At 49.8% G+C, this 57,671-nt stretch carries 57 protein-coding genes and 1 pseudogene (2 of these 58 only partly in view); 33 read left to right on the top strand and 25 right to left on the bottom strand.

Annotated elements, in window-relative coordinates; translation table 11 throughout:
• From HEN21_RS01455 to HEN21_RS01435, 5 genes and pseudogenes are all read right to left on the bottom strand, one after another.
• Positions 1-1,127: pseudogene (locus HEN21_RS01455) on the bottom strand (mannitol dehydrogenase family protein); it reaches 334 nt to the left of the window's first position.
• Between the two features lie 89 nt (positions 1,128-1,216).
• Positions 1,217-2,584, bottom strand: a complete 1,368-nt coding sequence (gene ydfJ, locus HEN21_RS01450) for an MHS family MFS transporter YdfJ (RefSeq protein ID WP_000151240.1) — start codon at positions 2,582-2,584, stop codon at positions 1,217-1,219.
• Between the two features lie 57 nt (positions 2,585-2,641).
• On the bottom strand, positions 2,642-3,661 hold the full coding sequence (locus HEN21_RS01445; protein ID WP_105284853.1) for a Zn-dependent oxidoreductase: 1,020 nt from the start codon (positions 3,659-3,661) through the stop codon (positions 2,642-2,644).
• A gap of 14 nt (positions 3,662-3,675) precedes the next feature.
• Positions 3,676-4,890: a starvation-sensing protein RspA gene (gene rspA, locus HEN21_RS01440; protein WP_176252601.1), complete on the bottom strand. Its 1,215-nt coding sequence runs from the start codon at positions 4,888-4,890 to the stop codon at positions 3,676-3,678.
• A gap of 215 nt (positions 4,891-5,105) precedes the next feature.
• Positions 5,106-5,432 (bottom strand): YnfA family protein, encoded by a 327-nt coding sequence (locus tag HEN21_RS01435; RefSeq protein WP_105284851.1) that lies wholly within the window; start codon positions 5,430-5,432, stop codon positions 5,106-5,108.
• A 134-nt stretch (positions 5,433-5,566) separates the two neighbouring features.
• On the opposite strand from HEN21_RS01435, the gene HEN21_RS01430 reads away from it, so the two are divergent.
• Positions 5,567-5,908, top strand: a complete 342-nt coding sequence (locus HEN21_RS01430; protein ID WP_001027859.1) for a DUF1283 family protein — start codon at positions 5,567-5,569, stop codon at positions 5,906-5,908.
• 34 nt (positions 5,909-5,942) lie between these two features.
• Positions 5,943-6,503, top strand: coding sequence for a spermidine N1-acetyltransferase (speG, locus tag HEN21_RS01425; protein ID WP_000199501.1), 561 nt, complete (start codon positions 5,943-5,945; stop codon positions 6,501-6,503).
• Positions 6,504-6,505: 2 nt separating this feature from the next.
• On the opposite strand, the gene HEN21_RS01420 is transcribed toward speG, so the two are convergent.
• Positions 6,506-7,216, bottom strand: coding sequence for a YnfC family lipoprotein (locus tag HEN21_RS01420; protein WP_077629247.1), 711 nt, complete (start codon positions 7,214-7,216; stop codon positions 6,506-6,508).
• Positions 7,217-7,322: 106 nt separating this feature from the next.
• Between HEN21_RS01420 and HEN21_RS01415 the strand changes: the two genes are divergently transcribed.
• The 3 genes from HEN21_RS01415 (at position 7,323) to clcB (ending at position 9,899) form a co-directional block, all read left to right on the top strand.
• Positions 7,323-7,628 carry a DUF1161 domain-containing protein gene (locus HEN21_RS01415; protein ID WP_000696054.1) on the top strand — a complete coding sequence of 102 codons (306 nt, stop codon included), beginning with the start codon at positions 7,323-7,325 and terminating at the stop codon, positions 7,626-7,628.
• Positions 7,629-7,834: 206 nt separating this feature from the next.
• Positions 7,835-8,449, top strand: a complete 615-nt coding sequence (dmsD, locus tag HEN21_RS01410; RefSeq protein WP_176252600.1) for a Tat proofreading chaperone DmsD — start codon at positions 7,835-7,837, stop codon at positions 8,447-8,449.
• 157 nt (positions 8,450-8,606) lie between these two features.
• Positions 8,607-9,899 (top strand): voltage-gated ClC-type chloride channel ClcB, encoded by a 1,293-nt coding sequence (clcB, locus tag HEN21_RS01405; protein ID WP_176252599.1) that lies wholly within the window; start codon positions 8,607-8,609, stop codon positions 9,897-9,899.
• On the opposite strand, the gene bioD is transcribed toward clcB, so the two are convergent.
• The 3 genes from bioD to HEN21_RS01390 all read right to left on the bottom strand — a co-directional run bounded on the left by bioD (position 9,852) and on the right by HEN21_RS01390 (position 12,921).
• The gene (bioD, locus tag HEN21_RS01400) at positions 9,852-10,547 is read right to left on the bottom strand and encodes a dethiobiotin synthase (protein WP_176252598.1); all 696 of its coding nucleotides are present in this window, start codon (positions 10,545-10,547) and stop codon (positions 9,852-9,854) included. The genes clcB and bioD overlap by 48 nt on opposite strands.
• Positions 10,548-10,672: 125 nt before the next feature.
• Positions 10,673-11,893 carry a sugar metabolism global transcriptional regulator Mlc gene (gene mlc / locus HEN21_RS01395; RefSeq protein ID WP_000225256.1) on the bottom strand — a complete coding sequence of 407 codons (1,221 nt, stop codon included), beginning with the start codon at positions 11,891-11,893 and terminating at the stop codon, positions 10,673-10,675.
• 134 nt (positions 11,894-12,027) lie between these two features.
• Entirely contained in the window at positions 12,028-12,921 is an 894-nt protein-coding gene (locus tag HEN21_RS01390) for a LysR family transcriptional regulator (RefSeq protein WP_176252597.1), read from the bottom strand.
• Between the two features lie 106 nt (positions 12,922-13,027).
• Between HEN21_RS01390 and HEN21_RS01385 the strand changes: the two genes are divergently transcribed.
• Positions 13,028-14,281, top strand: coding sequence for an MFS transporter (locus tag HEN21_RS01385; RefSeq protein WP_176252596.1), 1,254 nt, complete (start codon positions 13,028-13,030; stop codon positions 14,279-14,281).
• A 53-nt stretch (positions 14,282-14,334) separates the two neighbouring features.
• On the opposite strand, the gene HEN21_RS23350 is transcribed toward HEN21_RS01385, so the two are convergent.
• Positions 14,335-14,439, bottom strand: coding sequence for a KPN_01571 family protein (locus HEN21_RS23350; RefSeq protein ID WP_211437555.1), 105 nt, complete (start codon positions 14,437-14,439; stop codon positions 14,335-14,337).
• A 269-nt stretch (positions 14,440-14,708) separates the two neighbouring features.
• Between HEN21_RS23350 and asr the strand changes: the two genes are divergently transcribed.
• The 3 genes from asr to HEN21_RS01370 all read left to right on the top strand — a co-directional run bounded on the left by asr (position 14,709) and on the right by HEN21_RS01370 (position 16,114).
• Complete coding sequence (gene asr, locus HEN21_RS01380; protein WP_206748361.1) at positions 14,709-15,017, top strand: acid resistance repetitive basic protein Asr; 309 nt, start codon at positions 14,709-14,711, stop codon at positions 15,015-15,017.
• A 92-nt stretch (positions 15,018-15,109) separates the two neighbouring features.
• Positions 15,110-15,193: a hypothetical protein gene (locus HEN21_RS01375; protein WP_000233091.1), complete on the top strand. Its 84-nt coding sequence runs from the start codon at positions 15,110-15,112 to the stop codon at positions 15,191-15,193.
• Positions 15,194-15,292: 99 nt separating this feature from the next.
• Positions 15,293-16,114 (top strand): trypsin-like serine peptidase, encoded by an 822-nt coding sequence (locus tag HEN21_RS01370; RefSeq protein WP_001223110.1) that lies wholly within the window; start codon positions 15,293-15,295, stop codon positions 16,112-16,114.
• A 39-nt stretch (positions 16,115-16,153) separates the two neighbouring features.
• Here the strand turns inward: HEN21_RS01370 and mdtI are convergent, their stop codons facing one another.
• From mdtI to HEN21_RS23560, 3 genes are all read right to left on the bottom strand, one after another.
• Positions 16,154-16,483: a multidrug/spermidine efflux SMR transporter subunit MdtI gene (gene mdtI, locus HEN21_RS01365; protein WP_000046658.1), complete on the bottom strand. Its 330-nt coding sequence runs from the start codon at positions 16,481-16,483 to the stop codon at positions 16,154-16,156.
• Complete coding sequence (mdtJ, locus tag HEN21_RS01360; protein WP_000276159.1) at positions 16,470-16,835, bottom strand: multidrug/spermidine efflux SMR transporter subunit MdtJ; 366 nt, start codon at positions 16,833-16,835, stop codon at positions 16,470-16,472. The genes mdtI and mdtJ overlap by 14 nt, the downstream gene beginning before the upstream one ends.
• 106 nt (positions 16,836-16,941) lie before the next feature.
• The gene (locus HEN21_RS23560) at positions 16,942-17,112 is read right to left on the bottom strand and encodes a protein YdgV (RefSeq protein ID WP_085948676.1); all 171 of its coding nucleotides are present in this window, start codon (positions 17,110-17,112) and stop codon (positions 16,942-16,944) included.
• A gap of 134 nt (positions 17,113-17,246) precedes the next feature.
• Here HEN21_RS23560 and tqsA point away from each other — a divergent pair, with 134 nt between their 5' ends.
• A complete protein-coding gene (tqsA, locus tag HEN21_RS01355; RefSeq protein ID WP_176252595.1) occupies positions 17,247-18,281 on the top strand; it encodes an AI-2 transporter TqsA in 1,035 nt (344 codons plus the stop codon).
• 24 nt (positions 18,282-18,305) lie between these two features.
• Here tqsA and pntB read toward each other — a convergent pair whose 3' ends face one another.
• Together pntB and pntA are read right to left on the bottom strand one after the other, a co-directional pair.
• Positions 18,306-19,694 carry a Re/Si-specific NAD(P)(+) transhydrogenase subunit beta gene (pntB, locus tag HEN21_RS01350; RefSeq protein ID WP_176252594.1) on the bottom strand — a complete coding sequence of 463 codons (1,389 nt, stop codon included), beginning with the start codon at positions 19,692-19,694 and terminating at the stop codon, positions 18,306-18,308.
• A 10-nt stretch (positions 19,695-19,704) separates the two neighbouring features.
• A complete protein-coding gene (gene pntA / locus HEN21_RS01345; protein ID WP_001295398.1) occupies positions 19,705-21,237 on the bottom strand; it encodes a Re/Si-specific NAD(P)(+) transhydrogenase subunit alpha in 1,533 nt (510 codons plus the stop codon).
• A 520-nt stretch (positions 21,238-21,757) separates the two neighbouring features.
• Here pntA and ydgH point away from each other — a divergent pair.
• The 3 genes from ydgH (at position 21,758) to folM (ending at position 25,028) form a co-directional block, all read left to right on the top strand.
• Positions 21,758-22,702 carry a DUF1471 family protein YdgH gene (gene ydgH, locus HEN21_RS01340; RefSeq protein WP_000769335.1) on the top strand — a complete coding sequence of 315 codons (945 nt, stop codon included), beginning with the start codon at positions 21,758-21,760 and terminating at the stop codon, positions 22,700-22,702.
• A 184-nt stretch (positions 22,703-22,886) separates the two neighbouring features.
• A complete protein-coding gene (locus HEN21_RS01335) occupies positions 22,887-24,269 on the top strand; it encodes an amino acid permease (RefSeq protein WP_000412363.1) in 1,383 nt (460 codons plus the stop codon).
• A gap of 36 nt (positions 24,270-24,305) precedes the next feature.
• Entirely contained in the window at positions 24,306-25,028 is a 723-nt protein-coding gene (gene folM / locus HEN21_RS01330) for a dihydromonapterin reductase (protein ID WP_000520629.1), read from the top strand.
• Here folM and HEN21_RS01325 read toward each other — a convergent pair.
• On the bottom strand, positions 25,025-25,360 hold the full coding sequence (locus HEN21_RS01325) for a GlpM family protein (RefSeq protein WP_000524884.1): 336 nt from the start codon (positions 25,358-25,360) through the stop codon (positions 25,025-25,027). The genes folM and HEN21_RS01325 overlap by 4 nt on opposite strands.
• A gap of 128 nt (positions 25,361-25,488) precedes the next feature.
• Here HEN21_RS01325 and rstA point away from each other — a divergent pair, with 128 nt between their 5' ends.
• The 3 genes from rstA (at position 25,489) to tus (ending at position 28,516) form a co-directional block, all read left to right on the top strand.
• A complete protein-coding gene (rstA, locus tag HEN21_RS01320) occupies positions 25,489-26,208 on the top strand; it encodes a two-component system response regulator RstA (RefSeq protein ID WP_001092493.1) in 720 nt (239 codons plus the stop codon).
• 3 nt (positions 26,209-26,211) lie between these two features.
• Positions 26,212-27,513, top strand: a complete 1,302-nt coding sequence (gene rstB, locus HEN21_RS01315) for a two-component system sensor histidine kinase RstB (RefSeq protein ID WP_016158225.1) — start codon at positions 26,212-26,214, stop codon at positions 27,511-27,513.
• Between the two features lie 73 nt (positions 27,514-27,586).
• A complete protein-coding gene (gene tus / locus HEN21_RS01310; protein ID WP_176252593.1) occupies positions 27,587-28,516 on the top strand; it encodes a DNA replication terminus site-binding protein in 930 nt (309 codons plus the stop codon).
• Here the strand turns inward: tus and fumC are convergent.
• Both fumC and fumB read right to left on the bottom strand, forming a co-directional pair.
• Positions 28,513-29,916, bottom strand: coding sequence for a class II fumarate hydratase (gene fumC, locus HEN21_RS01305; RefSeq protein ID WP_176252592.1), 1,404 nt, complete (start codon positions 29,914-29,916; stop codon positions 28,513-28,515). The two genes, tus and fumC, sit on opposite strands and share 4 nt — an antisense overlap.
• A 142-nt stretch (positions 29,917-30,058) precedes the next feature.
• Complete coding sequence (fumB, locus tag HEN21_RS01300) at positions 30,059-31,705, bottom strand: class I fumarate hydratase (RefSeq protein ID WP_000066640.1); 1,647 nt, start codon at positions 31,703-31,705, stop codon at positions 30,059-30,061.
• A gap of 198 nt (positions 31,706-31,903) precedes the next feature.
• On the opposite strand from fumB, the gene manA reads away from it, so the two are divergent.
• Together manA and HEN21_RS01290 are read left to right on the top strand one after the other, a co-directional pair.
• On the top strand, positions 31,904-33,079 hold the full coding sequence (gene manA, locus HEN21_RS01295) for a mannose-6-phosphate isomerase (protein WP_176252591.1): 1,176 nt from the start codon (positions 31,904-31,906) through the stop codon (positions 33,077-33,079).
• A gap of 99 nt (positions 33,080-33,178) precedes the next feature.
• Positions 33,179-34,687, top strand: a complete 1,509-nt coding sequence (locus HEN21_RS01290) for a YdgA family protein (protein WP_176252590.1) — start codon at positions 33,179-33,181, stop codon at positions 34,685-34,687.
• Between the two features lie 44 nt (positions 34,688-34,731).
• Here the strand turns inward: HEN21_RS01290 and uidC are convergent, their stop codons facing one another.
• From uidC to malI, 6 genes are all read right to left on the bottom strand, one after another.
• Positions 34,732-35,997 carry a glucuronide uptake porin UidC gene (uidC, locus tag HEN21_RS01285; RefSeq protein ID WP_176252589.1) on the bottom strand — a complete coding sequence of 422 codons (1,266 nt, stop codon included), beginning with the start codon at positions 35,995-35,997 and terminating at the stop codon, positions 34,732-34,734.
• A 38-nt stretch (positions 35,998-36,035) separates the two neighbouring features.
• Positions 36,036-37,409, bottom strand: coding sequence for a glucuronide transporter (uidB, locus tag HEN21_RS01280; RefSeq protein WP_021550732.1), 1,374 nt, complete (start codon positions 37,407-37,409; stop codon positions 36,036-36,038).
• On the bottom strand, positions 37,406-39,217 hold the full coding sequence (uidA, locus tag HEN21_RS01275) for a beta-glucuronidase (RefSeq protein WP_176252588.1): 1,812 nt from the start codon (positions 39,215-39,217) through the stop codon (positions 37,406-37,408). Before uidA ends, uidB begins: the two co-directional genes overlap by 4 nt.
• Positions 39,218-39,588: 371 nt before the next feature.
• Positions 39,589-40,176, bottom strand: coding sequence for a DNA-binding transcriptional regulator UidR (gene uidR, locus HEN21_RS01270; RefSeq protein ID WP_000369705.1), 588 nt, complete (start codon positions 40,174-40,176; stop codon positions 39,589-39,591).
• Positions 40,177-40,407: 231 nt separating this feature from the next.
• A complete protein-coding gene (hdhA, locus tag HEN21_RS01265) occupies positions 40,408-41,175 on the bottom strand; it encodes a 7-alpha-hydroxysteroid dehydrogenase (RefSeq protein WP_000483368.1) in 768 nt (255 codons plus the stop codon).
• A 111-nt stretch (positions 41,176-41,286) separates the two neighbouring features.
• Positions 41,287-42,315, bottom strand: coding sequence for a mal regulon transcriptional regulator MalI (gene malI, locus HEN21_RS01260; protein WP_176252587.1), 1,029 nt, complete (start codon positions 42,313-42,315; stop codon positions 41,287-41,289).
• A gap of 174 nt (positions 42,316-42,489) precedes the next feature.
• Between malI and malX the strand changes: the two genes are divergently transcribed.
• The 3 genes from malX (at position 42,490) to add (ending at position 46,369) form a co-directional block, all read left to right on the top strand.
• Positions 42,490-44,082, top strand: coding sequence for a PTS maltose transporter subunit IICB (gene malX, locus HEN21_RS01255; protein ID WP_176252586.1), 1,593 nt, complete (start codon positions 42,490-42,492; stop codon positions 44,080-44,082).
• A 9-nt stretch (positions 44,083-44,091) separates the two neighbouring features.
• On the top strand, positions 44,092-45,264 hold the full coding sequence (gene malY, locus HEN21_RS01250; protein WP_000459419.1) for a bifunctional maltose regulon transcriptional repressor/cystathionine beta-lyase MalY: 1,173 nt from the start codon (positions 44,092-44,094) through the stop codon (positions 45,262-45,264).
• Positions 45,265-45,367: 103 nt separating this feature from the next.
• Positions 45,368-46,369, top strand: a complete 1,002-nt coding sequence (gene add / locus HEN21_RS01245; RefSeq protein ID WP_000567525.1) for an adenosine deaminase — start codon at positions 45,368-45,370, stop codon at positions 46,367-46,369.
• Positions 46,370-46,436: 67 nt separating this feature from the next.
• On the opposite strand, the gene HEN21_RS01240 is transcribed toward add, so the two are convergent.
• Positions 46,437-47,477, bottom strand: a complete 1,041-nt coding sequence (locus HEN21_RS01240) for an oxidoreductase (RefSeq protein WP_001282509.1) — start codon at positions 47,475-47,477, stop codon at positions 46,437-46,439.
• A gap of 241 nt (positions 47,478-47,718) precedes the next feature.
• Here HEN21_RS01240 and blr point away from each other — a divergent pair, with 241 nt between their 5' ends.
• From blr to gstA, 12 genes are all read left to right on the top strand, one after another.
• Entirely contained in the window at positions 47,719-47,844 is a 126-nt protein-coding gene (blr, locus tag HEN21_RS01235; protein WP_032155957.1) for a division septum protein Blr, read from the top strand.
• Between the two features lie 272 nt (positions 47,845-48,116).
• Positions 48,117-48,332: a transcription modulator YdgT gene (gene ydgT / locus HEN21_RS01230; protein ID WP_000126621.1), complete on the top strand. Its 216-nt coding sequence runs from the start codon at positions 48,117-48,119 to the stop codon at positions 48,330-48,332.
• Between the two features lie 86 nt (positions 48,333-48,418).
• Entirely contained in the window at positions 48,419-48,859 is a 441-nt protein-coding gene (locus HEN21_RS01225) for a DUF2569 domain-containing protein (RefSeq protein WP_010352892.1), read from the top strand.
• Between the two features lie 76 nt (positions 48,860-48,935).
• Positions 48,936-49,517, top strand: a complete 582-nt coding sequence (gene rsxA / locus HEN21_RS01220) for an electron transport complex subunit RsxA (protein ID WP_000133181.1) — start codon at positions 48,936-48,938, stop codon at positions 49,515-49,517.
• Positions 49,517-50,095, top strand: coding sequence for an electron transport complex subunit RsxB (rsxB, locus tag HEN21_RS01215; protein ID WP_000991799.1), 579 nt, complete (start codon positions 49,517-49,519; stop codon positions 50,093-50,095). Before rsxA ends, rsxB begins: the two co-directional genes overlap by 1 nt.
• On the top strand, positions 50,088-52,310 hold the full coding sequence (gene rsxC / locus HEN21_RS01210) for an electron transport complex subunit RsxC (RefSeq protein ID WP_176252585.1): 2,223 nt from the start codon (positions 50,088-50,090) through the stop codon (positions 52,308-52,310). The genes rsxB and rsxC overlap by 8 nt, the downstream gene beginning before the upstream one ends.
• Positions 52,311-53,369, top strand: coding sequence for an electron transport complex subunit RsxD (rsxD, locus tag HEN21_RS01205; RefSeq protein ID WP_000231897.1), 1,059 nt, complete (start codon positions 52,311-52,313; stop codon positions 53,367-53,369).
• A 3-nt stretch (positions 53,370-53,372) separates the two neighbouring features.
• Positions 53,373-53,993, top strand: a complete 621-nt coding sequence (rsxG, locus tag HEN21_RS01200; RefSeq protein WP_000920784.1) for an electron transport complex subunit RsxG — start codon at positions 53,373-53,375, stop codon at positions 53,991-53,993.
• Between the two features lie 3 nt (positions 53,994-53,996).
• On the top strand, positions 53,997-54,692 hold the full coding sequence (gene rsxE / locus HEN21_RS01195; RefSeq protein WP_001289641.1) for an electron transport complex subunit RsxE: 696 nt from the start codon (positions 53,997-53,999) through the stop codon (positions 54,690-54,692).
• Complete coding sequence (gene nth / locus HEN21_RS01190; RefSeq protein WP_001030339.1) at positions 54,692-55,327, top strand: endonuclease III; 636 nt, start codon at positions 54,692-54,694, stop codon at positions 55,325-55,327. Before rsxE ends, nth begins: the two co-directional genes overlap by 1 nt.
• Positions 55,328-55,936: 609 nt before the next feature.
• On the top strand, positions 55,937-57,439 hold the full coding sequence (gene dtpA / locus HEN21_RS01185; protein WP_000100947.1) for a dipeptide/tripeptide permease DtpA: 1,503 nt from the start codon (positions 55,937-55,939) through the stop codon (positions 57,437-57,439).
• 105 nt (positions 57,440-57,544) lie between these two features.
• Positions 57,545-57,671, top strand: partial view of a glutathione transferase GstA gene (gene gstA / locus HEN21_RS01180; RefSeq protein ID WP_000765735.1) — the 5' portion only. It continues 479 nt past the right edge of the window; 127 of the gene's 606 nt are visible here — the first part of the coding sequence; it begins with the start codon at positions 57,545-57,547; its stop codon lies beyond the right edge, outside the window.

Genomic DNA, 57,671 nt, shown 5'->3' with positions numbered 1-57,671 from the left:
TGCGGCAGTTTCTGACTACCATCCATTGCAATCTGCCAGGTTCGGTGGCGTAAAGCAGGGTTGCTGTAGCGTTCAATCAGTCGATCGGCATAATCTTGCAGATCCACCCCCTGCACTTTCAGCGTGGGCGCCTGTTCCTGCAACATCAAGGCATGTGCTGCATGACGATAATTTCCATCTTCCATACAGTCGTTAATGTGCTGATATCCCGCCAGATAGCCCAGATACGCCAGGAATGAATGGCTGCCGTTGAGCATACGCAGTTTCATCTCTTCATAAGGTAGTACATCGCTGACCAGTTCAGCACCGACTTTTTCCCATTCAGGGCGTCCGGCAACAAAATTATCTTCAATAACCCACTGACGGAAAGGCTCACAGGCCACGCCTGCCGGATCGCGCACGCCGGTAAGTTATTCGATTTTGTCCAGCGTTTCTGCCGTCACTGCGGGTACAATGCGATCCACCATTGTCGACGGAAAAGTCACGTTTTCTTCTATCCATTGCGCCAGTTTTACATCTACAGCCCTGGCATATGAAGTGACAACGTCACGCATAACGTAACCGTTTTCTGGCATGTTGTCACATGACATGATGGTAAACGCTGGAAGTCCTGCGGCTTTACGGCGAGCCAGCGCCTCGACAATCACGCCTGTTGCTGTTTTAGGCTGGTGGGGATTTTGCAAGTCGGCAGCTACCATCGGGTGATCCAGCATTAACTGTCCGGTCGCCGGAGAGTGGAAATACCCTTTTTCGGTGATTGTCAGAGAGACAATTGCGATTTGCGGTTCACACATCGCGGCCAGCACGGCTTCTAAGCCATCTATTTGTACGTGCAGCGCCTTTTTCACGACGCCGACGACGCGAGCGGTCCACGCATCAGCCGACATTTCTGCAACGGTATAGAGATTATCTTGCTGTTTTAGATCGATGATTTGCTGTTCACCGCCAATCAGGTTCATTTCATAGTAGCCCCAATCGCTGTGATGCTGGGCTGCCAGGATATCGGCATACACGCCCTGATGCGCGCGATGAAATGCACCAAACCCTAAATGAACAATTTTGGGCGCCAGGTTATTACGATCATAAACAGGGAGTGTCGCTTTGGCTGATAACAAATTATTTCCCATGAAAATTCCTTTAATTTCAATATGGCAAGCTGAATGGTTTGTTATATGAATAAAAAAATCCCTCCTCACTAAGAGAAGGGATTCTGGATTTACAGACTTGTTGAAGGTTGCGCAGCTCTTACAACGCGCGGTTGATCTTCTGCAGCATCTTCCAGCGCACTCAAATCGCGGTCTTTAACTTCTGGCATTTTCAGCGCGGAAATTAAGCCGATGACGGAATAAGCCATAATCATTATTGCAATCGGATACCAGGATCCTGTCATGGTACAGAAAATACCGGCCAGAATAGGACCAAAACCTGAAGCGATAAGACCACCAATTTCTTTAGATATTGCCATTCGGGTAAAGCGGTTTTTACAGCCGAACATCTCTGCCATGGTAATATTTTCCAGGGCAAATAATCCCAACACCGCACAGTTGTGAATCACAATGAGAGCAACCATGATGGTGCCCGGTGCATAGCTTTTATCTACAATGATAGAAAGCATTGGCCACGCCAGGACAATAGCTGAAGTATTCATAATGATGTAAGGAATACGACGACCAATTTTATCAGATAACCAACCGAGGAAAGGAATCGTCATAAAACCGATAATAGAACTGATCATTAATGCATCTGTGGGAATTGCTTTATTGAACAGCAAAGTTTGCACTAAATAACCAGCAAGGAAGGTTTGAATCAGACCTGAGTTTCCTGCCTGTCCAAAACGCAGACCCGTTGCCAACCAAAAAGATTTGCTCTGGAACATGCTACCAGCAGGTGCAGGTTTTGCTGTAGGTTGGTTGCTGTCGTTAACCTTCTCAAAGACAGGGCTTTCTTTCAGGTTCATACGCAACCAGATAGCAAAGACCATCACGACAACGCTCGCCAGGAACGGTATACGCCATCCCCATGCCAGCAGTTCTTCTTTACTAAGAATAAAGAACATAAAGGCCCAGATTGCCGTTGCGCTCAACGTACCGCAGTTCGTTCCCATCGCAACGAATGAGGAGATAATGCCGCGTTTACCTTTCGGCGCATATTCCGCCAGCATCGTACCAGCACCGGAAATTTCAGCGCCTGCCCCCAGCCCCTGAATAATACGCAGCGTCACCAGCAATATTGGCGCAAAAACACCAATCTGCGCATAGGTCGGCAACACACCAATTAAGGTAGTACAGATCCCCATCATGGTGATGGTAATAAAGAGCACTTTTTTACGCCCTATTCTGTCGCCCATTTTGCCGAAAATAAATGCTCCGACAATACGTGCAACATAACCAGCACCGTAGGTTCCCATTGCCAGAATTAACGCCATTGCGGTTGATGATTCCGGAAAAAATATTTCATGGAATACTAACGCTGCACCGAGCGAGTATAACTGAAAATCCATAAATTCAAGTGCCGTACCTAACCATCCTGATACCGCTGCCTTCACTAAATCCTTAGTGCTTCTTTCATGTTTTTCTATTGTCATAATTATTATCTCTAAATAAGAGGTAAGATGCGTACTGCTTATTCGCTATTATTGGTATTATTCAGAAAACGTGAGTAAAACTTTGCAACAGTGCTTTTGATCCTTTTCGAATAATGAAATGGCATCAGCAACACGCAGATAATCAAAGGTATGGGTAATTAATTTATCAGGATTAATTAACCCTTTGCTTAACCAGTCGATAACGACCGGGAATTTATTGGCATTTAACCGGGAAGAAAAAATAGAGAGTTCCTTGCCAGTAATTCCCTGCTGAATGACTTCAGACGGTTCACTGGAGAAGCCCATTAACACAATTCGTGCCGCCGGAGAAGCCAGCATAACTGCTTCTTTCAAAATGGAAGGATGGCAAGCAGCATCAATAATTAATGTTGGTTTGATGCCCTTTTCAGCGAATATTTCGCCAAGCGTTGTCTGGCTGTTATTAATCACCCAGTCTGCCCCGCTCTCTTTCGCTTTGTTCAGTCGTTCATCAATGCGATCGGCGACAATCACATTTTTAACGTTATAAACACCCTTTAATACCTGAACGATAGTCAGACCAATTGGACCGGCACCATAAACCAGCACGGTGTCATCTTCAGTCGGCTGTCCGTGTCCGGTAACGTTCGCCGCAATGGTAAATGGTTCGATCATTACAGCGAACTGATCAGCCACTCCATCGGGAATTTTCCACGCATTCTTCGCCGGAACGACTGCATATTCGCTAAAACCACCATCAGCGTGAACACCTAATACAGCCAGAGTTGTGCAAACGTTGGGCTTACCCATTGAGCACGGATAACAATGTCCGCAGCTGACTACGGGATCTACCGCAACACGTTCGCCAACTCTGGCGTTATCCACACCTTCACCTACGGCATCAATCACGCCAAAAAATTCGTGACCAATGACACGCGGATACTTTGCAAACGGATTATGACCGCGATAAATGTGACTATCCGATCCACAAATTCCCGCGAGTTTCACTTTTACTCGTACTTCGCCCACTGCCGGGGTCGGAATTTCACGTTCGATAATCGCCAGTTGATTCGGTTTTTCAATTAAAATACTTTTCATTATTGTATGACTCCTTACCAGTTCCATAGCGTGCCATCTTCCAGACGTGCGACTGGCAGATAGGCAGGTTCGTAGGGATATTTCGCCGCCAGCTTTTCATCGAATTCGATACCAATGCCTGGCTTATCACCAGGATGCATATAGCCGTTATTGAAGCTCCAGTTGTGCGGGAAGACTTCAAGCATTTGTTCTGAATAGCCCATATACTCCTGAATGCCGAAATTCGGCACCCACAAGTCAAAGTGCAACGCCGCAGCCATGCAGACTGGTGACAAATCGGAAGGACCATGTGAGCCAGTACGAACCTGGTAAAGCGAAGCAAAATCGGCAATTCTGCGCATACCTGTGATGCCGCCAGCGTGGGTCAGCGTTGTACGGATATAGTCGATAAGTTGTTCTTCAATCAGCTGTTTGCAGTCCCAGATGCTGTTAAAGACTTCACCCACCGCAATTGGCGTTACGGTATGTTGGCGAATGAGGCGGAAGCACTCCTGGTTTTCTGCGGGTGTCGGATCTTCCATCCAGAACAGGCGATAATCTTCAATACTTTTGCCAAAGCGTGCCGCCTCAATGGGCGTTAAACGATGGTGCATGTCATGCAGCACATGCTCATTAAAGCCAAACTTGTTGCGCACTGCGTCGAACAGTTTTGGCATGAAGTCGAGATATTTTTCCGTTGACCACAACTGCTCTTCTGGCCACTGCCCTTTGGTCGCAGGTTCATAAGCCAGCCCTTTTCCTTTGGACATACCGTAAGTCGTTTTCATTCCGGGAATACCACACTGCACGCGGATGGCTTTGAATCCCAGTTCCTGATGACGAGCATAATCATCCAGTGCTTCATCAATACTGTGACCGGTGGTATGACAATAGACCATTACGCCTTCACGGGAAGCCCCACCTAACAGTTGGTAAAGCGGCATGTTTGCGGCTTTGGCTTTAATGTCCCACAGCGCCATATCAACAGCGGAAATAGCCGACATGGTGACAGGACCGCGACGCCAGTAAGCGCCTTTATAGAAAAACTGCCAGATATCTTCGATACGATGGGCATCGCGGCCTATAAGTTGCGGACAGATATGATCCTGCAAATAGGACGCAACGGAAAGCTCGCGCCCGTTCAGAGTGGCATCACCAAGACCGGTAATACCGTCCTCGGTGGTGATTTTTAAGGTGACGAAATTACGTCCCGGACAGGTAACAAAAACTTCAGCCCCTACGATCTTCATGTTCTATTCCTTGCATCGCTTGTCGTGATGCATGAAATCTACGCAACTGAGCTACTACCATACAAGTATTAAGATCAAGAAAAGCCAGAACGATCACAAAAAAAGGCGCATATTTGCGCCGTGAATAGTTCTAAAACAGTCAAACTTTATTATTTTTCCGGGGTTCGACTAGTACGTATCTTATTGATAACAAATAATTATTCATATCAGAAAAGTCAGGTGCGTCCCCAGCCAGCAACAATAATCAACATGCCGCAAAGCGCAATTATCGCTCCCGTCCAGTCGTAGAGACTGAGCTTCACCCCATCTACCACCCGCAGCCACAGGAGCGCCGTACAGACATAAACACCGCCATACGCTGCATAAACTCGCCCACTTGCTGCCGGATGCAACGTTAACAGCCAGACGAAAAGCGCCAGAGAAATCCCCGCTGGAACCAACAACCAGATACTGGCATTCCGTTTCAGCCACAGCCAGGGCAAAAAACAACCAATGATTTCACACAAAGCGGTAGCAAAAAACAGTAACGTTGTTTTAATCATCTTTGTCACTCATTGACATCATGTATATTTATAGGGCGACATAATATCATCAACATAGACATCCTTCTGGTACGTTTCGCGTTCACAGTGGATCGTGTAAAATCGCCCTTAACCATTCATGTAAGGAATGAATCATGAATATCACTCTCTGCAAAAAACTCAGCCTGCTCGCTTTTCTGCTGCCTTGCGCACTGGCATTTAGCGCAACTACCCATGCAGAAACCAACAAACTGGTGATTGAATCTGGCGACAGCGCACAGAGTCGCCAGCAGGCAGCAATGGAAAAAGAGCAATGGAATGACACGCGTAATCTGCGTCAAAAAATCAACAAACGCACCGAGAAAGAATGGGATAAAGCTGACGCCGCATTTGATAGCCGCGATAAATGCGAGCAGAGTGCCAATATTAATGCCTACTGGGAGCCGAATACTTTACGCTGCCTGGACCGTCGTACTGGTCGCGTAATCATCCCCTAACCTGTTATTGATATAAGGAATGTAAGGACACGTTATGACTAGCGCCCACAGTGTTAAGCTACGTCCGCTGGAGCGTGAAGATTTACGCTATGTACATCAACTCGACAATAACGCCAGCGTGATGCGTTACTGGTTTGAGGAGCCGTACGAAGCCTTTGTTGAACTCTCTGATCTGTACGATAAGCATATTCACGATCAGAGTGAACGTCGTTTCGTCGTGGAATGCGATGGCGAAAAGGCAGGTCTGGTGGAACTGGTAGAAATTAACCACGTCCATCGCCGCGCAGAATTTCAGATAATCATCTCCCCGGAATACCAGGGTAAAGGTCTGGCAACCCGCGCCGCGAAATTAGCGATGGATTATGGTTTCACTGTTCTTAATCTCTATAAGCTTTATCTGATTGTCGATAAAGAGAATGAGAAAGCGATTCATATTTATCGTAAGCTCGGTTTTACGGTCGAAGGTGAACTGATGCATGAATTCTTTATTAACGGTCAATATCGCAATGCTATTCGCATGTGCATATTCCAGCATCAGTATCTGGCGGAACATAAAACGCAAGGGCAGACTCTACTAAAACCAACCGCGCAATAGTATTAATAATAATCAATGGTATTTTTGATGGTGTAAACCCGTTCGACGGCGGGTTTTACTCCCTCATCCACAATGATTAATTGGCAGTCCACTGGATTCGCGTGGCTGTCATATTCACAAGTCTGTTTGACATTACCAACCTGTTGATTATTCAGTAAAGTAATTGCCGTGTAATCCAGTTTTTTGATCGGGTCCGTTGATGGAGTGGCGCTGACAGATAACGTTTTGTCGTTACTTTTCGTCGTTTTCCCCAGCGGATAACCCTGATCATCATAGCGATATTCCATCTGCATCTGTTTACTGCTGGCCTTAACCACGAAGCCATTATCATCAGTTTCCCAACTTACCCCGGCAGAAGGTAATTCTGCTAACTGGCATTTTCCCTGTAGACGTACTCTTTTCTCCAGTGTCTGTGCATCCCGGTAATAATTTGCATCCAACACCAGGGCAACCACGGTATTATTCTCCAGATCCAGTAATTCGAGGGAATCAAAACAGCCTTCTTCCGATAAATTCCCCGAAACACGTTTCGTCACTTCCCCTTGCTCATTCATTAACGTCTGAGTGAAATCTTTAACCGGTCCACGCAGCGGATCAAAATCAAATTCATTAGAGAAACTGGCCATTTCTGGCGTAAATGAAAGTGTTACCTCTGTGCGGTCACATCCTGTGAGTATTATCGCAAGTAAACATGGCAGTAATTTGTAATTCACATCAATCACCAGACAGTAGAGATGATTCTCAATCATAGTAGTAAATACAGTAATTTACACGTGAAATGCTATGCTTAGTTAGTAATATTCATGTAAGGAGCCAATGATGAAAATCTTAGCCTGCAGTGCCGCACTTCTGCTCACCCTGGCCTCATCCACAGTGCTCGCCGCGTCGGATTCATGTGAGCGCATAAAAAGTGATATTTCACAGCGCATTATCAATAACGGCGTACCAGAAAGTGGCTTCACTTTAAGTATTGTGCCGAATGATCAGGTCGACCAGCCTGATTCACAGGTCGTCGGGCATTGCGCTAACGACACGCATAAAATTCTCTACACCCGCACCACCAGCGGTAATGTTTCTGCCCACCCCCAGCCAACCCATGATAATGAGCCTGCTGAATCGCATTAATAAACCTGAGGCTGCCTGATACGATGCTTACGCACATATCAGGCCTGCCGTGTGGTATTGTTATGCGCTGGCTGTGCCCGCTAGCCGGGATACCTGCTGAGATGATCGGGCGTGCGCTCGTTTATGGCCTGCACATAATGCTCGGAATGACCATCGCAGGTTAACAAATTGGTGCGGGGTAAACCGCACGTTTCAGGATGATAGGAATGACGCATTTCTCACAACAAGATAATTTTTCTGTCGCAGCGCGCGTGCTGGGCGCGCTGTTTTATTACGCTCCTGAGAGTAAAGAAGCCTCTCCACTGGTTTCTGCGCTAACCAGTGACGATTGGGTCACCCAGTGGCCTTTATCACAAACGTCATTAGCGCCGCTGGCAACGGCTTTTAAGGAAGAATGTGAAGAGTCGCGTAGTCAGGCATGGCAACGATTATTTGTCGGGCCGTGGGCATTACCCTCTCCTCCGTGGGGATCTGTCTGGCTGGATCGCGAATCGGTGCTGTTTGGCGATTCTACTTTGGCGCTTCGTCAATGGATGCGCGAAAAAGGCATTCAGTTTGAAATGAAACAAAACGAACCAGAAGATCATTTTGGTTCGCTGCTGTTGATGGCTGCATGGCTGGCAGAGAACGGTCGTCAGACCGAGTGTGAAGAGTTGTTGGCCTGGCATCTTTTACCGTGGTCCACGCGTTTTCTTGAAGTGTTTATCGAAAAGGCGGAACACCCTTTTTATCGCGCACTCGGTGAGCTGGCTCGTTTAACGCTGACACAATGGCAGTCACAGTTGCTGATCCCTGTCGCGGTAAAACCCCTGTTTCGCTGAATAATCCTTAGTATTATCGAAAGGCGTAAACTGCACGCCTTTCAAATCCAATAAGTGACAACGTCACGTTTAATTCCACATACAGCACGCACAGCTTTTGCACCAGGCCTCTTTTCCCGCAAAATAGAGCCCCGTGTTTAATTTGCCATTTCTGCTCATGCAACATCTACACATCTACCCGGATCTGCGCACCATGTTTCGCCGCCTGCTTATCGCAATGGTCGTAGGCATTCTGGCGGCCTTTGCCGTTGCAGGGTTTCGTCATGCGATGCTGCTACTGGAGTGGCTGTTCCTCAATAACGACTCCGGCAGTCTGGTCAATGCAGCAACGAACCTTTCTCCGTGGCGACGACTGCTAACGCCGGCGCTCGGCGGACTGGCGGCAGGTTTATTGCTGATGTTCTGGCAGAAACTCTCTCAGCAACGCCCCCATGCACCTACCGATTATATGGAGGCGTTACAAACCGATGGGCAGTTTGATTACGCCACCAGTCTGATTAAATCCTTCGCTTCTTTGCTGGTGGTGACCAGCGGCAGCGCCATTGGTCGTGAAGGTGCGATGATCCTGTTGGCGGCACTTGCTGCCTCCTGGTTTGCCCAACGTTTTACCCCACGTGAAGAGTGGAAATTGTGGATTGCCTGTGGCGCGGCTGCGGGAATGGCAGCAGCCTATCGCGCCCCACTTGCCGGGAGTTTATTTATTGCCGAAGTCTTGTTTGGCACCATGATGCTGGCCTCCCTCGGACCAGTAGTGATCTCTGCCGTAGTGGCATTGCTTATTAGCAATCTTCTTAATCACAGCAATGCTTTGCTCTACAGCGTGCAACTCTCTGTGATAGTTCAGACTCGCGACTATGCACTGATTATCAGTACGGGCGTGTTGATGGGCTTGTGCGGTCCATTGTTTTTAAAGCTAATGAACGCCAGTCATCGGGGTTTTGTTAATCTTAAACTTGCGCCGCCCTGGCAACTGGCATTGGGAGGTTTGATCGTGGGTCTGCTTTCCCTGCTCACTCCTGCCGTGTGGGGCAACGGCTATAGTACGGTGCAATCCTTTTTAACTGCCCCGCCACTGTTTATGGTCATTGCCGGGATCTTCCTCTGCAAGCTAGTTGCCGTGCTGGCCAGTAGTGGTTCCGGCGCACCTGGGGGGGTGTTTACGCCGACGCTATTTATCGGACTGGCAATTGGCATGTTGTATGGCCGGAGCCTGGGGTTATGGTTTACTGGCAGCGAAGAAATTACGCTTTTACTTGGGTTAACCGGGATGGCAACACTTCTGGCTGCGACCACACATGCGCCCATTATGTCGACACTGATGATATGTGAAATGACCGGGGAGTATCAGCTACTCCCCGGTTTATTGATTGCTTGTGTGATTGCGTCAGTAATGTCGCGGACGTTACATCGTGACTCTATCTACCGCCAGCACACTGCGCAGCATGGATAAACGGATATATTGCCCCAGTTCTCGCTGTTCTGCGCGAGGCAGATAAGGAAGCTCACCAATAAGCGGCGCCGGGAGTTTTTTACCCAATACATCAATGATTTCAGCGTAATGTGCTAACCCTGGGTTGATACGGTTAGCCACCCAGCCAATCAGCGGCAGTCCGTCGTTTGCAATCGCCTGTGCGGTCAGAAGCGCATGGTTAATACAGCCTTCCTGAATACCTACCACCATCAACACGGGTAGCTGCTCCTGAACCACCCATTCAGAGAGCGGACGCAGGTCATTCATCAGGCTACGCCAGCCGCCAGTACCTTCAACAACCACATAGTCGACTTTATCAGTCAGATTAGCCAGACCATTTGAAATGAGGGTGTAATTGATCGGGCAACTGTGCGCCACACTGCTTTCTTCTTCGCTTAACGCTATGGGATTGACTGCTTCATAAGGCAGTTCAATTGATGAAACACTCTGCAACACCAGGGCATCTTTATTACGTAGCCCATCAGGTGTCTCTTTGCTCCCCTTCGCCACGGGTTTATACCCCGCAACCGTTTTTCCCTGGGAGGCTAACGCTTGTAGCAATGCGCGGGAAACCACCGTTTTCCCCACAGAAGTGTCTGTACCTGTTATAAAGAAACGCTTCAGCATCACTAACTCCACCGTTATGCTTCACAAATATAAGCCAGGAAAATAATTCAACTTTGGAAGTCTAAGTTATGCGTTCCTGGCCCAATTTGAGATAGCGCAAATTTTGGTAGAACAGTTAAAAAATGTTAACCCTGCAACAGACGAATCAACAAAGAACCGTTATACATCGCGTCTTTTACCAACGCCGCCCCCGCCATCGTCCCCTGATTAGAGAACTGGGTGCTCTCGACGCTAATGTGCTGGCTGTAGGCTGGAAGCGCCTGCTGACGGATACTGTCAGAAATTACAGGGAACAGGATCTCTGCAGCCTTACTTAGCGGCGAACCAATCAGTATTTTTTGTGGGTTGAATAAATTCACCATGATGGCAAGAATGCGCCCGACGTGCGTCCCCACGCCAGTAATAATATCTTTTGCCAGCAGATCGCCCTGCAACGCAGCCAGGCACAATGAATCCACGGTTAATGGCTGCCCATGTAACATAGAACTCATAGATTGATTCAACCGTAATTGTGCAAGCTCAAGAATACTATCAACGCTAGCGATGGTTTCCAGGCAGCCGTGGTTACCGCAATAACAGCGTTTCCCATAGGGATCGACCTGAGTGTGACCAATCTCCACAAGGCTACTGCTTCCCGCGTGTAACAAATGTCCATCGGTAATCACACCCGCACCCACGTTGTGATCAATCACCACCTGAATCACATCGCGCGCTCCGCGTGATGCGCCAAACAGAGCCTCAGCCATCGTCCATGCACTAATATCATGCTGAATATAAACCGGTACACCGGTATGCTGCTCCAGTACTTCGCCGAGCGGCATCTCTTTTACGTCCTCATAGAACGGCATACGATGCACAATGCCATTTTCCGTATCAATAATTCCCGGCAACGTAATGGCAATAGATGTCAGACGCTCGAGTTTTTTCTGATGGCGGATAAAAAACTGATCAATATGAGTAATTATGCGATCCAGCAGTGGCAATTCGTCCTGAAGCGCCAACTCCAGTGAGTCTTCCACCACCAGCTTGCTGCTCAGGTCGCGCAGGGCAAGAAAAATCTCCCCGCGACTAATGCGCAAAGAAAGATAGTGCCAGGCTTCTGTTTCTACCACCAGCCCCACCGCCGGACGCCCACGGTTTCCCGCTTCTTTAATTTCCAGCTCTTGCACCAGGTGCGCTTCGAGCATTTCGCGGACAATTTTGGTGATACTGGCTGGCGCCAGTTGCGCCAGCCGGGAAAGATCGATACGCGAAACTGGCCCAAGCTGATCAATCAGGCGGTAAACCGCGCCCGCGTTGGTCTGCTTTATTTGATCAATGTGCCCAGGCTGGTTTTCAGCAACCACCGCATACTCCCTATATTTTCGCGCTCCGAAATAATCTGTAGGTTATGGTGAAGTACTTCAATATGCGTCGTCAAATTTTTACTTCGTCATGTGATTAACAGCACATTTTTCGGTTTTTTTTGCTGAAATTTCCCTCACCGGAGTGCATTCATCAGCTGAATACGAAAGTTTCGTGCTGCCGGGCTTTGTTCACGATGCTTTGGCCAAACCAGCCACATTTCAGAAACCGCATCCTCTTCAGCAATAGGTAACCAGCGCATTTCATTGAGTTGGACACGTTTAAAAGAGGCGGGCAAAATCGAAACACCAAGACCGGCGGAAACCAGACCGATGATAGTCATCGCCTCGCCCACTTCTTGGGTGATGACCGGAGTCAGATTATAACGCCGCATCAGGCCAATAATGTCGTCATACAGCCCCGTCCCTACGTGTGGATCAAAAAAAACAAACGGTTCTTTTGCCAGTTCCGCCAGCGTTACGTCCGGTTTATTTGCCAAAGGATGATCGTGCGGGATCATTGCCATAAGCGGTTCATGCACGATTACCGAGTGATCCAGCGTCTCCGGCAACACGGTATTTCGTAACAACCCCATATCGAGCGTCCCTTCGGTAAGAGGATCTATTTGCTCGCGAGTATTCATCTCACGCGTCTGCAAATGGACATCAGGAAATTCGCAGCGAAATAGGGATAAGGTATCAGACACTGCGCGAATAAAGGGTGCCGACGAGGTAAAGCCAATGCGTAACTCTCCCGCTTCTCCCTGATGCAGACGTTCAGCGCGAGCGGCTGCGTCATCCACCATAGACAGAATTTGCCGACTATCAGCAAGGAACTGCTTCCCTGCTGCCGTTAGCAGCACGCTGCGGTTGGTTCGTGCCAACAGTCGCGCGCCAATTTGTTGCTCCAGAGCCTGAATCTGCTGACTTAGCGGCGGTTGCGAAATGTTCAGGCGGGCAGCCGCGCGCCCAAAATGCAGCTCTTCCGCAACGGCAACAAAGTAACGGAGGTGACGCAATTCAATATTCATATTTTAAACATCTTATTTGAGATTATTAATATATTAGACATAACAATACGATTTTCCTACTCTATTCCTGATCCCACATCACAGGCATAATTAGCAAGGATTTCAAGTGAGTCGTACTACAACTGTTGATGGCGCTCCGGCAAGCGACACTGACGAGCAACCCCTTTCCCAGCCAAACGAATTCATTAAACGCGGTACACCGCAATTTATGCGTGTCACTCTGGCGCTATTCTCTGCCGGGCTGGCAACCTTCGCGCTTCTCTATTGCGTGCAGCCTATTCTTCCGGTGCTTTCGCAAGAATTTGGCTTAACGCCTGCTAACAGTAGTATTTCACTGTCCATTTCAACGGCGATGCTGGCTATCGGTTTGCTGTTTACTGGCCCGCTATCCGATGCCATTGGTCGCAAGCCGGTGATGGTAACGGCGCTACTGCTGGCCGCCATCTGTACGTTACTTTCGACAATGATGACCAGCTGGCACGGCATTTTGATTATGCGCGCCTTGATTGGTCTGTCGTTAAGTGGCGTAGCTGCCGTTGGTATGACCTACCTTAGCGAAGAGATCCACCCCAGTTTTGTGGCCTTTTCAATGGGGTTGTATATCAGCGGCAACTCGATTGGCGGCATGAGTGGGCGCTTAATCAGCGGTGTATTTACTGACTTCTTTAACTGGCGAATTGCGCTGGCGGCTATCGGCTGTTTCGCCCTGACCTCAGCATTAATGTTCTGGAAAATTCTCCCGGAATCTCGTCATTTCCGTCCTTCTTCGCTGCGCCCAAAAACACTGTTTATTAACTTCCGTCTGCACTGGCGCGATCGGGGACTCCCCTTATTATTCGTCGAAGGCTTTTTGTTGATGGGCTCATTCGTAACGCTGTTTAATTACATCGGCTATCGGTTGATGCTTTCACCATGGCATGTTAGCCAGGCAGTGGTTGGGTTATTATCGCTGGTCTATTTGACAGGCACCTGGAGTTCGCCAAAAGCAGGCACCATGACTACCCGCTTCGGTCGTGGCCCGGTGATGTTATTTTCGACAGGTGTTATGCTTTTGGGTCTTATCCTGACATTGTTCAGCTCACTGTGGCTGATTTTTGTCGGTATGATGCTTTTCTCCAGCGGATTTTTTGCCGCTCACTCTGTCGCCAGTAGCTGGATTGGTCCTCGTGCTAAACGCGCCAAAGGTCAGGCTTCCTCGCTGTATCTGTTCTGTTACTACCTGGGTTCAAGCATTGCCGGTACATTAGGTGGCGTCTTCTGGCATAACTATGGCTGGAACGGCGTCGGTGCATTTATTGCCCTGATGCTGGTGGTCGCTATTCTGGTCGGAACACGTTTACATCATCGCCTGCACGCCTGAAAAAAAATAAGTCCGGACGATGTGTTAAATTACTGTCCGGACTTATTGCCTGCTCAACTCAACGTTAATAACCACCCTAAAACAGACGAAGCGCCTGCCATTTCTCGCAGGGCATCTAACGTCATCAGGATAATAAATACCCAAATTAGCGGATTCATTTTGCTGTGTGTCATTTATTGCTAATACACAGTGATTTTACCGATTTATAGGTAGTGAAAAAGCTAAGTTATTCAATACTACCTATATTGGTGGGAAATTATCCTTACGTCACAATGCGTTATTATTTCCCACGTCATCGCTATTCGCTTTGTACATATCGTTACATGCCGAAACCAACCACTCACTGAAGCCTGTCATTTCCAGAGATATAGTCATTACATCGGCCCCGCAGTGGGGTTGCATAAAAAACAAAATTGAGGGTATGACAATGAAAAAAGTATTAGCTCTGGTTGTTGCCGCTACTATGGGTCTCTCTTCCGTCGCATTTGCTGCGGAAACTGCGACCACGCCTGCTCCGACGGCTACAGTGTCCAAAGCAGCGGCTGCAAAAACAGCGCATCATAAAAAACAGCATAAAGCGGCACCTGCCCAAAAAGCGCAGGCGGCTAAAAAGCATCATAAAAAAGCGAAAAATGAACAGAAAGCGCCTGAGCAAAAAGCACAGGCAGCCAAAAAACACAGCAAAAAACACAGCCAGCAGCAATCTGCAAAACCAGTTGTACAACCAGCTGCGTAAGTTTTCGGCAGCAATAATGGCGCGCCCCCTCGTGCCTGAAAATTACGGTGTTAAACGGATAACGTTTAACACCGCCTTTAGCGGAGGGTACTATGGTGGGCCGTTATCGCTTTGAGTTCATTCTTATCATCCTTATTTTATGTGCCCTGATTGCCACCCGTTTTTATCTTTTCTGAGCGTAGTTATCTGATTTTACTCCCACTTTCATCCCGTCCCGTCTATAGTATTCATGAGGGTTTGCTTTTAATAATCATAATTACTCACCAGAGTATGATATGCGTATAACTATTGCTGTAGTGCTGGGTGCAATTAGTCTGACATCTGCATTTGTGTTTGCGGATAAACCGGACGATCATAAATCGACCAATAATGAGGTCAGCACCCTATTTTTTGGTCATGATGATCGTGTATCAGTAAATAACACGAGCCAATCGCCGTGGGATGCGGTTGGGCAACTAGAAACGGCCAGCGGCAATTTATGTACGGCGACGCTAATTGCGCCGAACCTGGCATTAACGGCAGGACACTGTTTATTAACGCCGCCGAAGGGTAAAGCGGATAAAGCAGTTGCGCTGCGTTTTGTGTCGAATAAAGGTCTTTGGCGCTATGAGATCCACGACATCGAAGGCCGCGTTGATCCGACACTAGGGAAGCGGTTAAAGCCGGATGGGGATGGCTGGATTGTTCCCCCCGCAGCCGCGCCGTGGGATTTCGGTTTGATTGTGCTGCGCAATCCGCCTTCGGGTATTACGCCATTGCCGTTATTTGAGGGAGATAAAACCGCGCTTATCGCCGCATTAAAAGCAGCGGGTCGTAAAGTGACTCAGGCGGGATATCCTGAAGATCATCTCGATACGTTGTACAGTCATCAAAATTGCGAAATAACCGGCTGGGCGCAAACCTCGGTAATGTCGCACCAGTGCGATACCCTACCGGGTGACAGTGGTTCGCCGTTGATGCTTCATACTGATGACGGCTGGCAGTTAATTGGGGTGCAAAGTTCAGCTCCTGCAGCGAAAGATCGCTGGCGTGCTGATAACCGGGCCATTTCTGTCACTGGTTTTCGCGACAAACTAGAAGAACTGACCCGGCAATAACATTTCAAACGCTGCCCGCATTGTCGGGCAGCGTGTTCATCATGCAAGTTTCACCATAATCATTCCAGCCAACAGCAAGACCAGACCAACCCAGCCTTTACGATTTAAACGTTGACCAAACAAGATCCAGCCAGCGGCTAACGTGGCGGCAATACCAAACCCGCCCCACAACGCATACGCTACCGACAAATCTATGCCCTTTACTGCCTGGGAGAGTGAGCTAAAGGCCGCAAGCACCGCCGCCAGTGAGAGCAAGCCATAGACTTTACGGCGAAAGCCGTCAGAAAATTTCAAAAAGACGTTAGCAATAATTTCCAGCACGATTGCCAGTGCCAGCCAGGCGGCGTGAACCCATTCAAACTGCGCCATGATTCACCTCCAGCGAGGATTTACGCACTTTGCGAGTACCCGATTTAATCAACACAATCCCAGCCACCAGGGTTGTTAACCCGGCAATTTTTAGCAGCGATAAACTTTCGTCGAATAACAGAACACTAAAGAGCGTTATAAATAAAATACCGATGCCTTCCCACAGAGCATAAGCCACGCCAAGTGCTATTTTTTTCACGGCGAAAGAGAGAAATATATATGACAGCGAAATCATCACCAGCATTAAAATAAAACCGCCGTTTCCCTCACTAACGCTCGCCCATTTCATTGACAGCGTGCCGGTAATTTCTGTGGCAATAGCCAGACCTAATAAAACCCAATAAATATACATCGTCCTTCCCCTGCAAGAGAATTATTTTAACGTTCGCTCGACTCAGCGAAACCAAAAGAAAAGTATTCAGTCCAGCGCAGAGCGCCAGCTTTGGCAGAGGAAGGGACTAAAGCGCGTTGCGCCAGTGTTGCTCACCTGCGAGCAAGATGGTGGTTGAGGTACGGAAATGAGTAAATGTAGAAAATAACGTCCTGAACAAATTGTCCATAATATTACAATTATCCGCAGTGTTGCTTCTCGTCATCGCGGATGATAATTGTCCTCGGTAGTTGTACACGTCTGATTTGTATCATAGCTTAAGAATTAACTCAAAACATTTTCATTTCTTTACCTGAGTAGTTTGATTTTCGTTATAATGCCACGGCTAAAAAGAAAATATTATTAGCGAAGGAAGAAAAAACGGGGATACGCATGGCAAAGCCGATCATCACGCTCAATGGCCTAAAAATAGTCATTATGTTGGGAATGCTGGTCATTATTCTCTGCGGTATCCGTTTTGCCGCCGATATCATCGTCCCCTTTATCCTCGCCCTATTTATTGCAGTCATTCTTAATCCGCTGGTACAACGTATGGTTCGCTGGCGAGTGCCGCGTGTGTTGGCTGTGTCGATTTTAATGGTCATCATCGTGATGGCGATGGTGCTATTACTGGCCTATCTCGGCTCAACGCTCAATGAGCTGACCCGCACTTTGCCACAGTATCGCAGCTCAATCATAAAACCCCTGCAAGTTCTGGAACCTTTGTTACAACGCGCGGGTATTGATATCTCGGTTGACCAACTGGCGCATTATATTGATCCGAACGCGGCGATGACGTTGCTCACCAACTTGCTGACGCAGTTATCTAACGCCATGTCATCCATATTTTTATTGTTGCTGACGGTGTTGTTTATGCTGCTCGAAGTGCCACAACTTCCCGGCAAACTCCAGCAAATGATGGCGCGCCCGGTCGAAGGTATGGCGGCGATCCAGCGCGCCATTGACAGTGTGTCGCATTACCTGGTGCTGAAAACAGCCATCAGCATCATCACCGGTCTGGTCGCCTGGGCGATGCTCGCCGCACTCGATGTTCGCTTCGCTTTTGTCTGGGGATTGTTGGCCTTCGCGCTTAATTACATCCCTAACATTGGTTCTGTTCTCGCGGCTATCCCCCCTATCGCTCAGGTACTGGTGTTTAATGGTTTCTATGAGGCGTTACTGGTGCTGGCGGGATATCTGCTGATTAATCTGGTCTTCGGCAATATTCTGGAGCCGCGCATCATGGGGCGCGGGCTGGGGCTTTCGACACTGGTAGTTTTTTTGTCGTTAATTTTTTGGGGATGGTTGTTAGGACCGGTGGGTATGCTGCTTTCCGTGCCGTTGACAATTATTGTCAAAATTGCGCTTGAACAAACGGCGGGAGGTCAAAGCATCGCCGTTCTGTTAAGCGATCTCAATAAAGAGTGACGGCCTCCGCAGAGGCCGTCAGGGTTACAGAGCTTTCAGGATTGCATCCACGCTGGCCTTGGCATCGCCAAACAGCATGTGAGTGTTTTCCTTGAAGAACAGCGGGTTTTGTACACCAGCATAGCCAGTATTCATCGAACGTTTAAAGACAATCACGTTCTGTGCTTTCCACACTTCCAGCACAGGCATACCAGCAATCGGACTCTTCGGATCGTCCTGCGCCGCCGGGTTAACCGTATCGTTAGCACCAATCACCAGTACGGTATCGGTATCAGCAAAGTCATCGTTGATCTCGTCCATTTCCAGCACGATGTCATACGGCACTTTCGCTTCTGCCAGCAATACGTTCATATGTCCGGGCAAACGCCCCGCAACCGGGTGAATACCGAAACGCACATTGATACCACGGGCACGCAATTTCTCGGTGATTTCTGCCACCGGATATTGTGCCTGCGCGACCGCCATGCCGTAGCCGGGGGTGATGATCACCGAGTGCGAATTTTTCAGCAATTCTGCCGTCTCTTCCGCAGTGATTTCGCGATGCTCGCCCACTTCCTGATCATCACCGGTGGAAGAACCATCTGTGCCGAAACCACCCGCAATGACGCTGATAAAGGAACGGTTCATCGCCTTACACATAATGTAAGAAAGGATGGCACCAGAAGAACCGACCAGCGCACCGGTCACAATCAGCAGGTCATTACTGAGCATAAAGCCCGCCGCCGCCGCTGCCCAACCAGAATAAGAGTTCAGCATCGACACCACCACTGGCATATCTGCACCACCGATGGAGGCGACTAAATGCCAGCCGAATACCAGCGCAATGGCGGTCATTATCAGCAATGCCAGCACTTGCAGGCCGACGCTATCCGTGCGAACAAATACAATCAGCAGCAGGAAGGAAACGACCAGAGCCGCCAGGTTCATTTTGTGACGGTTTGGCAGCATCAGCGGTTTAGACGAAATTTTGCCGCACAGCTTACCGAACGCCACGACCGACCCCGTGAAAGTCACCGCACCGATGAAGATACCGAGGAACACTTCCGTCAGGTGAATATTGGCCAGAATCGGCGCCATTTCCGCGTCGTGATGCAGATAGCTGTTAAAACCAACCAACACCGCCGCCAGACCAACGAAGCTATGCAGGATCGCCACCAGCTCCGGCATTTCGGTCATTTCGACTTTCTTCGCCAGACGGATACCAATCGCCCCACCGATGACCATAGCCAGTAAGATCCAGCCAACGTTGCCAGTATCCGGTCCAAAAATGGTTGCGATTAACGCAATCGCCATCCCGGCGATACCGAAGTTGTTACCCTGGCGAGACGTTTCATGTTTCGAAAGGCCGGCCAGACTGAAGATAAACAGGATCGCGGCAACAATGTATGCAGCTGTAACTAATCCTCCAGACATATGTTACCCCTTAATTTTTGCGGAACATTTTCAGCATGCGCTGAGTCACGGTGAAGCCACCGAAAATATTAATGCTGGCTATAAGCACCGCGATAAAACTAAGGAAGCTAACCCAGCCGCCCTGGCCAATCTGCAACAGTGCTCCGACAACAATAATCCCTGAAATCGCGTTGGTGACCGACATCAACGGTGTATGCAGCGCGTGCGATACATTCCACACCACGTAATAACCGACAACGCAGGCCAGCGCGAAAACGGTGAAGTGCCCAAGAAACTCTTTCGGCGCAACGCTTGCCAGCCAACCGAAAAGGATGATTGCCAGCGCCATCAACGCGTATTTACGCCACGGTGAGCAGGCACATTTTTCCTCAGTTTTCACTTCCGGTGCCGCTTTTTGTGCCGCCTGCGGCTGAGCTGATACCTGAATCGGCGGTGCCGGCCAGGTAATTTCGCCCGCACGGATCACGGTCACGCCGCGAATCACCACATCATCAAAATCAACAGTGATATTGCCGTCTTTCTCTTTGCACAACAGTTTCAGCAGATTAACGAGGTTAGTACCGTAAAGCTGTGAGGATTGCGTCGGCAGACGGCCCGGAAGATCGGTATAACCAATCACTTTGACACCATTTTCCGTAGTGAAGATTTCACCCGGCACGGTGTATTCACAGTTGCCACCGTTTTGGGCTGCCAGGTCGACAATCACACTGCCCGCCTTCATGGAGTCAACCATTTCACGGGTAATTAGCTTCGGCGCTGGTTTGCCTGGAATAAGCGCAGTGGTGACAATGATATCGACCTCTTTTGCCTGGGCGGCAAAGAGTTCCATTTCCGCTTTGATGAACGCGTCCGACATCACTTTGGCATAGCCATCGCCGCTGCCCGCTTCCTCTTTAAAATCCAGCTCGAGGAATTCCGCGCCCATACTTTGAACTTGTTCTTTCACTTCCGGGCGGGTGTCGAATGCACGCACAATCGCGCCGAGACTGTTTGCTGCGCCAATGGCGGCCAGACCTGCAACACCGGCACCAATCACCATCACTTTTGCCGGTGGCACTTTCCCGGCCGCAGTGATTTGCCCGGTAAAGAAGCGCCCAAATTCATGTGCCGCTTCAACAATGGCGCGATAACCGGCGATATTCGCCATCGAGCTTAGTGCGTCCAGCGATTGTGCGCGTGAGATACGCGGCACAGAGTCCATCGCCATCACGGTCACGTTACGTTCCGCAAGTTTTTGCATTAATTCCGGATTCTGCGCAGGCCAGATAAAACTCACCAGCGTTGTCCCAGGATTCAGTAACGCAATTTCATCATCTAACGGCGCATTGACCTTCAGAATGATCTCTGACTGCCAGACGCTATTCCCTTCTACAATTTCAGCGCCCGCTTGCACAAACGCTTTATCGTCAAAACTTGCCAGTTGACCCGCGCCGCTCTCTACCGCGACGGTAAAACCCAGTTTCAGCAGCTGTTCCACTGTTTTTGGCGTTGCTGCAACACGGGTTTCATTGGTTAACCGTTCTCTTGGTATGCCAATTCGCATGATATTCCCTTCCATCGGTTTTATTGATGATGGTTTGCCTGTGTTTCACGGTACACAAGCCGCTCATGAACGAGCTAAATGTTACTCCGTTAAAATAAATTAGTAACAAACGTCTATAACGTACTGAAAATAATGCCTGTGATCTAGCGCCAAAAATCAGTATTTCGGCGTTAACTCGAAAAATATTAACGATTCAGCCTTGATAGTGGGATAAACACCATAGAACACAGGATAAAGGGCGATAATTGTCTTCAATAGCCAGGTAAAACATGAGATCACCCCGTCGCAAGCCACCAGTTAACATTAAATTAACTTATACAATTCAGCCATTTCAGCCGCCTATGCCACTGCGCTCACTTTTTAATCACACATGGTTATTCGAACAGGTTTAAAATCAAATCAAGAAGTCTGATATGAAAAATGACGCAGACAGTTACACCGTTTAAATGCAATAATCAGCCACGTTTCTCGTTAATAACAATACCAGTACCTGGTTTGCGCAAGGCGAAGGATTATTTTTATGAAGCTTAAGAACACCCTCCTGGCGTCGGCACTGCTTTCTGCTACGGCATTCTCCGTTAACGCAGCAACAGAACTGACACCGGAGCAAGCGGCAGCGGTTAAACCTTTTGACCGTGTAGTGGTTACCGGACGTTTCAATGCCATTGGCGAGGCGGTGAAAGCCGTATCCCGCCGCGCTGATAAAGAAGGCGCAGCCTCTTTTTATGTTGTCGATACGTCAGATTTCGGTAACAGCGGTAACTGGCGTGTAGTTGCCGATCTCTATAAGTCTGATGCTGAAAAAGCAGAAACCGAAAAAAATCGCGTGATTAATGGCGTGGTGGAACTGCCCAAAGACCAGGCCGTTCTGATCGAACCGTTTGATACAGTTACCGTCCAGGGCTTTTACCGTAGCCAGCCTGAAGTCAATGACGCCATCACCAAAGCGGCGAAAGCAAAAGGCGCATACTCTTTCTATATTGTTCGTCAAATCGATGCCAACCAGGGCGGCAACCAGCGTATTACCGCATTCATCTATAAAAAAGATGCTAAGAAACGCGTAGTACAAAGCCCGGATGTGATCCCGGCGGATTCCGACGCGGGACGTGCAGCCCTGGCTGCCGGTGGCGAAGCTGCGAAGAAAGTTGAAATCCCTGGCGTTGCCACTACTGCGTCACCAAGTTCCGAAGTCGGTCGTTTCTTTGAAACCCAGTCATCAAAAGGCGGACGTTACACTGTCACGCTACCTGACGGCACTAAAGTAGAAGAACTGAACAAAGCGACCGCAGCGATGATGGTGCCGTTCGACAGCATTAAGTTCTCAGGTAACTACGGCAACATGACCGAAGTTTCCTACCAGGTTGCTAAACGTGCCGCGAAGAAAGGGGCTAAGTATTACCACATCACCCGCCAGTGGCAGGAACGTGGCAATAACCTGACCATCAGCGCAGACCTGTATAAATAACTATTCAGTATCACGATAAGGCGGCTTTATGCCGCCTTTAGCATTTTTAGTCACAAATTTTCCCCTAACCATTGCATGACGATACATCTCTTCGTAAAATCCCGCGCCTTAGTGACAAACACCATTTTTATGCGTTTTGTCCTAATATTTATTCTTCCGAACACGTTTTGATCACTGGATACAGATGGAAAAGAAACTGGGACTGAGCGCGCTCACTGCGCTGGTATTAAGCTCAATGCTGGGCGCAGGTGTTTTCAGTCTGCCGCAAAATATGGCGGCGGTAGCCAGCCCGGCAGCATTATTGATCGGCTGGGGTATCACCGGCGCAGGGATTTTATTACTGGCCTTCGCGATGCTGATCCTGACGCGTATTCGTCCCGACCTTGACGGCGGTATCTTTACCTATGCCCGTGAAGGATTTGGCGAACTGATCGGTTTCTGCTCTGCATGGGGATACTGGCTGTGCGCAGTTATCGCCAACGTCTCCTATCTGGTCATCGTCTTTTCCGCATTAAGCTTTTTTACTGACACGCCGGAATTGCGCCTGTTTGGCGATGGCAATACCTGGCAATCGATTGTCGGTGCATCCGCCTTATTATGGATTGTTCACTTTTTGATCCTGCGCGGCGTGCAGACTGCTGCCAGCATTAACCTGGTGGCGACGTTGGCAAAATTATTGCCGCTAGGTCTGTTTATTGTGCTGGCGATGATGATGTTCAAACTGGACACCTTCAAACTCGACTTCACTGGCCTTGCACTTGGCATACCAGTATGGGAACAGGTGAAAAACACAATGTTGATCACACTGTGGGTATTCATTGGCGTGGAAGGTGCAGTGGTCGTTTCTGCGCGAGCGCGTAATAAACATGATGTCGGCAAAGCAACACTTCTGGCGGTACTTTCCGCGCTGGGCGTTTATTTACTGGTAACACTGCTTTCGCTGGGCGTGGTAGCACGCCCGGAACTGGCTGAAATCCGTAACCCGTCTATGGCCGGCCTGATGGTGAAAATGATGGGGCCGTGGGGCGAGATTATCATCGCTGCCGGACTGATCGTTTCCGTTTGCGGCGCGTACTTAAGCTGGACCATTATGGCGGCAGAAGTCCCCTTCCTGGCGGCCACACATAAAGCATTCCCGCGCATTTTTGCTCGCCAGAATGCGCAAGCTGCACCGTCTGCCTCACTGTGGCTGACCAACATCTGCGTGCAAATTTGCCTGGTACTCATCTGGCTAACCGGTTCCGATTACAACACATTGCTGACCATCGCCTCAGAAATGATTCTGGTGCCCTATTTCCTGGTTGGCGCGTTCCTGCTGAAAATCGCTACCCGTCCACTGCATAAAGCAGTAGGTATCGGTGCCTGCATTTATGGCTTATGGTTATTGTACGCCTCTGGCCCAATGCACCTGCTGTTGTCCGTCGTTCTGTATGCACCTGGGCTTCTGGTATTCCTGTACGCGCGTAAAACGCATACACATGATAATGTACTGAATCGTCAGGAAATGATGCTAATTAGCATGTTGTTAATTGCCGCAGTTCCGGCGACCTGGATGCTGGTGGGATAACGTTCGTCCCATCGTTGGATAGCAAAGGAGATAACGATGGGTAAAACCCACCCCTTGCCAATATTAATTACTGGCGGAGGCCGTCGCATTGGCCTCGCCCTCGCCTGGCATTTCATTAATCAAAAGCAACCGGTGATTGTCAGCTATCGGACGCACTATCCTGCCATTGATGGGCTGATTAATGCGGGTGCGCAATGTATTCAGGCTGATTTTTCAACCAACGACGGTGTGATGGCGTTTGCCGATGAGGTACTAAAAAGCACCCACGGCCTGCGTGCTATTTTGCATAACGCCAGCGCGTGGATGGCTGAAAAACCAGGTACGCCACTGACTGACGTGCTGGCCAGCATGATGCAGATCCACGTTAATACTCCATACCTTCTTAACCACGCTCTGGAAAGATTACTGCGTGGGCACGGACACGCCGCCAGCGATATCATTCACTTTACCGATTATGTGGTGGAGCGCGGAAGCGACAAACATATTGCCTATGCTGCGAGCAAAGCGGCGCTGGATAATATGACCCGCTCATTTGCCCGCAAGCTGGCACCGGAAGTGAAAGTGAATTCTATCGCGCCATCGCTGATCCTGTTTAATGAGCATGATGATGCTGAATATCGTCAACAGGCGCTGAATAAATCACTGATGAAAACCGCGCCTGGTGAGAAAGAAGTGATCGATCTGGTCGATTATTTACTCACCAGTTGCTTTGTTACCGGACGCAGTTTTCCGCTTGATGGCGGTCGACATCTGCGTTAATGCAGCTTCATCCAGCATATAATCAACACCCATGCGCTTATCCCCCAGCACGCAACGGAACCCACAAAAGCAGCGGGCAAGCGCATTATTCCGGTGAAATACCACAGCGACGCCAGGTAAACAAAATAGGGAATAATCGACCACATGCTGAAAATGATGGTTGCGCGTAAGGCTTCAATGCCGCGTTCGCTGGCAACAATATAATGCGCAATAAGCGCAAAGGTCGGGAAAAGCGGAATCAGCCCGGCGATATAGTAATTTTTCGTTTTTGCTAATACACCAATTAACACCACCACCAGCGCACCAAGCGCGGCTTTGATTACCAGCCCCATCTTTTTACCTTAACACTTCCATAACAAGTCATCCGTAGAATACCTGATGCAAACTTGTTTAGGAACGATTGATAGTAAGTAAAAACAACGCGGTGTATTGTGACGTTTTTATATCTACCGTGAATAATATGAACACTATCGTATTTGTGGAAGATGACGCAGAAGTCGGTTCACTGATTGCCGCGTATTTGGCGAAACATGATATACAGGTAACCATTGAACCTCGCGGCGACCATGCAGAAGAAACAATTCTGCGGGAAAATCCGGATCTGGTGCTCCTCGATATCATGCTACCAGGCAAGGACGGCATGACTGTCTGTCGTGATTTACGCACTAAATGGAGCGGGCCTATAGTTCTGCTGACATCTCTCGATAGTGATATGAACCACATTCTGGCTCTGGAAATGGGCGCCTGCGACTATATTCTCAAAACGACGCCCCCCGCAGTCCTGCTGGCGCGGTTACGTTTACATTTGCGTCAGAATGAGCAAACCACGCTGACCAAAGGTATACAAGAAGCACCTCTTACTCCTTACAAGGCATTGCATTTCGGTACGTTGACCATCGATCCCATTAACCGTGTAGTTACGCTTGCTAACCGTGAAATTTCACTTTCTACCGCCGATTTTGAACTGCTCTGGGAGTTAGCCACCCACGCGGGGCAAATTATGGACAGAGATGCGTTGTTGAAAAATTTACGCGGCGTCAGCTATGACGGTCTGGATCGTAGCGTGGACGTGGCTATTTCGCGGTTAAGAAAAAAACTGCGCGATAACGCTGCCGAACCTTATCGCATTAAAACCGTGCGAAACAAAGGCTATCTGTTTGCGCCTCATGCGTGGGAATAAGCGATGAAAAAACTGTTTATCCAGTTTTATCTTTTACTGTTTGTCTGCTTTCTGGTGATGTCCCTGTTGGTTGGGCTGGTGTACAAATTTACCGCCGAACGCGCAGGCAAACAGTCGCTGGATGATTTGATGAACAGTTCGCTATACCTGATGCGTAGTGAATTGCGCGAGATCCCCCCGCACGACTGGGGGAAAACACTGAAGGAGATGGATTTAAATCTCTCTTTTGATCTGCGCGTCGAACCGTTGAGTAAATATCATCTCGATGAAATCTCCATGCATCGGCTGCATGGCGGCGAAATTGTCGCCCTGGACGATCAGTACACTTTTTTGCAACGTATACCGCGCAGCCACTACGTGCTGGCAGTCGGTCCCGTGCCTTATCTTTATTACCTCCATCAAATGCGATTACTGGATATCGCGCTGATCGCTTTTATTGCCATCTCCCTCGCCTTTCCGGTGTTTATCTGGATGCGTCCGCACTGGCAGGACATGCTAAAACTGGAAGCAGCGGCACAACGATTTGGCGATGGGCATCTCAATGAACGTATTCACTTTGATGATGGTTCGAGTTTTGAACGACTTGGCGTGGCGTTTAACCAGATGGCGGACAATATCAACGCCTTGATTGCCAGCAAAAAACAGCTTATCGACGGTATCGCCCACGAACTGCGAACGCCGTTAGTGCGCCTGCGTTATCGACTGGAGATGAGCGATAACCTGAGCGCAACAGAATCCCAGGCATTGAATCGCGATATCAGCCAACTGGAAGCTTTAATTGAAGAACTGCTGACTTATGCCCGACTCGATCGCCCGCAAAATGAGCTCCATCTTAGCGAACCAGACCTGCCGTTGTGGCTGTCAACGCATCTGACCGACATTCAGGCGCTAACTCCCGATAAAACGGTACGGATAAAAACCATCATACAAGGTCATTATGCGGCGCTGGATATGCGCTTAATGGAGCGCGTGCTGGATAACTTGCTCAATAACGCCCTGCGCTACTGCCATTCAACCGTTGAAACCAGCCTGCTACTGACAGGAAACAGAGCGACATTAATTGTTGAAGATGATGGTGCAGGGATTGCACCACAGGATCGAGAGCATATTTTTGAACCCTTTGTTCGCCTCGACCCCAGCCGTGACCGTGCAACCGGCGGCTGCGGGCTGGGACTGGCAATTGTCCGCTCTATTGCGCTGGCTATGGGCGGAACGGTTAATTGTGATACCAGCGAACTGGGTGGTGCCCGCTTCTCGTTTAGCTGGCCGTTATGGCACAACATTGCGCAATTTACCTCTGCCTGACGCTACGCGCACGGTGGTCAAGCCGTCGCCACTGTGCTATAAAATAAGTATGTTGTAACTAAGTGGTGATTTTATGGCTCGTTACGATCTCGTAGATCGACTCAATACTACCTTTCGCCAGATGGAGCAAGAACTGGCCGCATTTGCCGCTGAGCTTGAACAGCACAAGTTGCTGGTTGCCCGGGTGTTCTCTTTACCGGAAGTCAAAAAAGAAGATGAGCATAATCCGCTGAACTGCATTGAAGTTAAGCAACATCTCGGCAAAGAGGCGCAGGCGCTCGCGTTACGTCATTTCCGCCATTTGTTTATTCAGCAACAGTCTGAAAATCGCAGCAGCAAGGCCGCTGTTCGTCTGCCCGGCGTGTTGTGTTATCAGGTCGATAATCTTTCACAAGCGGCGCTGGTAAGTCATATTCAGCGCATCAATCAACTTAAAACCACTTTCGAGCATATCGTCACGGTTGAGTCAGAACTTCCTACGGCGGCGCGTTTTGAATGGGTGCATCGCCATTTGCCGGGGCTGATCACACTTAACGCTTACCGCACCCTCACCGTTCTGCATGACCCCGCAACTTTACGTTTTGGCTGGGCGAATAAACATATCATTAAGAATTTGCATCGTGATGAAGTGCTGGCGCAGCTGGAAAAAAGTCTGAAATCACCCCGCAGCGTCGCACCGTGGACGCGTGAGGAGTGGCAGGGAAAACTGGAGCGTGAATATCAGGATATTGCCGCCCTGCCACAGGACGCGAAGTTAAAAATCAAACGTCCGGTGAAGGTGCAGCCGATTGCCCGCGTCTGGTACAAGGGAGATCAAAAACAGGTACAACACGCCTGCCCGACGCCTCTGATTGCACTGATTAATCGGGATAATGGCGCGGGCGTGCCGGACGTTGGCGAGTTGTTGAATTACGATGCCGACAATGTGCAGCACCGTTATAAACCGCAGGCGCAGCCGCTTCGTTTGATCATCCCACGGCTGCACCTGTATGTTGCAGATTAACGCCCTGCTTTCATGCTACCGACCATCTGTTCTGGTCGTACCCAGCTGTCAAACTCGGCTTCGCTAAGATAGCCCAGCGCAAGGGCTGCGGCTTTTAAGGTCAGCCCTTCTTTATGCGCCTTTTTGGCAATCTCGGCGGCTTTGTCATAGCCAATGTGGGTGTTGAGTGCGGTCACCAGCATCAGCGATTCATTGAGTAATTGATTGATTCGCTCACGATTCGGCTCAATCCCCACTGCACAGTGTTTGTTAAAACTTTCCATGCCATCTGCCAGCAAGCGTACCGATTGCAGGAAATTGTGGATAACCATCGGACGGAAGACGTTCAGTTCAAAGTTTCCGGAAGCACCACCCATGTTGATCGCCACGTCGTTCCCCATCACCTGACAGCAAAGCATGGTTAACGCTTCACACTGCGTTGGGTTCACTTTCCCAGGCATGATTGAACTGCCCGGCTCGTTTTCCGGGATTGAGATTTCACCAATTCCGCAGCGAGGGCCAGATGCCAACCAACGGACGTCATTGGCAATTTTCATCAGTGACGCAGCCAACCCTTTCAAGGCGCCGTGCGCCTGAACCAGCGCATCACAGGTCGCCAGAGCTTCAAATTTGTTCGGCGCGGTAACAAATGGCGCGCAGGTAATTACCGAAAGTTCATCCGCAACGCGACGCGCATATTCCGGATGAGTGTTCAGCCCCGTCCCTACTGCTGTACCACCCAGCGCCAGTTCCGCCACGTGCGGCAGACTGTACTCGATATGTTTGAGATTATGCTCCAGCATCGCTACCCAGCCAGAAATCTCCTGCCCCAACGTCAGCGGCGTGGCGTCCTGCAAGTGGGTACGACCAATTTTGACGATATCGGCAAATGCGCGCGATTTTTCACTCAGCGTTTGTGTCAGTGTTTTAAGCTGCGGAATGAGTTGCTTGCGCAGCGCCAGCATCGCCGCAACATGCATCGCCGTCGGAAAGACATCATTGGAACTTTGGCTTTTGTTCACGTCGTCATTAGGGTGAACTTTACGTTCCATCCCACGCACGCCGCCAAGCAATTCGCTCGCCCGGTTAGCCAGCACTTCGTTCATATTCATATTGCTTTGCGTACCGGAACCGGTCTGCCAGATAGCCAGCGGAAATTCATCGTCATGCTGTCCCGCCAGCACTTCATCTGCCGCCTGACGAATGGCACTCGCTTTCTCTTCGGACAGCAAGCCTAAATCTTCATTAACTTTTGCCGCTGCGCGCTTGGTTAGCGCCAGCGCATGAATCAGTGAGGTTGGCATTTTCTCCGTCGAAATGCGGAAATGCTCCAGCGAGCGTTGAGTTTGTGCGCCCCACAGCTTATCTGCCGGGACATCGATCGCACCCATCGAATCTTTTTCGCTGCGTACTGTTTTCATGGACTGCTCCTCACCTGATTAATTTTTTCTTTCTATTTTGCTTACGTTAAGCAACTTTTAGCTCACTCATTATTTACTATTTAATAACAAATGTTTGGTCTTTCGTGCCATGTAAAAAAGCCGCCCCGAAGGACGGCTCTGTTTATTTCACGCAGCGGGTGCACTGCGTGAGCTGTATCTGCTGGAAGAAGTCATTTCCTTTATCATCCACTAGAATAAACGCCGGGAAATCTTCCACTTCGATTTTCCAGATAGCTTCCATTCCCAGTTCAGGATACTCAACACATACCAGACTCTTAATACTACCCTGCGCCAGCACTGCCGCCGGGCCGCCAATACTACCGAGGTAGAAGCCACCGTGTTTTTTACAGGCATCCGTCACCTGCTGGCTGCGGTTGCCTTTCGCCAGCATGATCATACTTCCGCCCTGCGCTTGCAGTTGATCGACATAAGAATCCATCCGTCCGGCGGTTGTTGGACCAAGAGAACCGGAGGCATAACCTTCCGGCGTTTTTGCCGGCCCCGCGTAGTAAATCGGGTGATCTTTGATGTATTGCGGTAGCCCTTCGCCGTTGTCCATGCGCTCTTTCAGTTTGGCATGGGCGATATCACGACCGACGATGATAGTACCGTTAAGCGACAATCGCGTAGAAACAGGATATTGCGACAACTGAGCAAGGATCTCTTTCATCGGACGATTAAGGTCTACGCGCACCGCCTCGCCTTCTCCCGCTTTACGCAATTCTTCAGGGATATATTTGCCTGGATTATGTTCCAGTTTTTCGATCCAGATCCCCTGACGGTTGATCTTCGCTTTAATATTACGGTCAGCGGAACAGGAAACGCCCATACCAACCGGGCAGGATGCGCCATGACGCGGCAGGCGAATCACGCGGATATCGTGAGCGAAGTATTTACCACCAAACTGCGCCCCCAGACCAAGATTTTGCGCTTCGATCAGCAATTCTTTTTCCAGCTCCACATCGCGGAAAGCCTGACCGTGCTCATTCCCTTCCGTTGGCAGTTCGTCATAGTATTTAGCGGAAGCCAGTTTTACCGTTTTAAGGTTAGTTTCCGCAGAAGTTCCGCCAATAACGAACGCAATGTGATACGGAGGACAGGCCGCCGTCCCCAGCGTGCGCATTTTCTCAACCAGATAATTTTTCAGTTTCCCCGGCGTCAGTAACGCTTTGGTTTCCTGATAAAGATACGTTTTGTTTGCCGAACCGCCACCTTTGGCAATACAGAGGAATTTGTACTCGTCACCATCAACGGCATAAAGATCGATCTGCGCTGGCAGGTTGGTGCCGGTATTCACCTCTTTATACATGTCCAGCGGCGCGTTTTGCGAGTAGCGCAAATTATCTTCGATATAGGTGTTATAGACACCGCGAGCCAAAGCCGCTTCGTCGCCACCACCTGTCCATACGCGCTGCCCTTTTTTACCAACGATAATCGCGGTGCCGGTATCCTGACAGGTTGGCAGAACGCCTTTTGCCGCGATATCGGAGTTTCGCAGGAATTGCAGCGCCACATATTTATCGTTTTCGCTGGCTTCCGGGTCACGCAGAATGTCGGCCACCTGTTGTTGGTGAGCCGGACGCAGCATAAATGACGCATCATGAAACGCCTGACGCGCCAGCAGAGTTAACGCTTCTGGCGCGACTTTCAAAATCTCCTGCCCTTCAAATTCAGATACGCTAACGTGTTCGCTGGTCAGCAGGTAATACTCGGTATCATCTTTTTTGAGTGGGAAAGGAGCCTGATAATGAAAGGGTTTGTTTGACATTGTTCTCTCACTTACTGCCTGGTTTGGTTATGCTCTGGGCGGGTGTTCCGTTGCCCTGTTAAAAGCGAGTAACAATATCCTACACACTTTTTTAACAAAAACTGAGACTAGTACGACTTTTTGCGGCTCCAGGTTACTTCCCGTAGGATTCTTGCTTTAATAGCGGGATTAATTTCCACATTTAAACAGGGATTGATCATGCAAAAACTCATTAACTCAGTGCAAAACTATGCCTGGGGCAGCAAAACGGCGTTGACTGAACTTTATGGTATGGAAAATCCGTCCAGCCAGCCGATGGCCGAGCTGTGGATGGGGGCACATCCGAAAAGCAGTTCCCGTGTGCACAATGCCGCAGGAGATATCGTTTCACTGCGTGATGTGATTGAGAGTGATAAATCGACTCTGCTTGGAGAGGCCGTTGCCAGACGCTTTGGCGAACTGCCTTTCCTGTTCAAAGTATTATGCGCAGCACAGCCGCTCTCCATTCAGGTTCATCCGAACAAACACAATTCTGAAATCGGTTTCGCCAAAGAAAATGCCGCAGGTATTCCGATGGATGCCGCCGAGCGTAACTATAAAGATCCTAACCACAAGCCGGAGCTGGTTTTTGCGCTGACACCATTCCTCGCGATGAACGCGTTTCGTGAGTTCTCCGAGATTGTCTCCCTGCTCCAGCCGGTCGCAGGTGCACATCCGGCAATTGCTCACTTTTTACAACAGCCTGATGCCGAACGTTTAAGCGAACTGTTCGCCAGCCTGTTGAATATGCAGAGTGAAGAAAAATCCCGCGCGCTGGCGATTTTAAAATCGGCACTCGACAGCCAACAGGGCGAACCATGGCAAACGATTCGTTTAATTTCTGAATTTTACCCGGATGACAGCGGTCTGTTCTCCCCGCTGTTGCTGAATGTGGTGAAACTGAACCCTGGCGAAGCGATGTTCCTGTTCGCTGAAACACCGCACGCCTACCTGCAAGGCGTGGCGCTGGAAGTGATGGCGAACTCCGATAACGTGCTGCGTGCGGGTCTGACGCCTAAATACATTGATATTCCTGAGCTGGTTGCCAACGTGAAGTTCGAAGCCAAACCAGCTAACCAGTTGTTGACCCAGCCGGTGAAGCAAGGTGCAGAACTGGACTTCCCGATTCCGGTGGATGATTTTGCCTTCTCGCTGCATGACCTTAGCGATAAAGAAACCACCATCAGCCAGCAAAGTGCCGCCATTTTGTTCTGCGTTGAAGGCGAAGCAACTCTGTGTAAAGGTTCTCAACAGTTACAGCTTAAACCGGGTGAGTCAGCGTTTATTGCCGCCAACGAGTCACCGGTGACAGTGAAAGGCCACGGACGTTTAGCCCGTGTTTACAACAAGCTGTAAGAGCTTACTGAAAAAATTAACATCTCTTGCTAAGCTTATTAAAGGCTTATAACACTTCAGGCGGCCAGTCCGCCTGATTTCATTTTATGGATAATCACTATGAATAAATCGCTGGTAGCGGTAGGCGTCATTGTTGCGCTCGGCGTAGTCTGGACGGGCGGCGCATGGTACACAGGCAAGAAAATAGAAACCCATCTCGAGGACATGGTCGCGCAGGCGAATGCGCAACTTAAGCTGACGGCTCCTGAATCCAACCTGGAAGTGAGTTATCAAAACTATCATCGCGGCGTGTTCAGCAGCCAGTTACAACTGGTGGTGAAACCCGTTGCCGGGAAAGAAAATCCGTGGATTAAAAGTGGTCAGAGCGTCATCTTCAACGAATCTGTTGATCATGGTCCCTTTCCCCTGGCTCAGCTGAAAAAACTGAACCTGATCCCATCGATGGCGTCGATTCAAACCACGCTTGTCAACAACAATGTGAGCAAGCCACTGTTTGATATGGCAAAAGGAGAAACACCTTTTGAGATTAACTCCCGCATTGGTTACAGCGGTGATTCCAGCTCAGATATCTCTCTCAAGCCACTGAATTACGAACAAAAAGATGAAAAAGTCGCCTTTAGCGGCGGCGAATTCCAGTTAAATGCAGACAGAGACGGCAAAGCTATCTCCCTTTCCGGGGAGGCGCAAAGCGGTCGGGTAGATGCGGTTAACGAATACAACCAGAAAGTACAGTTGACCTTTAATAATCTGAAAACTGACGGTTCCAGCACGCTGGCAAGTTTTGGTGAGCGCGTGGGCAACCAAAAACTGTCACTGGAAAAAATGACCATTTCGGTGGAAGGCAAAGAACTGGCGCTGCTGGAAGGCATGGAGATCAGCGGTAAATCAGACCTGGTCAATGACGGTAAAACGATCAATAGCCAACTGGATTACTCGCTAAATAGTCTGAAGGTACAGAATCAGGATCTGGGCAGCGGCAAGCTGACTTTAAAAGTGGGTCAGATTGATGGCGAAGCCTGGCATCAGTTCAGCCAGCAATATAACGCGCAAACTCAGGCACTGCTGGCACAGCCAGAGATTGCCATCAATCCCGAACTTTATCAGGAGAAAGTGACAGAAGCCTTCTTTAGCGCCCTGCCACTGATGTTGAAAGGCGATCCGGTGATAACTGTCGCTCCGCTAAGCTGGAAAAACAGTCAGGGTGAAAGTGCGCTGAATCTGTCGCTGTTCCTGAAAGATCCGGCAACGACTAAAGAAGCGCCGCAAACGCTGGCGCAGGAAGTAGATCGCTCGGTTAAGTCTCTGGAGGCAAAACTGACCATTCCGGTTGATATGGCAACTGAGCTGATGACCCAGGTAGCGAAGCTGGAAGGTTATCAGGAAGATCAAGCTAAAAAACTGGCAAAACAGCAAGTTGAAGGTGCATCAGCAATGGGTCAGATGTTCCGACTGACCACCTTGCAGGACAATACCATCACCACCAGCCTGCAATATGCTAACGGTCAGATCACGTTGAATGGCCAGAAAATGCCGCTGGAAGATTTTGTTGGTATGTTTGCAATGCCAGCATTAAACGTTCCGGCTGTACCAGCCATTCCGCAACAGTAATTCACTGCCAAAACGCCGGAGAGTTTTCTCTCCGGCGTTTTTTCTCACCTCAGCATAAAGTCATACTGAATACTCATTTTCACATCCCAGTAATTCAGGCGATCGCCCAGCGCACTGCCATCGCGCTTTTCCCGCCCTTTATCGGCGGCAAGAAAGAAATTCATCCCTTGTAGCGCCCCTTCGCTGACCCGATAGTTCATACCACCTAAGATGCCCGCACCTTCAATCCGCACGTCTCGTTTACTGGATTCATAACCACGGGTCACAATCGGTGCAAAAGTCAGCGTAAATTGCGGGGTTAAACGATAGTTGACGCCCAATTGCCAGGACTGCATTCCTTCACGGTTACGATCAAGACTTAATGAAAAAGGATAGCCAATGTCAGTGTCCACCACGGCGCCATTCATCGCATGACGCAGATAACCACCACTACCAAATACACTTCCCCACGGCGTGCTCCAGGTCAATTGTCCACTAACCAACGCCGTTTCATTGGGCTGGCTGGTATTACGACTTAAACCTTCGAGCTGCGCGTAAAAGCCGAGCAACTCCCCTTTCAACGTATAATTCGGGTCGAGCGGTATGCTTTTCTCGAGAATACTTTGTATCTGATTGGAAACATCTTTCTGTACCGATGCCCCCAGAGAATAGCGACTGGTATCATCATGCCAACTGGCGGCTAAAAAAGAACGTGCGCGATGTTTATCGTATTTTCCCGTCTGGCTGTTATACACCCCTTCATCACGAATACCGGTTGTTGAGTCGGTCCACAAAAATACTCTTGAGCGCCACATTCCCCACAGTTCGATATTAGGTGTTAAAGCCCAATAACCTAATACCCCTTCGGAAACAGTTGGTAATGTACGTTGCGAACTGCCAGCAATTAACGGAATACGATAAGGTAAACTGCCATAACTATAATCTGTTCCGAAGCGGCCTAATTTAAGCAAACTATTTTCACTCGGTTTTATTTTTACCGCGCCAAGGGAAAAGCCAAAACTTTTATCGCCATCAAGATACCATCGGGTACTCATATCAGCGCGAGCACCTAATTTATAAACATAATATGCTCCACCTTCGACGCCAATAATATTAGAATAATAGCCACTATTAAAATCGAGTAATCCTCCCTGTACCCACGCGTAAATATCTCTTCCCGCACCAGCACTGGGCTTGTCGGCCCGGCGTAATTCATTTTTCAGTCTGATACGTAGCCCCGCTTCATCGTCAACCAGTTGCGCGGCGTAAGCAGAGGTAAGGCCAGAGGCAGCCGTCAGGCAAATAACGGCCATGGCCACTATTTTTCTCATAGTTGCACCTTTGATGTTCTGATTATTTTTATAGAATATTAATTAGTGATATCGCTGATTAATTGCTGCTGCATTTGTTTGCGATTATCAATTTCAACCACGATTTCTTTGAATTTATTATCCGTGAGCGGATAAAACCAGATTATAGCGAATGCCAGTAGCATAAATCCGCAAGGGACTAAGGCAATTGATGTGCGTATCCCCATAATAACTTCCGGTGTTTGTGCCTGATTCGCAATATATCCGCTTAATCCCAAAATAAAGGCGGGAATTGAACCTCCTATTGCCTGGCCGCATTTGCGGGTAAATGAGAATAGCGAATAGGTAAGCCCTTCAATTCGCACGCCGGTCAGGTATTCACCGTATTCTACGGTATCAGCTTCCAGCGCCCACATCACGGTCATGGTAACGCCCTGACCAATTGAAGCGATGGCTAACGCGACCAACGCCACTGGCAGCGACCAGACGGAAACCCAGAAGAACAGCAAATAACCGCAGGTTCCCAGCAGAGCGCCAATCAGGAAAGTATTCTTTTTACCAATCCTGGCGACCATCCCTGGCACCAGCGGTGCCGACGCCACTGTACCGACCAGGTTTTGCACCAGTACCAGCACAGTAAACAGACCGGTGTCATTCAGCACATAGCGAACATAGAACAACGACGATGCGCTGACCGCGAAGGTCGAAATCAGCACACACAGTGCACCGATGCACAACATAAACAGCGGACGATTCCGTTTCAGCGTTTGCAGACTGATCTTCAATGACGGCTGTGCCACGATCCGTACCACATTCTCACGCGTCGATTTGAAGCAGATGAAGTAAAGCACCATCCCGGCAATGGCCAGTACAATCGTCCAGAAATGGTACACCGACACCATCTCCTCCGGGCTGGAGTTTTTAATGCTCGGTCCTATCAGAAAAGCCAGACAGACAAAGGTCAGCGAAGCGGCAATTCCTCGAGCCGCGCCCAGACGGGCGCGGGACTGCGGTTGTTGGGTCATCGCGGTAGCAAGTGAACCATAAGGAATATTCACCAGGCTGTAGCAAAGCCCGAGGCCCATGTAGGTCAAATATGCATACACTACTTTGCTGCTATGACTCCAGTCGGTCGGCACCCAGAATACCAGCACGCTGAAAATCATTAACGGCGCAGTACCGAAGAGTAAAAACGGGCGGAATTTTCCCCAGCGGGTATTAACACTGTCCACCACTCGTCCGGCAAAGACGTCGGCGAAAGCATCGAATACCCGAACCAGTAACAGCATGGTGCCCGCCGCAGCGGCACCGACGCCAGCGACGTCGGTGTAGTAACTCAACAGGAAGAGCGCCCCCATTGCGAAGGCGAAGTTATTGGCGACGTCACCGAGGCTGTAGCCGACGATGGTGCGCCAGGAGAGTTGTTGATTCATTGTTTGCCTCCCTGCTGCGGTTTTTCACCGAAGTTCATGCCAGTCCAGCGTTTTTGCAGCAAGAAAGCCGCCGACTTCGGTTTGCGGTCGCGGGTGAAGATACCTTTCTTGTTACCGCCAACGCGCAAAATGCCCTGCGAGGTTGCAAAATCGGCGAAATTCCATACCTGTTCACCGACGACGGCGCTGACGCGATCAAAGACGCGGTGATACATATCCAGCCATGCACATTGATACTCTTCACTCCACATGTCGGTGTACATCGAGTGCAGACCGGCTAACGTATCCACGCCGTATTCGGTGATGATAATCGGCTGATGCAGTTTCTCCTGCCAGGCCAGAAGTTCTTCTTCCAGTACCTTCTCTGCCGTTTCCAAATCGCCGCTTTGTACATACCAACCGTAATAACGGTTAAGACACAGCACATCGAAGAGATCGCTGATGGTATCGGTGTGAGCGTCGCAGAACATCACATTGACGCAGGTGATCGGTCGCGTCGGGTCGAGTTTACGCGTTGCTTCCGCCAGTGGCGCGAAATATTCCCGTGCACCTTGCGGGCGGGTATCCGGTTCATTGGCAATGCTCCACATCACCACGCTAGGGTGGTTTTTGTCACGCGCAATCAGTTCTTTAATCGCCTGTAAGTGCGCCTGCTGGGTTTCCCCGTTGACCGCCTCTTCGCTGTAGAGTTCTTTCGGCTTGTTGCCCGCTTCGAAACCAATGCCTAAAGAGAGGTTAAAGCCGACAGCTGCAGTTTCATCAATCACCACGATGCCATGTTCATCTGCCCAGTCGAGCATCTCTTCAGCGTAAGGGTAATGCGAGGTACGGTAGGAGTTAGCCCCAATCCAGTCCATTAATGCGTGATCGTGCACCATCAGCACGTTATCGAACCCTTTGCCGCGTAAATCTGCATCTTCATGGCGACCAAAACCAGTGAAGTAGAACGGTTTGTGGTTGATCAGGAACTGTTCGCCACTCACTGCCACTGACCGGATACCGATGCGCAGTGGATAGATGTCGCACTCTGTCTGGCTTTTGGCTGTGACGTACAGTTCATAGAGATAACCTTCACCCGGTTGCCAGAGGTGCGGATTCACTACTTGCAAGGTTCCGTTGTTGCCTTGTCCTGTTGCAACAACCTGTTGATCCGCATCACGCAGTTCAACGCTGACATCACCATTTGCCACCACCTGCCAGTCAATAGACGCGTGGTTACAGTCTTGCGCTACATGCGTCACCACGGTGATATCGTCTACCCAGGTGTTCGGCGTGGTGTAGAGCATTACGCTGCGATGGATCCCAGCGTAGTTAAAGAAATCATGGAAGTAAGACTGCTTTTTCTTACCGTTTTCGTCGGTAATCACCATTCCCGGCGGGATAGTCTGCCAGTTCAGTTCGTTGTTCACACAAACGGTGATACGTACACTTTTCCCGGCAATAACATATGGCGTGACATCGGCCTCAAACGGCGTATATCCCCCCTGATGCTCCATCACTTCCTGATTGTTTACCCACACTTTGCCGTAATGAGTGACCGCATCGAAACGCAGCACGATACGCTGCCCCGCCCAACCTTTAGGTATAAAGACTTCGCGCTGATACCAGACGTTACCCACATAATTACGAATATCCGCATCGGCGAACTGATCGTTAAAACTGCCCGGCACAGCAATTGCCCGGCTCTCTTGTAACGCGCTTTCCCACCAACGCTGATCAATTCCACAGTTTTCGCGATCCAGACTGAATGCCCACAGGCCGTCGAGTTTTTTGATTTCACGAGTTGGGGTTTCTACAGGACGTAACATAAGGGACTCCTCATTAAGATAAAAATACTGGTCAACCTTTAATCCGATTAGTTAACCAATTTTGTGATGTACACAGTTATCTGTGAGAAACCCATGGAAGAGAAATGGAAATAAAAAGAACTGACACCGCGATCAAAAAACCAAAAACTGCAATACCCACAGCGTGATACGGATCGCATTAATCTTTAAAACAGCGTTGACAGAAGCCACAAAATAAGCAATCGAACGTTCATTCGAATAGATTTTAAATGATAAATTTACGTGTCATATGGCCACTGTGTATGTGTTAACGGTGGTTTTGTGACGAAACGGAAAGAGTTTCTATGCAGGATTAAGCAGGCCAGTCTTCACCGACCCGCGAAAAGACAGAATCAGGATGCGGTTAAAATACCGCCAATCATCGCGCGTAATCCCCGGGCGAATGACGCTTCACACGCCAGGTCTTCGGCTTCGATATCGGCCAGTACGCCATAGGTCAAATCCAGCAGTAAACGAGAGGTCATTGCCGTGTTGATGTCAGGGTTTATCTCACCTTTTTGCTGGGCATCGCGCATACGCTGGGCGATAAACTCCGTAATCGTCAGATGCTTATTCTTTAGCATGGCGGCGACCTGTGGATTGCGCATCCCTTCTGCCATAATTTCGACCACCAGCGCCCTTTGTCCAAAGGCTTCATGAGTGAGAGACACTATCGACTCGACCATATAGTCAACGAAATGAATCCCTTCGATAGGTTCGCGGAAGCGGATCACCGCCCTCTCCTGATCCTGAAGGATAATCGCCTGAATCAGGGCTTCTTTAGAAATGAAATGGTGATAGAGCGTTCCTGGGCTTATGCCGCAAGATTTACAGATGGCTTTCATCGAGGCACTGTGAAATCCATTTTCTGAAAAAATCTCTCTGGCAGCATTGAGGATCCGGGTCCGTGTCGGTTGCGCTTCAGTCTGCATGTTATCCATCGTTAAACCATTATAGTTAGCGTGAATAAGTAGTTTACCGCTTTGCTATGCAAGCGCCTAACATTGCAGGTCAAATGTGCGAAGCCCCCCGCATTCGAGTATTATTCACACGATAATTGGTCAACCAACAATCGAAATGTGGCAACCAGTAGCGAGATGGAGACATTTTTCTGATAACCCATCAGCACCGGAAAACAACGCTGAGTTGCGTTGTTTTCCGGTTTATTCGAATTAATTGAGTTCCTGTACCCCACCGCCGGAGACAGTGAGAATTTGTCCGCTTATCCAGCTGGCTGCGGGTGAACACAAGAACAACGCCGCATTAGCAATATCTTGCGGTTGGCCCAGACGTCTGATTGGCGTGTGTTGCAACATTTTTTGTTCGATTTCTGGTGTAATAACGGATTTGAGGGCATCCGTTAATATTGCTCCCGGCGCAATACCATTCACCCGAATATTTTTTTCACCCAGGTCAAACGCCATATTCCTGACCAGATGACTGGCCGCAGCTTTAGAGGACGCATACGAGGTCATGTTTTTATTTTTATTTTCTGCCGCCATGGAAGTGATAGTCAGAATAACGCCACCGCCATTTTTTTCCATTTCTGGCGCAATGAGTTGTGAAAGATGGAAAAAAGAAAAGACATTCAGTTCATAAGCGCGGCGAAAATCCGCCATTGGCATATCAAATGGCTTAGGACCACCGCCACCAGCGTTGTTAACCAGAATATCCACTTTACCCAACTTACTAATGGCAAAGTCTGCCAGAGCGGATAATTCCTGTTCGGACGTAATATCACAGCGCCACGCAAATGCCTGACCACCCAGTTGTTGAATCTCATCAACAACATGATTTGCTGCATCGGCGTTAATATCACTGACCACTACAGATGCACCTGCTGTCGCGAATGTAATGGCGATTTCTTTACCAATACCTGCACCCGCACCGGTGATGATGGCGCATTTTCCGTCGAGTCTCAGGTTGTCAGAATTAAACACATAAACCTCCTGTGAACTTCAGTAAAAATAAAAGGCACCGCCTGTGTGCCACATTTTTTATCATTAACCTTGAGGAAAGGACACTACCAGGTATAGCAGATAAAGAGAGGATTATTTCGCCGCAATGAGCCGGGCGGGGATAATAAGATTACGTGAATGCGTCTCTTCATGGGTGATTTTTTGCATCATGCGATCCGCAAGTGTTGTACCAAGTTCCCGCGCAGGTGTACTTGCCCAGGTAACGGGTATGTCATCAAGTGTGGTTTGCGTCGCATCGGTAAATGCCGCCAGCGAAACCTGTTGCTCAAAGTAACGATCGACTCCGCTTTCCCCGCTCTGGCGCCCTGCTTTTAGCAAACCAAACCATGCCCCCATCGCAATAGTTTCGTTATAACAAACCACGGCACTGATAGTCGGGTTACGGCGCAAAAGTGCCGTGATAGCTTCCGCAGCTTGCTTCTGGCTGGAAGCGCACTCCAGTACCCAATCGCTGTGAAACGGCAGGCCAAATTTTAATAATGTCACACAGTATCCCCCCACCCGCTCCGCGCGGGTTAATGAAGAACTTTGCCCTCCCAGCCAGGCGATACGCTGATGTCCATTGCGAATGAGATGCTCCGTCAACAACTGTGCAGCCTGCATGTTGTCCGGGCGAACCGTATCGACATCATCAAGATAACTGGCACGGGAAGCGAAAATCACCGGGATACCTTTTTCTTCTGCCATCCGCCGCAGGCCATCGCTGCTTCCCGCCGCACCGGCAATCACTACACCATCGACGCCCTGGTTGAGCAACAGTGAGAACCGCTGTGCCAACTGCTCGCCGTCTTTACCGCCGTGAAGCAAAAAAACCATCCGCCCCTGCGCCTCCAGAGCTTCCGTCAATCCGGCCGTTAATTCAGCGTAAAATGACGTAGATAAATCACGCACGATCAAACCAATGACGCCGCTTTGCCCGCCGCGCAGTGCCGACGCCTGGCGATTACGCACAAATCCCAGCTCTTCAATAGCTGCGTTAACCCGTTCCCCCGTAGCGGTAGATATCCGTCCTTTTCCGCTAAGTACCAGCGAAACGGTACTGACCGATACTCCCGCAGCCAGCGCAACATCATGAATGGTGATTTTTTTGGCGGTAGCCATACAGATGACCTACTCCCTGATTTTGTGACAGATAAAACGTTTTACCTTTAATTTATCTTATACCCGCTATTATCGTCGCGTAATGTGATTTATGCCTCACTAAAGTTTGATAAAACGTTTTATCTTCTCGCGCAATTTATTGAATCCAGACTGTTCTTAACAAGGAGTCGTTTTATGACGGCGAAAGCAGCACCGAAAGTCACGCTGTGGGAATTTTTCCAGCAGTTAGGCAAAACCTTTATGTTACCCGTCGCATTACTGTCGTTCTGCGGAATTATGTTAGGGATTGGTAGTTCCCTTAGTAGCCATGATGTCATCACCCTCATCCCGGCATTGGGTAACCCCGTGTTGCAGGCTATCTTTACCTGGATGAGTAAAATTGGCTCGTTCGCTTTTAGCTTTCTGCCGGTGATGTTCTGTATTGCGATCCCGCTAGGACTGGCGCGAGAGAACAAAGGCGTAGCGGCGTTCGCTGGTTTCGTGGGTTATGCGGTAATGAACCTGGCGGTTAACTTCTGGTTGACCAATAAAGGCATTCTGCCAACCACCGATGCAGCCGTTCTGAAAGCCAATAACATCCAGAGCATTCTTGGGATCCAGTCGATCGACACCGGGATCCTCGGTGCGGTGATCGCCGGTATTATCGTCTGGATGCTGCATGAGCGTTTCCATAATATCCGCCTGCCGGATGCGCTGGCATTCTTCGGCGGTACGCGCTTCGTGCCAATTATCTCCTCGCTGGTGATGGGTCTTGTCGGTCTGGTGATTCCGTTAGTCTGGCCGATTTTTGCCATGGGTATTAGCGGCTTAGGTCATATGATCAACAGCGCGGGTGATTTCGGACCTATGCTGTTTGGTACGGGTGAACGTCTGCTGTTGCCGTTTGGTCTGCATCACATTCTGGTGGCATTAATTCGCTTTACCGACGCGGGCGGCACGCAGGAAGTCTGTGGACAAACCGTCAGCGGCGCACTCACCATCTTCCAGGCGCAATTAAGCTGCCCGACCACTCACGGTTTCTCTGAAAGCGCCACGCGTTTCCTCTCCCAGGGTAAAATGCCTGCATTCCTCGGCGGTCTGCCAGGTGCTGCATTAGCCATGTATCAATGTGCTCGCCCGGAAAACCGTCATAAAATTAAAGGTCTGCTGATTTCTGGTCTGATCGCCTGTGTTGTTGGCGGCACTACCGAACCGCTGGAGTTCCTGTTCCTGTTCGTTGCCCCAGTTCTGTATGTGATCCACGCGCTGTTAACCGGCCTCGGCTTCACCGTCATGTCTGTGCTCGGCGTCACCATCGGTAATACCGACGGCAATATCATCGACTTTGTGGTGTTCGGTATTTTGCATGGCCTGTCGACTAAGTGGTACATGGTGCCAGTGGTGGCGGCAATCTGGTTTGTCGTTTACTACTTCATCTTCCGTTTCGCTATCACCCGCTTCAATCTGAAAACCCCGGGGCGCGACAGTGAAGTTGCCAGCTCAATCGAAAAAGCCGTTGCTGGTGCGCCGGGTAAATCAGGTTACAACGTTCCAGCAATTCTCGAAGCCTTAGGCGGTGCCGACAATATTGTCAGCCTGGATAACTGCATTACCCGCCTGCGTTTGTCAGTGAAAGATATGTCGCTTGTTAATGTGCAGGCGCTAAAGGACAATCGGGCAATTGGCGTAGTACAACTTAATCAACATAACCTGCAGGTTGTTATCGGGCCGCAAGTTCAGTCTGTAAAAGACGAAATGGCTGGTCTGATGCGTACTGTTCAGGCATAAGGATAAAATATGTTCGATTTTTCAAAGGTCGTGGATCGTCATGGAACATGGTGTACACAGTGGGACTATGTCGCTGACCGTTTCGGCACTGCTGACCTGTTACCGTTCACGATTTCAGACATGGATTTTGCCACCGCCCCCTGCATTATCGGGGCGCTTAATCAACGCCTGATGCACGGTGTATTTGGCTACAGCCGCTGGAAAAACGATGAGTTTCTCGCGGCTATTGCCCACTGGTTCTCCACCCAGCATAACACCGCCATTGATACGCAGTCGGTGGTTTATGGTCCTTCTGTTATCTATATGGTGTCGGAATTGATTCGCCAGTGGTCTGCTGTCGGTGAAGGTGTAGTGATCCATACCCCAGCTTACGACGCATTTTACAAAGCCATCGAAGGTAATCAGCGCACCGTGATGCCCGTTGCTTTAGAGAAACGGGCAGACGGCTGGTTTTGCGATATGACCAAACTGGAAGCGGTGTTGGCAAAACCGGAGTGTAAAATTATGCTCCTGTGTAGCCCGCAGAACCCCACCGGTAAGGTCTGGAGTTGTGACGAACTGGAGATAATGGCAGACCTGTGCGAGCGGCATGATGTGCGCGTTATCTCCGATGAAATCCATATGGATATGGTATGGGGCGAGCAACCGCATATTCCCTGGAGTAACGTGGCGCGCGGAAACTGGGCGCTGCTGACCTCAGGCTCAAAAAGCTTCAACATACCCGCTCTGACCGGAGCCTACGGCATCATTGAAAATAGCGATAGTCGCGAGGCGTATTTATCGGCACTGAAAGGTCGTGATGGATTGTCCTCACCAGCCGTACTGGCGCTTACCGCCCATATTGCCGCCTATCAACAAGGCGCGCCGTGGCTGGATGCCTTACGTGTCTATCTGAAAGACAATCTGACATATATCGCAAATACGATGAATGCAGCGTTCCCGGAACTCAACTGGCAGATCCCACAATCCACTTATCTTGCCTGGCTTGATCTACGTCCGTTAAATATAGACGACAACGCATTGCAAAAAGCCCTGATTAAGCAAGAAAAAGTAGCGATCATGCCGGGATATACCTACGGTGAAGAGGGTCGTGGCTTTGTTCGTCTCAATGCAGGATGCCCGCGTTCAAAACTGGAAAAAGGTGTTGCCGGTTTGATTAACGCCATCCGAACTGTACGTTGATTACGATTGCGCAACGTAAATAATCGTTGCGCAATCGTAGATTTTCACCCGGTTTTGTTTTTATAATGGTGCGCACTTTTATATACAGAAAAAGAGTGCGACCATGATTGATACAACCCTGCCATTAACCGATATCCATCGCCACCTTGATGGCAACATTCGTCCCCAGACCATTCTTGAACTTGGCCGCCAGTATAATATCTCGCTTCCTGCACAGTCCCTGGAAACGTTGATCCCTCACGTTCAGGTCATCGCCAACGAACCCGATCTGGTTAGCTTTCTGACCAAACTCGACTGGGGCGTTAAAGTTCTTGCCACGCTCGACGCCTGCCGTCGCGTGGCGTTTGAAAATATAGAAGATGCCGCCCGTAATGGCCTGCACTATGTTGAACTGCGTTTTTCGCCGGGTTACATGGCGATGGCGCATCAGCTGCCTGTCGCTGGCGTCGTCGAAGCAGTCATTGATGGCGTACGTGAAGGCTGCCGCACCTTTGGCGTGCAGGCGAAACTTATCGGTATTATGAGCCGAACCTTTGGCGAAGCCGCCTGTCAGCAAGAGCTGGAAGCATTTTTGGCTCACCGCGATCAGATTACCGCACTGGATTTAGCCGGTGATGAGCTTGGTTTCCCGGGGAGTCTGTTCCTTTCTCACTTCAATCGCGCGCGTGATGCAGGCTGGCATATTACTGTCCATGCAGGCGAAGCCGCCGGGCCAGAAAGCATCTGGCAGGCTATTCGTGAACTGGGGGCGCAGCGTATTGGACATGGCGTAAAAGCCATTGAAGATCGGGCGCTGATGGATTTCCTCGCTGAACAGCAAATTGGTATTGAATCTTGTCTGACCTCAAATGTTCAGACCAGCACCGTAGCGTCTCTGGCGGCACATCCGCTGAAAACGTTCCTTGAGCATGGTATTTGTGCCAGCATTAACACTGACGATCCAGGCGTACAGGGTGTGGATATCATTCACGAATATACCGTTGCCGCGCCGGCTGCTGGGTTATCCCGCGAGCAAATCCGCCAGGCGCAGATTAATGGTCTGGAAATGGCTTTCCTCAGCGCAGAGGAAAAACGCGCACTGAAAGAAAAAGTAGCAGCGAAATAAGAACATGCCTGATAAGACACGTAAGCGTCGTATCAGGCATTAAACTCATCAAGAATGTCTACATTATTTACGCCAGACACAGCGTCGCGCGATGTTTGGCGGATTCAATGCCCAGCTCAATCAGCTCCATCACCTGGATTGCCTGACTTGCCGGAACCGGATTTTCTCCATCGCCATTCAACGCATCACGAATAGCAGCATAGTAAGCCGGATAATTTCCCGGCACCGTGAGCAGTGTTTCTTCGACACGTTCTTCACCTTCAACGCGGGTAAGTACGCCGTCACGCATATCATAGCCCCAATCCTCTTGTGGCAGACGCTCGCCATTTTTCAAGCGTTCTTCCTGTGGATCGAGGCCATATTTAATATAGCTGCCGCGAGAGCCATGAACGATATAACGCGCCGACTCTGCTGCCGCCAGCATAGTGCCGTGTAAAATAACCCGCCGCTGTGGATAGGACAAAATGGCGTGGAAATAATCGGTCGACTGCGCTCCTGGGCGTAACTGTGCTAAATCCACGGTCATGCTGACAGGTAAGCCAAACAACGTAATGGCCTGATCGAGCAGATGCGGTGCCAGATCGTACCAGATACCGCTGCCAGGACCGCCCTGTTCACGCCAGCGATCGCGTACCTGCGGACGGAAACGATCAAAATGTGACTCAAAGTAAGCAACCTCACCCAGCACACCTTCCGCAAGTAATCCTTTCAGCGTCAGAAAATCGCTGTCCCAGCGACGGTTATGAAACACGGACAACACGCGTCCAAGGCTTTTTGCCAGCGCATCCAGCTCCCGCGCTTGTGACAGTGTCACGGTAAAGGGCTTATCAACGACTACGTGTTTACCCGCTTCCAGCGCCGCTTTCGCTAACGGAAAATGAGTATCGTTGGGCGTAGGAATGACAATCAGGTCAATATTGGGATCATTAAAGAGATGCTTCGGTTCAGAGACAACCGTAACCGTTGGCCAGTCGGCCTTTACTTTTGTTTCGTCACTGCTGGAGATAACTGCCAGCTCCAGCCCGGGCGTGCCCGCAATCAGGGGCGCATGGAAGGTTTTACTCGCATAACCGTACCCAATCAACCCAACACGGATGTTGTCGCTCATGTCATTGCCTCTCATTAAAGTATGATTGCTATTTGACACTATCCTTTACCCTCTCTCAACAGTTTAATAACCTGCCTGCAATAAGGGATGTTATTTAACTTAAGTCAAAAAAATAGCTAATTTTCCGAAGGAAAAAGATAAATATCGCAAAAACATCAGTAAAAATCTTGCTGGAGCAATTATTGCTAAGTAACATTTACGGCCTTAGTAAATGGATCAATCAACATAGATGTGGGCAGTAATGAATCGTCTTATTGAATTAACAGGTTGGATCGTTCTTGTTGTTTCAGTCATTCTTCTTGGCGTGGCGAGTCACATTGACAACTACCAGCCGCCAGAACAGAGTACCCAGGTGCAACACAAGTAATCTCTGCGTTTGCAAGACAACATGCAGCCATTCGGGTGCATGTTTTAACTTGACAGGTATTTAAACCAGGAATTTATTATCTTGCTCGGTGGAGTTGACGATTGTCAGGGATAGTAAAGCGCGTTACTCTTTTATTAGCAGTATTTCATCCCTGAATATTTGCCATCAGCGCATTCTTATTATTGTTATTGCAAAAGCGTTCACCGCTGGTGAAATTTTATCATAACATATAACGCCTACCACTTTGGTATTAGTTATTTTATGGATCTTTTATGACTGCTCAGGAATACTTATTAAAGTTTCGTAAAATCAATTCTCTCGAAAGTCTGGAAAAACTCTACGACCACCTTAATTACACCCTGACGGACGATCAGGATATTATCAATATGTATCGCGCAGCCGATCACCGCCGTGCTGAGCTGGTCTCTGGCGGTCGATTGTTTGACCTTGGCCAGGTTCCAAAGTCCGTCTGGCACTATGTTCAATAAAGAAAGTAGCGATCGGTTATAAAAGCCTTATAATAACGCCCCTAAAATTAGATTTGCCTGTTTGCTGTCGCTATTCTGGAGAACGTATGACCACCACAACGCCACAACGTATTGGAGGCTGGTTGCTTGGCCCGTTAGCCTGGCTGTTAGTCGCCCTATTGAGTACGACGCTGGCGTTGTTGCTGTACTGTGCAGCGTTATCCTCTCCTCAAACATTTAAAACGCTCGGCGAACAAACACTAACGACGCAAATCTTATGGGGCGTTTCGTTTATTACCGCCATTGCCATGTGGTATTACACCTTGTGGTTAACTATTGCATTCTTTAAACGTCGGCGTTGTGTTCCTAAACACTATATTATCTGGTTACTGATTTCCGTATTACTGGCGGTTAAAGCCTTCGCGTTTTCGCCAGTTGAAGATGGTGTCGCCGTTCGCCAGTTGCTGTTTACTTTGCTGGCAACCGCATTGATCGTCCCCTATTTCAAACGCTCGTCGCGGGTGAAAGCGACGTTTGTGAATCCGTAATAACCTTACAGTTAACCTGTTGTCGCCTGCTCTGGATTAACGGATAATAGGCGGCTTTTTTATTTCAGGCCGAAAAATGACTGACTACCTGTTACTGTTTGTCGGAACTGTACTGGTCAATAACTTTGTACTGGTCAAGTTTCTGGGGCTTTGCCCGTTTATGGGCGTTTCCAAAAAGCTGGAAACCGCAATGGGCATGGGGCTGGCAACAACATTTGTGATGACGCTGGCGTCTATTTGCGCCTGGCTTATCGACACGTGGATTTTGATCCCACTCGATCTGATTTACCTGCGCACCCTGGCCTTTATTCTGGTGATTGCCGTGGTCGTGCAGTTCACCGAGATGGTGGTACGTAAAACCAGCCCGGTGCTTTACCGACTGCTGGGGATTTTTCTCCCGCTTATCACCACCAACTGTGCGGTGCTCGGCGTGGCATTGCTGAATATCAATCTCGGACACAATTTCTTGCAGTCGGCACTGTACGGTTTTTCTGCTGCTGTCGGCTTCTCGCTGGTGATGGTGCTTTTCGCCGCCATTCGCGAACGCCTTGCTGTGGCTGATGTCCCGGCACCTTTTCGCGGTAATGCCATTGCTCTCATTACCGCAGGTCTTATGTCTCTGGCCTTTATGGGCTTTAGTGGTTTGGTGAAGTTGTAATGAATGCTATCTGGATTGCCGTTGCCGCCGTGAGCCTGCTGGGTCTGGCGTTTGGCGCCATTCTGGGTTATGCCTCCCGCCGTTTTGCGGTGGAAGACGATCCGGTCGTTGAGAAAATTGACGAAATCTTACCGCAGAGCCAGTGTGGGCAGTGCGGTTATCCTGGCTGTCGCCCGTATGCGGAAGCCATCAGCTGTAATGGTGAAAAAATCAACCGCTGCGCCCCTGGCGGCGAAGCTGTAATGCTAAAAATTGCCGAACTGCTTAATGTCGAGCCGCAGCCGCTGGATGGCGATGCGCAAGAGTTGACGCCTGCGCGGATGGTGGCGGTTATTGATGAAAATAACTGTATTGGCTGCACCAAGTGCATTCAGGCGTGTCCGGTAGACGCCATCGTTGGCGCTACCCGTGCCATGCATACGGTAATGAGTGATCTCTGTACGGGCTGCAATTTATGCGTTGACCCGTGCCCGACGCACTGCATCTCGTTGCAACCGGTCGCAGAAACGCCTGACTCCTGGAAATGGGATCTGAACACCATTCCCGTGCGCATTATTCCCGTGGAACACCATGCTTAAGTTATTCTCTGCATTCAAAAAAAATAAAATCTGGGATTTCAACGGCGGCATCCATCCACCGGAGATGAAAACTCAGTCCAACGGTACTCCCCTGCGCCAGGTTCCATTGGCGCAGCGTTTTGTCATGCCACTGAAACAGCATATTGGTGCTGAAGGTGAGCTGTGTGTTAACGTCGGCGATAAAGTATTGCGCGGTCAGCCGCTTACCCGTGGTCGCGGCAAAATGCTGCCGGTTCACGCGCCAACGTCTGGCACGGTTACGGCTATTGCACCCCACTCGACGGCTCATCCTTCAGCCTTAGCTGAATTAAGCGTGATTATTGATGCCGATGGTGAAGATTGCTGGTTCCCACGTGACGGCTGGGCTGATTACCGCTCACGAAGCCGGGAAGAATTAATTGAACGCATTCATCAGTTTGGCGTCGCCGGGCTGGGTGGTGCAGGCTTCCCGACAGGCGTTAAATTGCAGGGCGGCGGCGATAAAATCGAAACCTTGATTATTAACGCAGCCGAGTGCGAACCGTATATTACCGCTGATGACCGTCTGATGCAGGATTGCGCTGCTCAGGTCGTAGAAGGCATTCGCATTCTTGCGCATATCCTACAGCCGCGCGAAATCCTTATCGGTATTGAAGATAACAAACCTCAGGCGATCTCCATGCTTCGCGCGGTGCTGGCGGATTCCCACGATATTTCTCTGCGGGTGATTCCAACCAAATATCCTTCCGGCGGCGCCAAACAGCTAACGTACATCCTGACCGGGAAACAAGTACCGCACGGCGGTCGCTCATCGGATATCGGCGTGTTAATGCAAAACGTTGGTACGGCTTACGCAGTAAAACGCGCAGTAATCGATGGTGAACCGATTACCGAGCGCGTGGTGACGCTGACCGGCGAAGCGATTGCTCGTCCGGGCAACGTCTGGGCGCGTCTGGGTACGCCGGTGCGTCATTTATTGAACGATGCCGGATTCTGCCCTTCTGCCGATCAAATGGTGATTATGGGCGGCCCGCTGATGGGCTTTACCTTACCGTGGCTGGATGTACCGGTAGTCAAAATCACCAACTGCCTGTTAGCTCCGTCCGCCAGTGAACTGGGCGAACCACAGGAAGAACAAAGCTGCATCCGCTGTAGCGCCTGTGCCGATGCCTGCCCTGCGGATCTTTTGCCGCAGCAGTTGTACTGGTTCAGCAAAGGTCAACAGCACGACAAAGCCACCACGCACAACATTGCCGACTGTATTGAATGCGGTGCCTGCGCGTGGGTTTGCCCGAGTAATATTCCCCTGGTGCAATATTTCCGTCAGGAAAAAGCCGAGATTGTCGCCATTCGTCAGGAAGAGAAACGCGCCGCAGAAGCTAAAGCGCGTTTTGAAGCTCGTCAGGCACGTCTGGAACGCGAAAAAGCTGCGCGTCTTGAACGACATAAGAGCGCAGCAGTTCAACCGGCAGCCAAAGACAAAGATGCGATTGCTGCCGCACTGGCACGTGTGAAAGAAAAACAAGCTCAGGCCACGCAACCGATTGTGATTAAAGCGGGCGAACGCCCGGATAACAGCGCGATTATTGCGGCACGGGAAGCCCGTAAAGCACAAGCCAGAGCAAAACAGGCAGAATTGCAGCAAACTAACGACGCCGCAAGCGTTGCTGATCCACGTAAAGCGGCAGTAGAGGCCGCAATTGCTCGAGCGAAAGCACGCAAGCTGGAACAACAACCTGCTAACGAATCGCCGCAGGAACAGGTTGACCCGCGCAAGGCCGCCGTCGAAGCCGCTATCGCCCGCGCCAAAGCACGCAAGCTGGAGCAGCAGCAGGCTAACGCAGAACCAGAAGAACAGGTCGACCCGCGCAAGGCCGCCGTTGAAGCTGCTATCGCCCGCGCCAAAGCACGCAAACTGGAACAGCAGCTGGCAAACGCAGAACCAGAAGAACAGGTCGACCCGCGCAAAGCCGCCGTTGAAGCTGCTATCGCCCGCGCCAAAGCACGTAAGCTGGAACAGCAGCCGGCAAACGCAGAACCAGAAGAACAGGTTGATCCGCGCAAGGCCGCCGTTGAAGCCGCTATTGCCCGCGCCAAAGCACGCAAACTGGAACAGCAACAGGCTAATGCAGAACCAGAAGAACAGGTCGATCCGCGCAAAGCGGCAGTTGCTGCGGCTATAGCCCGCGTTCAGGCCAAAAAAGCCGCCCAGCAAAAGGTTGTAAACGAGGACTAAATGGTATTCAGAATAGCTAGCTCCCCTTATACCCATAACCAGCGCCAGACATCGCGCATTATGTTGCTGGTACTGATCGCAGCCGTGCCCGGAATCGCTGCGCAACTTTGGTTTTTTGGCTGGGGTACTCTCGTTCAGATCCTCCTGGCGTCGATCAGTGCACTGTTAGCCGAAGCTCTTGTACTTAAACTGCGCAAACAGCCTGTTTCCACAACCTTGAAAGATAATTCGGCGCTTTTAACAGGGCTGTTACTCGCCGTAAGTATTCCGCCCCTCGCACCGTGGTGGATGGTCGTGCTGGGTACGGTGTTTGCGGTGATCATCGCTAAACAGTTATACGGCGGTCTGGGGCAAAACCCGTTTAACCCGGCGATGATTGGCTATGTGGTCTTACTGATCTCCTTCCCGGTGCAGATGACCAGCTGGCTGCCACCGCATGAAATTGCGGTCAACATTCCTGGCTTCATCGACGCCATACAGGTTATCTTCAGCGGTCATACTGCCAGCGGCGGTGATATGAACACGCTACGCTTAGGTATTGATGGCATTAGCCAGGCAACGCCACTGGATACGTTCAAAACTTCTGTCCGCGCCGGTCATTCGGTTGAGCAGATTATGCAGTATCCGATCTACAGCGGTATTCTGGCGGGTGCTGGCTGGCAATGGGTAAACCTCGCCTGGCTGGTTGGCGGCGTGTGGTTGCTATGGCAGAAAGCGATTCGCTGGCATATTCCGGTCAGCTTCTTAGTAACGCTGGCGTTATGCGCAACGTTGGGCTGGTTGTTTTCACCAGAAACACTGGCATCACCGCAAATTCATCTGCTTTCTGGCGCGACCATGCTCGGCGCATTCTTTATTCTGACCGATCCGGTGACCGCTTCTACGACCAATCGTGGTCGTCTGATTTTCGGTGCGCTGGCGGGCTTATTAGTCTGGTTGATCCGCAGTTTCGGCGGCTATCCTGACGGCGTGGCTTTTGCTGTCTTGCTGGCGAACATCACGGTTCCTCTGATCGATTACTACACGCGTCCGCGCGTCTACGGCCATCGCAAAGGATAAACCATGCTGAAAACTATCCGAAAACACGGTATTACACTGGCGCTGTTTGCTGCGGGTTCAACAGGTTTAACGGCGGCCATCAACCAGATGACCAAAACGACGATTGCCGAACAGGCCAGCCTGCAACAAAAGGCGTTATTTGATCAGGTGCTGCCAGCCGAACGCTATAACAATGCGCTGGCGCAGAGTTGCTACCTGGTGACGGCACCAGAGTTAGGTAAAGGTGAGCATCGGGTTTACATCGCTAAACAGGATGACAAGCCGGTAGCCGCCGTTCTGGAGGCGACCGCGCCGGATGGCTATTCCGGTGCGATTCAGCTACTGGTGGGAGCCGATTTTAACGGCACGGTACTTGGCACGCGCGTGACAGAACATCACGAAACGCCAGGGCTTGGCGATAAAATCGAACTGCGCCTTTCAGACTGGATCACCCATTTTGCAGGTAAAAAAATCAGCGGTGCTGACGACGCACACTGGGCGGTGAAGAAAGATGGTGGTGATTTCGACCAGTTTACTGGCGCGACGATTACGCCTCGCGCGGTGGTGAATGCGGTAAAACGCGCCGGATTGTACGCTCAGACGTTACCGGCACAACTTTCTCAACTTCCTGCCTGTGGAGAATAAACCGTGAGCGAAATTAAAGACGTTATTGTTCAGGGGTTATGGAAGAACAACTCCGCACTGGTTCAGTTGCTTGGCCTCTGCCCGCTGCTGGCGGTCACGTCCACTGCCACCAACGCACTGGGTTTAGGGCTTGCGACGACGCTGGTGCTGACGCTTACCAACCTGACTATCTCGACACTGCGTCACTGGACGCCAGCTGAGATCCGTATCCCGATCTACGTGATGATCATCGCCTCGGTTGTCAGCGCCGTACAGATGCTGATCAACGCCTACGCCTTCGGCCTGTATCAGTCGTTAGGGATTTTTATTCCGCTGATTGTCACTAACTGTATCGTTGTGGGTCGTGCTGAAGCCTTCGCCGCCAAAAAAGGTCCGGCGCTTTCGGCTCTTGATGGTTTTTCGATAGGGATGGGCGCAACCTGCGCAATGTTCGTGCTGGGTTCACTGCGCGAAATCATCGGCAATGGAACGTTGTTTGACGGTGCTGATGCGCTGTTGGGTAACTGGGCAAAAGTATTGCGGGTGGAGATCTTCCACACTGATTCACCTTTCCTGCTGGCAATGTTACCACCAGGCGCATTTATTGGTCTGGGACTGATGCTGGCAGTGAAATATCTGATTGACGAAAAAATGAAAAAGCGCCGCGCTGAAGCCGTCGCCGAACGCGACTTGCCGAACGGTGAAACAGGGAATGTCTGATGAACAAAGCAAAACGCCTGGAGATCCTCACACGCCTGCGTGAGAACAATCCTCACCCCACAACCGAGCTTAATTTCAGTTCGCCTTTTGAATTGCTGATCGCCGTACTGCTTTCCGCTCAGGCCACCGATGTCAGCGTTAATAAGGCGACGGCGAAGCTCTACCCGGTGGCTAATACACCTGCAGCAATGCTCGAACTGGGCGTCGAAGGGGTGAAAACCTATATCAAAACTATTGGGCTTTATAACAGCAAAGCGGAAAATATCATAAAGACCTGCCGTATCTTACTGGAACAGCATAATGGCGAAGTGCCGGAAGATCGCGCGGCGCTTGAAGCTTTGCCAGGCGTAGGACGTAAAACAGCTAATGTGGTGTTGAATACCGCTTTCGGCTGGCCGACCATCGCTGTAGATACCCACATTTTCCGTGTCTGCAACCGCACCCAATTTGCACCAGGAAAAAATGTCGAGCAGGTCGAGGAAAAATTGCTGAAAGTGGTGCCAGCAGAATTTAAAGTCGATTGCCACCACTGGTTAATTCTTCACGGACGTTATACCTGCATCGCCCGCAAGCCCCGCTGTGGCTCCTGCATTATTGAAGATCTTTGTGAATACAAAGAGAAAGTTGACATCTGACACAAATGGGTAGCGTCGTCTACCCATCCATTACCTTTCCTTATCTTCTTCAAAAACATCTTTCTAACGTTAATGATGCCGCCTCGCTGCGGCATCATCAGGCAATCCGTTTGTGAATAACCAAAAATGCAGGTTAATTGTTTTTTTAATAGCGAAATTTTCTATCCATTCGTGATCAAGATCACACTGATGCTGAAATGTAAAAACAATGCATTTTAAAAGTTAAATTTGACAAAGCATTGATTCAATCCGTCCTGAAACCTACAAAACATTACACTGGCTATTTTTCAGATAATGGACTATCCCACTACATAAAACACCTTATAGCAGAACATATCGCCAAACTGGAATTATTACCCTATCTCAGTAGTGAAAAAATCTGCCGTTACGTTTTTTGAAAAATTTAACGCTGGATAACATTTCGCGGAGCCGATGAATTCCCCACGCCAGTTATATGTAACAGATTATTACAAAAGACTTGTCTGAAAGTGCAAGATAGTGAACATTACCTGCCGTTTCCCCTCCCACTATAACAATTGCGCGTATGTTTTTTAGACATCACGCGAGAAAGCACCCCCGTTAATATGGGATGTAAAAAAAGAGGTAAAAGTGTCCACTGCAAACCAAAAACCAACAGAAAGCGTTAGTTTGAACGCTTTCAAACAACCGAAGGCGTTCTATCTCATCTTCTCGATTGAGTTATGGGAACGTTTTGGTTATTACGGCCTACAAGGAATTATGGCTGTCTACCTGGTTAAACAACTGGGTATGTCTGAAGCGGATTCAATCACCCTTTTCTCTTCCTTTAGCGCCCTGGTTTATGGTCTGGTCGCTATCGGCGGCTGGTTAGGTGACAAGGTACTGGGTACTAAACGCGTTATTATGCTTGGTGCTATTGTACTGGCCATTGGTTATGCGCTGGTTGCATGGTCTGGTCACGACGCCGGTATCGTCTATATGGGTATGGCGGCCATTGCCGTAGGTAACGGCCTGTTTAAAGCCAACCCGTCTTCGCTGCTCTCTACTTGCTATGAGAAAAACGACCCGCGTCTGGACGGTGCATTTACCATGTACTACATGTCCGTCAACATCGGTTCTTTCTTCTCTATGATTGCAACCCCATGGCTGGCTGCCAAATATGGCTGGAGCGTCGCGTTCGCCCTTAGCGTAGTAGGTCTGTTAATCACTATCGTTAACTTCGCCTTCTGCCAACGCTGGGTTAAGCAGTACGGCTCAAAACCTGACTTTGAACCAGTCAACTACCGTAACCTGCTGCTGACCATTATTGGTGTTGTGGCCCTGATCGCAGTTGCAACCTGGCTGCTGCACAACCAGGAAGTTGCACGTATGGCGCTGGGCGTTGTTGCTCTGGGTATCGTGGTTATCTTCGGTAAAGAAGCGTTTGCCATGAAAGGTGCTGCGCGTCGTAAAATGATCGTTGCCTTCATCCTGATGCTTGAAGCAATCATCTTCTTCGTGCTGTACAGCCAGATGCCGACGTCTCTGAACTTCTTTGCGATTCGTAACGTTGAACACACTATTCTGGGTCTGGCCGTTGAGCCAGAGCAGTATCAGGCGCTGAACCCGTTCTGGATCATCATTGGTAGCCCGATTCTGGCCGCTATCTATAACAAGATGGGCGATACCCTGCCGATGCCGACCAAGTTTGCAATCGGTATGGTGATGTGCTCTGGTGCGTTCCTGATCCTGCCGCTGGGTGCGAAATTCGCGTCTGACGCAGGTATCGTTTCTGTAAGCTGGCTGGTAGCTAGCTACGGCCTGCAGAGTATCGGTGAACTGATGATCTCTGGTCTGGGTCTGGCGATGGTTGCACAGCTCGTTCCGCAGCGTCTGATGGGGTTCATTATGGGTAGCTGGTTCCTGACCACTGCCGGTGCAAACCTGATTGGTGGTTATGTTGCGGGTATGATGGCTGTTCCGGATAACGTAACCGATCCGCTGATGTCGCTGGAAGTGTATGGTCGCGTGTTCTTGCAGATTGGGGTCGCCACTGCCGTTATTGCTGTGCTGATGCTGCTGACCGCGCCGAAACTGCATCGCATGACCCAGGACGATGCTGCAGACAAAGCGGCAAAAGCTGCCGTAGCGTAAATTTCAGGGAAACTCTTTTACAAGCCGCTAACTTTTCGTTAACGGCTTTTTTTTTGTTCAGCAACGCACTACCATACTTTAAACCACAGCCAAAAGGAGTTACCGATGAAACTGTTCTACAAACCGGGTGCCTGCTCTCTTGCTTCCCATATCACCCTGCGTGAGAGCGGAAAGGACTTTACGCTCGTCAGTGTGGATTTGATGAAAAAACGTCTCGAGAACGGTGATGATT

The organism is Escherichia sp. 93.1518, from assembly GCF_013368915.2.
GTDB classification, from domain to species: Bacteria; Pseudomonadota; Gammaproteobacteria; order Enterobacterales; family Enterobacteriaceae; genus Escherichia; species Escherichia ruysiae.
This window is presented reverse-complemented; position numbering and strand designations above follow the sequence as displayed.

Coding starts and splice junctions, on each gene's coding strand:
- tqsA (WP_176252595.1), top strand. CDS start 17,247: ATGGCAAAGCCGATCATCACGCTCAATGGCCTAAAAATAGTCATTATG.
- ydgH (WP_000769335.1), top strand. CDS start 21,758: ATGAAGCTTAAGAACACCCTCCTGGCGTCGGCACTGCTTTCTGCTACG.
- rspA (WP_176252601.1), bottom strand. CDS start 4,890: ATGAAGATCGTAGGGGCTGAAGTTTTTGTTACCTGTCCGGGACGTAAT.
- HEN21_RS01370 (WP_001223110.1), top strand. CDS start 15,293: ATGCGTATAACTATTGCTGTAGTGCTGGGTGCAATTAGTCTGACATCT.
- speG (WP_000199501.1), top strand. CDS start 5,943: ATGACTAGCGCCCACAGTGTTAAGCTACGTCCGCTGGAGCGTGAAGAT.
- mdtI (WP_000046658.1), bottom strand. CDS start 16,483: ATGGCGCAGTTTGAATGGGTTCACGCCGCCTGGCTGGCACTGGCAATC.
- HEN21_RS01225 (WP_010352892.1), top strand. CDS start 48,419: ATGACCACCACAACGCCACAACGTATTGGAGGCTGGTTGCTTGGCCCG.
- HEN21_RS01390 (WP_176252597.1), bottom strand. CDS start 12,921: ATGAATATTGAATTGCGTCACCTCCGTTACTTTGTTGCCGTTGCGGAA.
- rstA (WP_001092493.1), top strand. CDS start 25,489: ATGAACACTATCGTATTTGTGGAAGATGACGCAGAAGTCGGTTCACTG.
- folM (WP_000520629.1), top strand. CDS start 24,306: ATGGGTAAAACCCACCCCTTGCCAATATTAATTACTGGCGGAGGCCGT.
- HEN21_RS01335 (WP_000412363.1), top strand. CDS start 22,887: ATGGAAAAGAAACTGGGACTGAGCGCGCTCACTGCGCTGGTATTAAGC.
- mdtJ (WP_000276159.1), bottom strand. CDS start 16,835: ATGTATATTTATTGGGTTTTATTAGGTCTGGCTATTGCCACAGAAATT.
- HEN21_RS01325 (WP_000524884.1), bottom strand. CDS start 25,360: ATGGGGCTGGTAATCAAAGCCGCGCTTGGTGCGCTGGTGGTGGTGTTA.
- rsxD (WP_000231897.1), top strand. CDS start 52,311: ATGGTATTCAGAATAGCTAGCTCCCCTTATACCCATAACCAGCGCCAG.
- HEN21_RS01290 (WP_176252590.1), top strand. CDS start 33,179: ATGAATAAATCGCTGGTAGCGGTAGGCGTCATTGTTGCGCTCGGCGTA.
- uidR (WP_000369705.1), bottom strand. CDS start 40,176: ATGGATAACATGCAGACTGAAGCGCAACCGACACGGACCCGGATCCTC.
- rsxC (WP_176252585.1), top strand. CDS start 50,088: ATGCTTAAGTTATTCTCTGCATTCAAAAAAAATAAAATCTGGGATTTC.
- manA (WP_176252591.1), top strand. CDS start 31,904: ATGCAAAAACTCATTAACTCAGTGCAAAACTATGCCTGGGGCAGCAAA.
- rstB (WP_016158225.1), top strand. CDS start 26,212: ATGAAAAAACTGTTTATCCAGTTTTATCTTTTACTGTTTGTCTGCTTT.
- dmsD (WP_176252600.1), top strand. CDS start 7,835: ATGACGCATTTCTCACAACAAGATAATTTTTCTGTCGCAGCGCGCGTG.
- malX (WP_176252586.1), top strand. CDS start 42,490: ATGACGGCGAAAGCAGCACCGAAAGTCACGCTGTGGGAATTTTTCCAG.
- HEN21_RS01375 (WP_000233091.1), top strand. CDS start 15,110: ATGGTGGGCCGTTATCGCTTTGAGTTCATTCTTATCATCCTTATTTTA.
- tus (WP_176252593.1), top strand. CDS start 27,587: ATGGCTCGTTACGATCTCGTAGATCGACTCAATACTACCTTTCGCCAG.
- uidB (WP_021550732.1), bottom strand. CDS start 37,409: ATGAATCAACAACTCTCCTGGCGCACCATCGTCGGCTACAGCCTCGGT.
- ydgT (WP_000126621.1), top strand. CDS start 48,117: ATGACTGCTCAGGAATACTTATTAAAGTTTCGTAAAATCAATTCTCTC.
- HEN21_RS01435 (WP_105284851.1), bottom strand. CDS start 5,432: ATGATTAAAACAACGTTACTGTTTTTTGCTACCGCTTTGTGTGAAATC.
- bioD (WP_176252598.1), bottom strand. CDS start 10,547: ATGCTGAAGCGTTTCTTTATAACAGGTACAGACACTTCTGTGGGGAAA.
- fumB (WP_000066640.1), bottom strand. CDS start 31,705: ATGTCAAACAAACCCTTTCATTATCAGGCTCCTTTCCCACTCAAAAAA.
- HEN21_RS01430 (WP_001027859.1), top strand. CDS start 5,567: ATGAATATCACTCTCTGCAAAAAACTCAGCCTGCTCGCTTTTCTGCTG.
- HEN21_RS01445 (WP_105284853.1), bottom strand. CDS start 3,661: ATGAAAAGTATTTTAATTGAAAAACCGAATCAACTGGCGATTATCGAA.
- malY (WP_000459419.1), top strand. CDS start 44,092: ATGTTCGATTTTTCAAAGGTCGTGGATCGTCATGGAACATGGTGTACA.
- clcB (WP_176252599.1), top strand. CDS start 8,607: ATGCAACATCTACACATCTACCCGGATCTGCGCACCATGTTTCGCCGC.
- rsxA (WP_000133181.1), top strand. CDS start 48,936: ATGACTGACTACCTGTTACTGTTTGTCGGAACTGTACTGGTCAATAAC.
- pntA (WP_001295398.1), bottom strand. CDS start 21,237: ATGCGAATTGGCATACCAAGAGAACGGTTAACCAATGAAACCCGTGTT.
- HEN21_RS01240 (WP_001282509.1), bottom strand. CDS start 47,477: ATGAGCGACAACATCCGTGTTGGGTTGATTGGGTACGGTTATGCGAGT.
- nth (WP_001030339.1), top strand. CDS start 54,692: ATGAACAAAGCAAAACGCCTGGAGATCCTCACACGCCTGCGTGAGAAC.
- HEN21_RS23350 (WP_211437555.1), bottom strand. CDS start 14,439: ATGAATCCGCTAATTTGGGTATTTATTATCCTGATGACGTTAGATGCC.
- uidA (WP_176252588.1), bottom strand. CDS start 39,217: ATGTTACGTCCTGTAGAAACCCCAACTCGTGAAATCAAAAAACTCGAC.
- HEN21_RS01415 (WP_000696054.1), top strand. CDS start 7,323: ATGAAAATCTTAGCCTGCAGTGCCGCACTTCTGCTCACCCTGGCCTCA.
- asr (WP_206748361.1), top strand. CDS start 14,709: ATGAAAAAAGTATTAGCTCTGGTTGTTGCCGCTACTATGGGTCTCTCT.
- ydfJ (WP_000151240.1), bottom strand. CDS start 2,584: ATGACAATAGAAAAACATGAAAGAAGCACTAAGGATTTAGTGAAGGCA.
- rsxG (WP_000920784.1), top strand. CDS start 53,373: ATGCTGAAAACTATCCGAAAACACGGTATTACACTGGCGCTGTTTGCT.
- fumC (WP_176252592.1), bottom strand. CDS start 29,916: ATGAAAACAGTACGCAGCGAAAAAGATTCGATGGGTGCGATCGATGTC.
- blr (WP_032155957.1), top strand. CDS start 47,719: ATGAATCGTCTTATTGAATTAACAGGTTGGATCGTTCTTGTTGTTTCA.
- uidC (WP_176252589.1), bottom strand. CDS start 35,997: ATGAGAAAAATAGTGGCCATGGCCGTTATTTGCCTGACGGCTGCCTCT.
- add (WP_000567525.1), top strand. CDS start 45,368: ATGATTGATACAACCCTGCCATTAACCGATATCCATCGCCACCTTGAT.
- pntB (WP_176252594.1), bottom strand. CDS start 19,694: ATGTCTGGAGGATTAGTTACAGCTGCATACATTGTTGCCGCGATCCTG.
- malI (WP_176252587.1), bottom strand. CDS start 42,315: ATGGCTACCGCCAAAAAAATCACCATTCATGATGTTGCGCTGGCTGCG.
- rsxB (WP_000991799.1), top strand. CDS start 49,517: ATGAATGCTATCTGGATTGCCGTTGCCGCCGTGAGCCTGCTGGGTCTG.